Genomic DNA, 49,072 nt, shown 5'->3' on the forward strand with positions numbered 1-49,072 from the left:
TTTTGCTGCTCATAAGCACCTCTCTATTAGTCATTTTGTCTAACTAAAAGGTGTCTATCAAGTCGGTGGCTATTCAAAGCAAATTTGTGAGCTAAGGGAGCAAGGACTTTCAATCCGCAAGATAGCAGCAGAATTAAAGTGTAACCCGTCGACGGTTCAGAGGGCATGCAAGCCAAGCTGAATATCATAAATCAAGACTTGAAACGAGAACTCTAGAGTGGGATACGTTAGATTTTCACTCGTGTGAATTACCTGCCGCACAAGTAGTTTGTTATTACCAGCACACGATTGGACAAAAAGCTTCTTAGAGTAATCACTTAAATTAGAAAGTTACGGATAAGTTTTGGTATGAGAAAGTCACTTGATGAAGTATTCAACTTCACTTGTGCAGATTGCACATTCATGGCTTGGGCTTCCTCAGTCACTGAGAAGTTTTGAGCTAGGACTAGTTGCGCTGCTTCTAACTTAAATTCTGCGCTAAAGAGTCGTCTTGTACGTTTTGTCATAGTGTCACCTGTTAACTAATGAGGCGACGAAATCACTTCTAACAAGGTGACCAAATTCACTGTGCCACTACAGTCCTCTTGTTCGGCATCTTCGTGAAAATATCCGCTTGAATGAAATAAATACGTGTAAAGCAAGAAACAATGGCACTAGATCAGTAATTAAGGGAATATAGGATACACCTGTTGGACTTCCTAATCTGTACTGGCACGCAGGTTTACTCTTGTTAAAGCTCGGAAACATCGTACATTTTGAGGCTGTAAAGTAGTCTACGGTTACAACACCGCGGCTGACTATCGGGTTTGTGTGGTAAGGTTGTTTCTTGAGGTTGTCATGGTCATAAATTTCACCGATATAGATAGTACCCAACAACCACACAAGGCAAAACACAGGGAAACATATAAACACTCGTCTCGTTACCTTTCCAACAACTAAGTTTGGGTGTTCTTTATCCTCTTCGAAAGGCATGGGGGGGCTGATGATTTTAGTGCCTTCCGTTGATTCACCAACGCTTTTGTAAAATTCACTCCAAACCCAAGCTAATATTCTTAACCCCACAAGTAAAGCGATACTCCCCAACAACGCACCCGATGCTCTCTCTGAGTGTAGCACTCCAATCCCTGGCACATCAATAACACTCCCGTCAATACCTGTGCTGACCAGAACATTCTGAAGTGAAAAAAGTGCCAACCAAACACCAACTACACTCCATAAATATGAAACAGCCGTAAGTGACAAATGCATTCCACTTCCTTCAATGTTATACACTTAATACTTAAACCTAATTGAAATTAGGGTTCTGTCGCGAATATTTCGGTCTTCAAGCCATAGCTAGAGAGTACTGAGCTTTAAGTACAACTAGGCTGCCAGATTCGTAGAACAGTTCCCAAGCAGGGGCCTAGAGTCATCTTGTGATACAGATAGTTCACTCTCATCCTGGTAACATCACTCCATACGACCTCAGGTCACACAGGCAGAAATAAGTTAGAAAAATGGTGATTAGACAATATTATTCAGCGTCTATTTGCCCAACAATAATCAACGATTTTGAGTTACTACTAACCTCAAAAATAGGACTGAGTTGACCTAGGTTAACTTTAGGTAAATCTAAAGGTTCAAACCCATCGAAGAGTTCAGCACCCACCTTGAATTCATCTTCAAACCTAGTACCAAAGGCTTTGGCCGCTTGAACGGGTATGGTCGCTGCGGCAATGATGGGACAGCGTATGTGATCCCCTAGGTCCCATGATTGCGTAAATACTGAAACCGGGTCAGGAACAAGTCTATACGGGATCTCTCCTGATTTACCCTTGTACTGAAGGCCAAACCCTTCATTGGTTTTAAGAAATTCGAGCGCTGATGTGATTTGAACTGGGGCACTTTGTATTGACGCAGTTAAGGTACCGTTAGGATAAGCCGGTAGAGGACAAGACAGTTTAGCAATACCGTCGGCTTCAAGCCTCATTGCATAATCTACGACAGCCTGACCTGTTAGTTTCCAAGTCATTGAAACACTTGATAGCGTCTCATTCACAGCAAAGTTTGTTAAGCAGGCTTTGACCGTCGCATCAAAATCAACGTTACCTTCAATGTGAGCGACGTCGTCACCTAGGGCCAGCACACCTTGGTAGGCAGTCTTTAAAGTCTCACAAGCGCCTTTCTCAATACCTTTCTCCGCTTCGCAAGCTACTCTCTTGGCCTCTTTTTCTAGTTCGCAGCCCGCTTTTTCTTGCGTCTTGATACGCTCACAGTCAGCTTTCCTGGCTGCTGCGTCTGCCTGGTAGAAGTTATTTTGAGCAACTTTAGCCACTTCACAAGCTGGGTCATTACCTCTTAAAATGCAACCTCCAAATGGGTTTCTCAATAGACAAGCATGACAGTTTCTAGTGTCTCTTTGGGCAACAAAGGTACAGTCGCGTTTCGGTGTGCAATCCATAGTCTGTCTGCAATCCCTATCTATAGTACAGTCAATTTCACTTGCTGGCGGTAAAGTAGCAGTTTCATTTATTGTTATCTGTTGAGGGGAATTGGTATTGGCCAAGAAACAAGCTTGCGATTGATTTAACAGGCTATTCAGGGTATTGGCCAAGAAACCACTGTTAAGTAAAACACGTACATCTGATGACTCAACATCATCATCGAAAGTGTCCTCCCATAGTGCCATATACCCTTTTCTGGCTATATCTAAACGATCATTAAATTGAACGGTGTCTTGAACAAGCATACTTTCCTCTTCAAGATCACTATCAATATAAGCTACGTCTAGCAGGGCTTTAAGAGAGTGTTCTTGCACCAGTATACTCAGACCATTAACAAAAAAAATGGATTCAAGATTATTAGATACCAAGCGTAATTGGTGCTCATCGGTACCTTCAAGTTCATCCGTCGGATTTTTGAAAAAGGGGTGTACCGGTATTTGAACATCGATATCAAGTTCATCTTTGAATTGGATTATTAGCCGATTTGCGAGGCTCATAACAGCCTCCGCCAGAGGTTTTGCAACGACTTCTGGATTAATATTCTTTGACGCGAGACTGATATTCGTCACTTCTAAACGCTCTACATAGGGCAAAACTCGTATATTCAGGAGAATCTCATTGTCTTCTTGCTTGAAGCTATCAACTAGCCCCGCTTTAAGAATAATATTGCCTTGAACGGTAGCTTCTGTGTTTTCAGGCAATAGGGTAATGGCCTTATCCATTGGCACTTTGGTTTGAAAGTCGAACTCAATTCTTATGAGTTGGTCATCACCGACGATTTTTACATCTGTAAAAAGCTCCTCTCTCCCTTCCATTGCCAAGATACCGCTTCGTAGTGCATCAAACCCTATTTCAACACCGATCGATGGATTCTTGATATTGTTAAGATTTGCAACTAAGCCATCAATAGCACGCTGACGTTGTTCATTTTCAGTAGCAGGTGGGAAGTTACTGTTAACTAAGGGTTCAAGCGGTTTACTGCAAGCTGCCAAGAGCATGATTAAAAGGATAGCGAAGAGGCAACTCAAAGATTTCATGCCAAGGACTCTGTTACATAAACCAACTATAAAGCTAGCCCTAGTATCTAGAGCCTTAAAAAGTAAAGGACCGTCAAGTTTTGTGCCTATGCCTATCATTTCTATATGCTGTCGTTAAAAGTAGATACACTTAAAGTAGCCTAATTTTGGCCTGACATTAGGAAATATATGCAAATTATAAAGGGATTTATCGGCCCCAAATCAAGCTAGCAAACTTTGGGGTATTTATGATTTACAAGCCCCGTCAGCACACATCTGTCGAGTAGACGACACTTGTTACCAAGTGCCGTCCCTCTAAGAACCGTACGTGCAACTTTCACTGCATACGGCTCAAGCCTCCACTAAGGCGTTATTGTTACCCAGCAGCTCACAAAGCAGTGGCAACAGGGTCAAACCATGAGTTACGACCTGTATTTTTCACCTTACGTTCATTGAGAAAACCTTCCCAAAAAGGATCGAACGGGTTCGCTTGACTCATGATTTTTACATGTCGCTTGATTGGCACTTGACCGATTTGAAACAGTCGGATCACGCCATACAGTCCATCCTTTTTAAACCAGCCATGGAAAATCCATTGCCCTTGATAGTTTAGAAAGTACTTGTGTGCGATCCATTTACGCCCCTTGTTTGGGTGACGCCTGACTGACCATCGCCATAACGCTAGAAACATCTGATGTCCAACATAGCCGATGGTTTGTTTAGCAACACAATGGCGATAGTAATTCGCCCATCCTCGTAGTTTTGGATTCATCATCTTGATGAGTTCGGCTACTGGGATTGTTGCGTGTTTTCTGATGAGGTCACGCATGTTTCGTAAGAATGATAATACGTTGGACTTACTCGGTTTAATGAGCAGTTTTCCTTTGTACTTTCTGGCGTTAAAGCCAAGAAAGTCGAAGCCATCATTAATATGAGTCACATGCGTTTTCTCTTCAGAAAGCGCTAAACCTCTTTCTTGTAAGAAAGCCATCAGTTGCGGCTTAATGTCATTCACTAGGACTTCCTTTGAAGACCCCGTGATAACAAAGTCGTCAGCATAACCTATAAAGTTTACTCTGCTGCCTGTCTTGCGAGCGATAGACTTAGTTAACTTTTCTAGTCCGACAAGAGTGAGCAACATCAGGGTGGGTGAAATTATCCCGCCTTGTGGTGTTCCCTCTGCCGTTTTGTAGAATAGCCCTTTGTCTATATAGCCACATTCCAGCCATTGCTTGAGCATCCTTTTGTCTGTCGGGACATTATCAAGTAGCCACTGGTGACCTATCTTGTCGAAACAAGCTTTGATATCCCCCTCAAGAACCCATTGTGCTGCTCCCTTTTTGCACAGGCATTTGAAGCACTGCTGTATTGCATCGGCTGCGCTTCGGTTAGGTCTAAAGCCATAGCTGTTAGGGTCGGCAATTGTTTCCGATATAGGTTCTAGTGCTAGAAGATGTAACGCTTGTTGCGCTCGGTCTATCATGCACGGGATACCTAATGGTCTAAGTTTGCCGTTTTTCTTCGGGATATAGATTCTTCTGAGCGGTTTGGCTCGATAGCCTTTTCTGCTCAGTAAGCTGACTGCCGCCATTCGACGTGCATCGGTGTTCCAGATGTCGCCGTCAATTCCTGGCGTTTTACTGCCTTTGTTTTGTGATACTCGACGAACAGCGAGAAGTTTTGCTGCTTTCGAGTGAGTCAGTATCCACTGTAGTGCTTTCGCCTTACCGTGCTTACCTTCTCGGATTGCTTTTGCAATGCGCATCTGGAGCCTTAACACATGGCGCTCAGCCGCTTTCCAGTCGATGGATTGCCATTGGGCGCTGCCAGAAGGGGCACTCACTTCATGAGAAGAGATCATCTGCGTTCCTTCTTAAATAAAGTTTTCCAAATCATCTTGCAATGGGAGACCAGTTGGAAGTGGGCACACTTTCGTGTCAGACATCCGTCTGTATCTGCATCATTACAATGCAGCATTCGCTTTTTCCAACCTCCTTTACCAGCACCGCTATCGGCTCTCTTCACAGACAGCTTTCCCGAAGGAACGATACTGGCTTACCGTGTTCCGCATGTCGCGCAATATCAGGGTAGATGCCCACTATAGTGCGAGGAGCCTATCGATCACGAAAGAGTATTGTCCAACCTCTTTCCTACTCCCATCGCCATTTGGCCACAGCGTATTAACCACTTCCGCTGCTTCACGTATAACGCACCTTACATGGATTCACTTTCGTTCATCATACTGATTCCCTAGCACTCACCCAATTCGTGGTTATCAGGAGGAGCATTCCCTCACGGTTCTGCTCCCGTTTGGCACAGTGCCAAACTTCGTTACATTGTCAGGCTCGCTTCTTTATTCAGAGCCTTAGGGTCGTCTGGTGATACAAACGGTTCACTCTTTTCGCGGTGAACAGCGCTTCATGCAACTTCACGTCGCACGGACAAAACTGTGTTAGTGGTTTTGCTAATTTAGTAAACCGTGGATTAACTTAGGTAAGTGAAAAGCCATCGAACCACGTTGAAAACGGCTTTAAAACATCCTTAAGAAGCGTCACAAATCCCACTCGTAAGCAACTAATTTTATAGTTTCCTTCGGTTAGTGTCTGTTATATTTCAATCCCCCGACTTTCTGCACCTTTCTTTTCTGAGTTACAGTATGACTGAAATTTACGCTCAAACACGCAATTGGCTCCTTTCACGCCCTAACTGGCAACAGGAGGCTGCGGAACGCCTCCTGAGTGGTACATATCTATCGGAAGAAGATATCAATCAACTTGCTGACTACGCTCAAACAGTGGAGGGACAAACTCCTTCAAACCATCGTATGTTCGCATCACTCGGTGTTGATCAGCATGCAAACACCCAACTTCTTTTAACTGGGATCAGCGATGTTTATGGCATGGAAAACCTTAAGGATGGTACTTCCATCGCCTTCCGTAAGCATGCACTCACGCTGGTTTTCGGCCATAACGGAGCAGGCAAGTCAACGTATACCCGGATCTTGCGCAAAGCGTCTGGTGCACCCAACGCGAAAAACTTGAAACCAAATGTATTTGAAGTTGCGCCTGCTAGACAGTCGTGCGTTCTTCATTACAGCAAAAGTGGTAACGTGCTTTCCACCGAGTGGAAATCTAACGCCACGCCATTAGCAGATTTGGCCCCGATCGATGTCTTTGATTCAGATGTGGCAACCAATTATCTGACGCAAAGAACTTCCTCCCCCTTCACACCAAGACTGGTTGCATTTTTTGAAGAGCTTGCTAATGTCACTGACCGGGTGAAAAGTTGTATCTTACAAAAAGTCACCGCACTGGAGGCAACGAACAAACTTCCAGCCCTCCCAACACAATTCATTTCAACTCAAATAGCGAATCACCTGAAATCGCTTAAGGCAGAATCTGACGACGCAGCGGTTGCGAACCTATTTTTCTGGAGTGATGCACACCAAACAGAACTTAACGCTATCGTTGCTCGGTTAAACACCGCCAACCCTGCCGAGGCTGCGCAGCAGAAACGAGCCTTACGGCAGGAGGTCTTGAAGCTTCATACTACGCTCAGCACGATCCAACGATCGTATGATACTGAGGCGCTCACTGAAATAAGAAGGCTCCGCCAGGCAGCAGTTGATGCTAGACGTGCGGCCAGCGAGGCAACGCGGTTCACCACCTCGAACTTTCCTGAGGTTGGTAGTGGAACATGGCATGCGATGTGGGAAGCGGCGCGGGCTTTTTCTGTCAGTGTGAGGCCAGAACATGCATTTCCGATGACTAATCCCGGTGACCATTGCGTTCTTTGTCATCAACCGCTCACCGTGGATGCAGCTAGCCGACTCCAGGAATTTGAACGTTTCGTTCAGGGGCAACTTGAGACTGCCGCCAAGAGCGCTGAAAAAGCGTACTTGGACACGTTGAACCATCTTCCAAACTTCCTTGAACCAGACCAGGCTGTAACGCTTTGCCGGGCTGCAGGATTAGAAACTCAGGAGTGGCAGGATTATCTTCGTGGAATACTGGAGCTTTGCCAATCCAATAAAGCTGCTCTGCGAGCCCATGAGTGCTCATCACTGGCGGCAGACCCTAATGCAAAAGAGACGATCCAGAGCTTAAGTAACTACATAACACAGCTAGGCAATGAAGCCATTCAGCTTGATGGAGATGCTGCGGGGTTTGATCGTACTGCTGTGGTTCGCCATAGGACTGAGCTCGAAGCCCGTCACTGGGCAAGCCAAATCCTGCCATCTGTATTTGTTGAATTGGCAAGGCTTCGCCAAATCGCTGATTTGAGGGAAGTTGCCGGAGCCATCAGCACCAGAGAAATCTCGATTCGAAGCGGCGTCGTTGGTGCACAGTTAATTACTCAGGCGTATATCGAACGCTTCAACGCCGAGCTTGCTTTACTCAATGCTGCTCATATTCAAGTCGAATTTGAAAAGAAAAACGATAAAGGAAAAATCTCCCACCGCATTCGACTAAAGAACGCTAATGGTAACCATGCGCTAGAGTCGGTATTGAGTGAAGGGGAACGTCGGATTGTCGCATTAGCTGCATTTATCGCTAATGTCTTGGATCGACCACAGGTATCGCCGTTCATCTTCGATGACCCAATCAGCTCACTTGACCACAAGTACGAAGAGGCTGTTGCGGCGCGACTGACAGCACTGGCAAACGAAAGACAGGTTATTGTCCTAACTCACCGCCTGTCTTTAATTGGCGCCTTTGATGAAAGTGCAGATACGCTCGGTCAAGATTGGAAGAAGTCAAACTTTCATCAACAAAGCATTGCAGCTTTCAACGGGAAAGCAGGCATCCCACTCGAAGTGGAGTGTTGGGCGACGAACGTTGGGACAAGTATCGATCTTCTTCAAAAACGTCTGAATCGAGCAGCCGATCTCGGTCAGACTGACCCGGGCATCTATTATCAACTTGCGCAAGGCGTCTGCAGTGAGTACAGAAAGCTGCTGGAGCGATGTGTCGAAGATGTGTTGCTGTCAGGGGTGGTTAAGCGTCACCGTCAGAGCGTGACGACTCAAAACAAGTTGCAGTTTCTGTCAGCCATCGACATGGGGGATTGTCAGTTTATCGACGAGAAAATGTCCGAGTTCTCCCATTTTGAGCACAGCCAATCTCTGGAGCGGGCAGGAGCGGTACCGGAACCTGACGTAATGAAAAGTCACTTGAACGATCTTCGAGTGTGGATCGCTGCTTTCAAGCAGAAACTTAAAGAATTGAAGTCACAATAAGTCAGCATGAAAAGAGAAAAGCCACCCTCCTATAAACTAAAATAGCGTCTATTTAAGAGTGAGTGACAGATCTTTATATACGACTGGTTAGATGCCAAACAACAGCGTACACGCCATATAATGGTGTGTACGTTTTTTATCCATAATAGATTAGTAATGTGATGTTTCTTAGATACTTTCACTCGTCCTTAATTTAAGGGATTTAAGAAATCACGACATATCAAATACTGATGCTTAGCGATTACAGGTACCTTTGCTGGAAACAGCAGCTATTAATCGAATAAGACTTGTTAGGGCAAACTCTTATAAACAGGATGTGAATGAGCTTTTAATCTAGATGGTAATGGGGCAAAACGCGCTGAGGGTCGTTCTCAGCGCGCTGTCGTTAACTTAATGTGTGTCTTACTTGCGGGCTAAGAAGCGTTCGTAGGAAATCCCATTCAGGTCAACACCAAAGTCCAAGCTGTCCATGCCTTGTTTCATTTGTTGTAAGCGCGCTTTGAGCGCTTCGCCGGAAACACGGTCGGGGTGGACGTACGTTTCAGTCGCGCCTTCTGGCTCCTCATAGAGCACACCAATCTTTTTAAGATCGCTGGTGTGTCCAACGATCATCTTGAGCGTGTACAACGGTAACTGGGATTCGCGCCACTTCGTCATAAAGCCATGACGAAAGCTGTGAAACTTCAGCGTTTCTTTGTCGGAGGGGTTCGCTACCCCGCACTTGTGCAGATAGCCTTCCAGTCGAGGAGACCCATCTTTCAGTTTACCGTTAATATTGCGGTTAAAAAACTGGCCGATGCGGTTGCTGTATTCTCCGCCTTTTTTCGTCAAGGTCGGGAACAGGCTCGATTGAAGATCACCGCCATGCTCCTTTAGAAGTGCCTCACGATAGCGCAGCAAGCCCATCTCTATCAGGCGCTCTGGAATAGGGAAGGTGCGCACCCCCGCGTCCGTTTTGCTTTTTTCGATCTGGATACACCAGATCCCTTCTTTGTTAACGAGGCTACCAAGGCGCAGTGAGCCGATCTCTTCCGAGCGCATGCCGGTGAGCAGGGCAATCAACGGGATCCAGAACTGCCAAACATAGCCTTTTTCCCTCGGTATTTTCTGATCCCCGTAGAGGTAGCCATCAATGAACAGCCTCGCTAAGTCGTCGGGCAGGAAGTTAACCACTTCTTTCTCGGTCTCTTTTTTGCGCTTTTTGGACGTGTTGAGCACGGATTTGAGATCATCTTTGAGGTAATGCTCGTTTTTGGCCCAGTCTAAAAACACGCGTACGTGCTTGAAGTGACTGTCGATGCCTGAGCCAGAGAGCGTGGGACCTTGCCACTCGTCAATAACGCGCTCAAACCAAATGGGGCGCTCGGTGACGTCTTGGGGCAGCTCAAAGCCCTGTTTATCGAAATTACGCGGAATGCGATGGATCAACTCGCGATAGTGGCGCAGGCGTGCAGGGGTCAGTTCAGACCAAGGCAGCTCGTGGCCCACGATGTCGAGAAAGCGCATCAAATAGCTCTGACGGGCTTCTTGGGTGTGTTTACCCTGAACGGTGTGCTGCTCTTCATAACGCAGGAAACGCTGCACGTACTCGCGCAGGCGCTCTGTCGCTGCAGCAGACTGACTGGTCATCTCAGCTTGCCTAGGCGCGTATTTCTGGCGCGTCGTACTCAGTGACATGACGGGGCGTACCGCGTCGTGCACTGGGTGGGATTGTAGCATTCGTAACTCCTCCACCGCGCCGGTTAGGCGCTGGTTTTGTTCCTTGAGTCGTTGATTTTCCTCGGTCAGTGAGTCAATTGAGCGTTGCTGTTTGATACGCTTGGAATGCATGTCAAAGATGACATCATTTTTTCTCACGACCTCCTCTTTTAGACGATTTTTTTCTTTCCAATGTGTCATTTTGAGTTTTAACTCGTCCAAGGTCACGTTGGAGTCTCCTTTCAGTACGTCCATATGCAAGGCACCACGTAAGGCTCGGGCGTGTGGGTAAAGCTGCATGTAGCGCTCTAACGCCAGTGTCTTGTCTCTGGTGCCCAAAGAAAGGGTCAGCTCCTTGGGAGCATTGGGGAGGGAACGAACCGCGGAAGTGAAGATCAGGCGAAAGTAATACACGCCATAGCGGTTTTGCATCAAATGAGGGAAATGCTTCATTGTTCGTGACACCATTTCGTGTCACCGGTTCCATCCGCCAGATAAGATAAAGGCCCGATTTATGTTTATAAATCAGGCCCTTATCTGAAATGGTGGAGCTGGCGGGAGCCTAACCCTCTCGCCTTGCAAGCCGTTGATTTCATTGATTTAGGTTGTTTGTGTTTATCAATGAAATCTAATTAGTACCGTATCTTAGTACCATTTTTTCATAGCATCAAGGTTGGCTTCGGTTCAGCTCCCTATTTGGGAGTTGAACCGAGGTTTGGGCTTTACATATTCACCTTCTGTTTCTTTTTCTGTCGAGCTACACGCTCAGCCATCGCAGCTTGAAATTTTTTCGTTTTCTCGACTCTTGCTATCAGAGTGCGTTTATAAGCTTTAATTTTTCCTGCATCTTGCTCTTTTCCCTCAAGAAAAATTTTGATCATGGCATCAGTCCAGTTGCGGCACTGCTTTAATCCAGTTTTTGAAATCCATGTTTTGTGCCAGATTTGGCTAAGGTGTTCACGCTGTTGGCGACCATAGTCACGTCTTTCTGATTCCGAGTAGCGGTGCCACTTTCCGTTGTAATAAGGTATATCGTTAAATAATTTCGTTTTTAATTTTATTTATATTTTCTATTTGTGTTGGTGACGTATTTTTTATTTTTAGTTCTTCATACGTTTTCAGTAGTCTATTTTTCTGCCGCTTCAATTGTCTCTCGTTACGCACTTCTTTTGCTTTCAACCACTTATCAAACTGTGTCTGCATCTGCTTGATGAGTTTTTCTATCTCTAATGCTTCAGTCGCTTTTTGATGTTGATATTGCCAAGTTGATAGTCTACGACCTTTTTCTATTTCGACTGATTCGTAAGTGCGATGATCGACCCCAACATGCTTAAGCATTGATTGATTGAATACTTGCTTTATTAGCTTTGTTGCTTTTTTTTGCTGGAGTTCCTTGAGAACTCGGTTGCAAACTACTTTACCGACAATTAGATGCACATGATCGCCACTGCCTTTATTGCCATCCTGAGCTTGCTGGTGCAATACAGCCCGAATTTGTTGTCTATATTGAGCGAACTCAGATTTATTCAGTTTGCAGAGCTTCGACAGTGCTAAACAGCAATCTTTTGCTATTGATTGCCATTGCTCCGTAGACGGACGGTAGCCTTTTGGTAATGTTAGGCAATACTCCATAGCGTAGCTCGATAATGGGCGACCGCCTCTGCGGTTATTTAGTTGTTGATTAAGCCTGAATTGTTCGCCTGCAAGAGCAATTCGGTTGGAGGTGCCAGCACAGCCAAAGAGTGATACGAGGTCTTCGGTGCATTTGTGGTTCGCATGTGTTTTATTGAGTAAGTAGCGTTCGCGCATCATTACGCCATCAGTACCGAGGCGTACTGGTTGTGTTGTTACAGTCCAGTTTTTAAGCATGAGATATGTTTTCTATAAACATAGAAAATTATTTTCTCGAATTCAAACAACTTAAAATCAACTGGTTATGCGGGGTGGTGGTTCCAGATAGGACAACGCTTCGCATTGTCACTGGCAAGAAGGGAGACCCTTCTTGACTACCCCTTCTTCAAAAAAATGCCATCGTTTGAATAAAGAAAAAATAATTATTACTCTTTAAATAAACGTTATGAAGAAAGAAATTTCGGCTGCAGTTTTAATCCAACTTTTGTGTGATTTAGAAGATCTTGAAATCACTAGTCTTGAGAGCTTAGTGCTTGAAGGAGCAATGAATGCTGGTTTTATTACCGAGGGTGATTCAGTGAAGAATCTTTACAGACGAGCTTGGATTAAAAAAGTGACTGAGCACGCTAATGATGCTTATAAGTTAGAAGATGTCGCAACTGGTGAAAATTTGGCTACTACGATCGAGAACGTAAAAGCACTATTGAAAGCGAGGGAGACTAAAGTTAATGACATCTTGGAGTTACTCGCTAAACAAGTATTAGATGCAACCCCAACGTACAAAAGCTAGTTTGATTTAATTTTGGCTTTAAATTCGATTCATTTATTTCAAGCGTCCGTAAGGGCGCTTTTTTGTTTCATGTCGCTGTCTCTATGAGATCGGTAGGGTATAATCTCCCCAATTTTCGTCAGATTAACTACAGAACTATGACCAACAACAACTTCTCTTCAACAGCCGCATTCCTTTGGTCGGTGGCTGACCTCCTACGTGGTGACTTCAAACAATCTCAATACGGTCGCATCATCTTACCGTTCACACTGCTAAGACGCCTTGAGTGTGTACTAGAAGAAACCAAGCCAGAAGTGATTGCTAAGTTTGAAGCAGTAAAAGCTATGCCAGTAGAAGCGCAAGAAAAGCTCCTGACGCACACCGCAAAGCTAAGTTTCTACAACACCTCAAAGATGGACTTAAACCGCCTTGGTGAAACAGGTGTCGCAAGCAACCTAGAGAGTTACATTCAGTCATTCAGCCCTAACGCTCGCGAAATCTTCGAGCACTTCGACTTCTTCAACACCATCGATAAGCTTGAGGAAGCAGATCTGCTTTACAAAGTCGCTAAACGCTTTGCAACCACAGACCTACACCCAAACACTATTAGCAACTACGGCATGGGTTTAGTGTTTGAAGAGCTGATCAGACGCTTTGCAGAAAGCTCAAACGAAACAGCGGGTGAACACTTTACCCCAAGAGACATCGTTCGCCTGACTACATCACTGGTATTCAGCGATGATGATAAAGTGCTAACCCAATCAGGCTTAGTGCGCTCTATCTATGACCCTACAGCGGGTACAGGTGGTTTCCTATCTTCAGGTATGGAGTATGTTCACGAGCTAAACGAAAAGGCATCACTATCGGCATTTGGTCAAGAGCTTAACCCTGAGTCTTACGCTATCTGTAAAGCAGATATGCTTATCAAAGGGCAGAAAGTCGATAACATCAAGCTAGGTAACACCCTATCAAACGACCAACTGCGTACCGAGAAGTTTGACTACATGCTGTCTAACCCACCATTCGGTGTAGATTGGAAGAAGATTCAAAAGCACATCAACGATGAACACAACGAGAAAGGTTTTGAGGGACGCTTTGGTGCGGGTCTACCTCGTGTATCTGATGGTTCACTGCTGTTCTTGATGCACCTTGTTAGCAAAATGCGCCCACAGCATGAGGGTGGATCTCGTATTGGTATCATCCTTAACGGCTCGCCACTGTTTACAGGTGGTGCGGGCAGTGGTGAGAGTGAGATTCGTCGCTACATCCTAGAGAACGACCTACTTGAAGCGATTGTCGCTCTACCTACCGATATGTTCTACAACACGGGTATCGCTACCTATATATGGATTCTATCAAGCCATAAGCCAGAACACCGCAAAGGCAAGGTTCAGTTAATCAATGCATCAAAAGAGCGTGCTAAAGCTGGTGGTCGAGGCCGCAGCGGTGGTGCTGAAATTGAGGGTAATGACGAGCATGTATTCTACTCAGCAATGCGTAAGTCTCTTGGCAGTAAGCGTAAAGAGCTAACCGAAGAGAGTATCGAGACTATCGTAAAAACCTACGGTCAATTTGCTGAGAACGGTTTTAGTAAGCTATTTGACTACAAAGAGTTTGGCTACCGCAGAATCACGGTTGAACGTCCACTGCAACTGGCTATCTATCCAAAAGATGAAGCTCGCCTAGAAGTCCTGCAAACTGATAAAGCATGGGCGAAACTAGATGAAGCACTACAGCAAGCAGTTCTTGATGCACTAACTTCCTTTGATGAAGAGAAGCTGCTATCTCGTGACATCTTCAATAACACCCTAACAGCAAAGCTAGCACCAGCGAAACTCAGTGCCACACAATTAAAACTTATCGTGAAGCACCTTGGCGAACACGATGATGCAGCAGAAGTATGTAAGACCAAAGGCAAGGTAGAAGCCAACCCCGACCTACGTGATAACGAGAACGTACCGCTAACTGAAACCGTTGAAGATTACTTTGCTCGTGAAGTGTTGCCACATGTTCCAGACGCTTGGATTGATGAAAGCAAGACCGATGAAAAAGATGGTGAAGTGGGTATTGTGGGTTATGAAATTCCATTTAACCGTCACTTCTATGTGTACGAGCCTCCAAGAGCGTTAGAAGCAATTGATGCGGATTTGGATGCAGTATCGGCTGATATTATGCAGTTGCTTCAAGAGGTACATTCGTAATGACTGGGCGTTATAAAGCTTATAGCGAGTATAAAGATTCTGGGATAGAGTGGCTAAAGGACATGCCGTCTCATTGGGAATTAATTAGAGCAAAGCATCTCTTTCAGAGGGTTCAACGTCCAGTTCGACCTCAGGATGGAATCGTAACAGCATTTCGTGATGGCGAGGTGACGTTAAGAAGCAACCGTAGAACTGATGGATTTACAAATGCAGCCAAAGAAATTGGTTATCAAGGCGTTAGAAAAGGCGACTTGTTAGTTCATGCTATGGATGGTTTTGCGGGCGCAATTGGGATTAGTGATTCTGATGGCAAATGTTCACCAGTATGTTCTGTATGCATCCCAAGAAAGAGCCATATGGTTGATCCAACATATTTTGGGTACCTTGTTCGTCAATTAGCAGTAACGGATTACATAACATCTTTAGCAAAAGGCATTCGAGAAAGATCTACAGAGTTTAGGTTTGCTGAATTTGCCAGCCTTTTTCTAGCTGCTCCACCAAAGGAAGAACAAAAAAAAATCGCTAACTTCCTCGATCACGAAACAGCCAAGATCGACGCCTTAATCACCAAGCAAGAAAAGCTGATTGAGCTGTTAAAAGAAAAACGCCAAGCGGTGATTTCTCACGCTGTAACCAAAGGACTTAATCCGCAAGCACCTATGAAAGATTCTGGTGTGGAATGGTTGGGTGAAGTACCTGAGCATTGGAAAGTGGCGAATATTGGACGAATCTCTGAAGTTAAAAGAGGGTCGGGTTATCAGAATATTGATATGGAGGTTGGTGACAACACAAGTATTAAAATGCTTCGTATCTCAGATATGCACGCGATCAAACCTGCATTAATCGTAAAAAATAATGAAGTAGTTAAGTTTACTGTATCTGCTGGGGATATTCTGGTTGCGGGAACAGGAGCTACAGCAGGCATAAGTATGGTAGTACCACCAGAGTGTTCGGGGTGGGTTCACAGCTATAACTCGATTAAAGTCAAAGTTAAATCAAATGTAGCAGAAAGTGAGTTTGTGCAACTATTTTTAACAAGTGATTACATATCTAAACTACTGGACGTATCGTTTGTTGGTTCAGCACAACCGTTTGTTGATACTAATGGTTTGAAAAAACTAAGAGTTCTCTTACCACCAAAATCGGAACAAAAATTTATTGTAAATCAACTCAAGGAAAAGTTACTGCGTTTAGATGCTGTATCAAGTAGAGCAGAATCACTTATCTCTTTAATGAAAGAACGCAAAACAGCCCTTATCTCAGCAGCAGTAACAGGCAAGATTGACGTACGTGATTGGGAGGTCAACTGATGTCAGATGCAGCACAGGAAAAAGTTTTTCAAAACGACATCCTTGATCAAATGCAGTCTCACGGTTGGCTGGTGGGTGAGTCAAACAAGTACAACAAAGAGCTAGCTTTATACACCGAAGACGTCATTGCCTTTGCTAAGCAATCGCAATCTGAACAATGGGACAAGCTAGCCAAGCACTACCCAGAGACCGAACGCAACCCAAAGGCTACAGCAGATGCACTACTAAAGTCATTAGAGCGAGAGCTAAAAAGCAAAGGGACGCTTTGGGTTTTGCGTAACCAAGTGAAAGATCGTGGTGCGAAGTTTAACTTTTGTAGCTTTAAGCCAGACCACGATCTAAACCCAGATGCTACCGCTCGCTATGAACAAAACATTCTGCGAGTTGTGCCTGAGCTAGTGTACTCGCCTAATGGCTATGATGGTCGCCTAGATTTAACGCTGTTCGTTAATGGTATTCCTGTCGCTACCTGTGAGCTGAAATCTGAATTTAAGCAGTCGATAGACAACGCCAAAGTTCAATACATGAAAGACAGGCAGCCAAAAGACCCAGCAACCAATAAGCCAGAGCCGCTATTAACCTTTAAGCGTGGTGCATTGGTTCACTTTGCGGTGAGCCAGTACAACGTAGCAATGACCACTCGCCTAAATGGTAAAAGCACATTCTTCCTACCGTTTGACCAAGGTACGAGTGATGGTGGTGCGGGTAATGAGCAGCCTCAGAACGAAAGCGAATACGCTACCGCTTACCTCTGGAATGAGATCTTTCAGAAAGACAATCTATTACTGATTCTTGGTCGCTATATTCACCTAGAAGTGAAAGAAGAAGAGCAACTAGATGGCTCAATCAAGACCAAAGAAACTATGATTTTCCCTCGTTATCACCAGTGGGCGGTAGTATCAACGCTACTGAACACGGTCGATATGGAGGGAACAGGTAACAAGTACCTGATTCAACACAGTGCTGGCTCAGGTAAATCTAACTCGATTGCTTGGTTATCCCATCAACTGGCATCAAAGCATTACTACACCGATCACCCAGAGCTAAGTAAGCAAACAGGTGATAAGGTGTTTGACTCGGTTATTGTTATCACTGACCGAACGGTACTGGATAGCCAACTGCAAGACACCATCTATCAGTTCGACCATAACGAGGGCATGATTGCTCGTGTGAACCGAGAAGAGGCGCAAGGCAGCAAGTCTAGCCAATTAGCAGGAGAGCTAAAGGCAAGCACCTCGATCATCATCGTAACCATTCAAACATTCCCTCATGTGCTTGAAGCCATCCGTAAAGACTCAACACTTGCAGGTCGTAGTTATGCGGTGATTGCCGATGAAGCACACTCAAGCCAAACAGGTACAACCGCTCGCAAGCTCCGTGAAGTGCTAATGGCTGAACAGCTAGAGGGTGATGAAGAATTAGATAGTGAAGATATGCTGCGCTTGTCTCTTGAAGCTCGTAAAGGCTCAAACAAGATCAGCTACTTTGCATTCACAGCAACACCAAAAGGTAAAACCCTTGAACTATTTGGTCGCCCTGAAGATCCAGACGCACCACTAAGCGATGACAACAAGCCATTGCCTTTCCATGTCTACTCGATGCGCCAAGCGATTGAAGAGGGTTTCATTCTCGATGTTCTGCAAAACTACACCAGTTATCGAGTTGCCTACCAATTAGCACACGACAACCCAGCGTCAGACCAAGAGGTAGACAGCAAGAAAGCCGCAACCAAGATGGCGAAGTGGGTTCGTTTGCATCCGCATAATATCGCCCAGAAAGTAGAAACCATCATTGAGCATTTCAATAGCAAGATTAAGCACTTGTTAGGTGGTGAGGCAAAAGCGATGGTTGTCACCAGTAGCCGTTTAGAAGCGGTGCGCTACAAGCTTGCCTTTGAAAAGTATGTCGAGAGCAAAGGCTACGAGAACGTGAATGCGATGGTGGCGTTCTCTGGTGAGGTCAATGACCCAAACTTACCCGAAGAGCAGTTCACCGAAAAGACCATGAACCCTAAGCTCAATGGTCGAGATATGCGTAAAGCGTTTGATACTGCTGATTATCAAGTGATGCTGGTGGCGAACAAGTTCCAGACGGGTTTTGACCAACCTAAGCTGGTGGCAATGTATGTCGATAAACCACTAAAAGGCGTTGAGTGTATTCAGACGCTTTCACGATTAAACCGAACCTGTAAGGGCAAAGATAAGACATTCGTTCTCGACTTTGTGAATGACCCAGAAGAGATTTTGAATGAGTTTAAGGTTTACTTCCAAACTGCTGAGCTAGCTGGCGTATCCGACCCGAACATTGTTTATGACTTAATGAATAAGCTTGCGGAAACGGGGATCTACCAATGGTACGAGGTTGAGTCTTTCGTTGAAGCCTACAACAGCAAACAAGCGAACCAAGCAAAGCTCGCTAACCTTTGTAAGCCAGCCGTAGACCGCTTTACGGTTCGCTATAAAGAAGCTACGCAGGTTCTTCAATCCACGCAAGCCGAGCTGTCTAAAGCCAAGCTCGAAAAGAACGACAAGGCGATAAAGTATTGCGAGAACCTAGTCAAGAACGCCAAAGAAGCACGAGATATTCTTGAGGTATTTAAGAAAGACCTAATCTCGTTCTACCGCTACTACGAGTTCACTTCACAGATCGTAGACTTCGATGACTTTGAGCTAGAAAAACTAAGTGTATTCGCTAAGCATCTACACCCATTACTTCGCCTAGATGTTGTTGAGGATGATGTAGACCTATCAGATGTTGTAATGACTCACTACCGCCTACACGAACAGCGTGAAGCCGACTTGCAACTAGGCTACAAAGTAGGTGAAGAGCAGAAACATTACCTTGCTCCAGCCAAAGAGGGTTCAGGCGCAACACCAAAAGACCCGAAAACCGAGCTACTAAACGAAATCATCGAACGCATGAATGACTTGTTTATCGAAGATGGGTTATCAGAAAACGATATGCTCAACTACGCAAACACCATCATGGGTAAGGTTGCCGAGAACGAAGTAGCAATGGATCAAGTGAAGAACAACACCAAAGAACAAGCGATGTTAGGTCAATTCCCAGAAGCGATTCAAACCGCCATTATTGAGAGTATGGAAACCCATAATGAAATGGCGATGAAAGCGTTGTCTGAGGAGTTGGTTTCAAAGGGGATTGCGAGCTTGGTGTTTGATATGCTGGTGAAAGGGGGAGGGAAGTCAGCAGAGCGTTAATCGCTTATTTTCGAAGGCTGGTATAAATTCAGCCTTTATTCATTTTCAATCAATATACATTCAGATTTGTGGCTGAAAGAAAAATAGTAGAAAGTGACTTAGATCTTTTAATCTAACAAATAATTGTCCAGAAACTTCACAACGGGCACTTTCTAACGAAACGCGTTTGATGTAATAAGAGAGGGGGGGCACGGGTGACGCACATATATATGTGCGTCACCCGTCACCCCCTCCTACTATCTAATCAAACGAGATCTAGTTCGAGCTGCTGCCCGATGGCGGTGATGATGTCGCCTTGGTGAGCTGTAGCCCCTTTCTGCTGAACAGAAACCAGATTTTGTTCTATCAGTGCAGTGAGAGCACGTTTGAATTTTTGATTGGTCGTGTTGGCAGACACTGCCTCTGTTTTGGGAAAGCAATGTGTGCGTAGCTCTTCTCTTGTACAGCTACCACCAAAAACTTCACGAAGGACGTTCAGTACAGGATTGTTTTCGTCATTTTTAGTGCTTTTCTTTTTTTTGAACGTTGCTGGCGTTAGCTGTGCCAGAGAAGTGATTTGCTCCCCATCCTCAGATGTAATACCCAATTTAATCGCTTGAAAATCAAAGATTACGTCATCTGCTTCCTCCGCATCTTTCATTTTTGTGTTGCTGAGAGTAGTCAATCCGGTTTTTGAATCGTGGCTGACCTGAAACTCGCAATCAACTGCACCATGCAGTGAAGAGTGTCCACGACCACCTCTTGATTTGTCTTTGCCACTATGGTGTATAGCTAGCACCGAGGCACCAGTAGATGTTTTAACAAAATCACAGCCACGAACAAATTTTCCCATGGCATCTGGGCTATTTTCATCGCCACTGAAATTTCGAGCGAGAGTATCAAGAACGATTAACTCAACTTTAATTTCATTATGTTTTTCAATCTCTTGGATAGCTTGAATAAGATTATTCCGTGCCGTCGCCTCTGACATCACTACTGCTTGCCCTAGAATGTAGAGTTGAGTTACTTGCTGACCAGTCTTAATCTCCCAAGCTTTAACACGTTTTGAAATGCCCATTTGCCCCTCGGCAGCAACATAGACAACGGCACCTTTGCGTGTTTTTTGATTGTGCCAGACTGAACCAGTTGCGATGGCACAACTGATATCAATAGCGATAAATGATTTACGAGCGCCAGATTGACCATACATAACGCCAAGTGATTCTTTGGGAATGAAGCCAGTTAGTAGCCATTGCTGAATATTATCGAAGCCAACAGAGCCGCGTGTGAATTCTAGGCTGCCATATGTAGAGACATTTTCGTTAATTTTTTTATTTGTCATTTTTTATAAATATATCAATGGTTAAATTTAGGGTGAGCGAAACCACTCACCCAAACATTAAGGTGAATCAAAACTAATATTTAACGGGAGTTTATGTTAGTGCTGGTACTGTGCGGGGAAGTCTTTGAATCCATTTTCCATGACAGAAAAAGTGTCATCTTCACAGATTAACCAACGAATTCCGGCGCAATACCAATCCCCAGAACCACTCAAGTATTCAACGCTCAACAAGTACGTAAGGTAGGTGCCATTACTGGAGAAATATCCCTTTTCTAGTGAGTGCGCGGTACGAATATTTCTGCTTGAGTTGTAAATATAACCATCGTCTTCACGATCGAATTCAGTCTTCATTAAACGGTCTCTTTACTAGCAAAATAAGGGCGAATATGCGCGGTATGGCTTGCATCGATCATGTTGACAATCGGCGCTAGCAGTTTAGGGCTATATGGCAAACTATAAGTATCAAAGGCCGTATAATTATCAGTATGACCTACAATGCATTCAATCATTTCTTTTGGGCAGCCTTTTTGCTTCAGTTCATTGATAAAGTTATGGCGGAAAGAGTGGGCATCAAAGCCTTTACCTAAACCTAGTTTTTTACGGCGACGTGAAAACCACTTAGATACATTATGTGAATAATATCCTTTTACTAAAGGTAATTCAGGAAATAGGCGACCACTTTTCTTTGACTTAACAAAAGTAAGGAATCCCTTTTTGATAAGATCTTTGTGAATAGGTACCACTCTAATTGATGATTTGTTTTTGATACGCTGACCATCAAACATTTTGTGAAAATGGAAACAGTCAATGCCATCAACGCTTTTAATGTCTTCAACATAAAGTTGGCTTACTTCATTTAATCTTGGGCCATTCAGGTTTAATATTAATGGGATCCAATAGTAATATGGATGAAGGTAATTGTGTTTTTGATAATCTTCCATTGAAAAAATGTTTGCAAGTTGTGTTTTATTAAAAGGGAAACGTTTTTTTTCTTCAAATTTTTTCTTTTTTATTAGTTTGTAAAAAACATTATCGCTAATGTGGTTGTGGCTTTTTGCCCAGCTTAAGAATGATGAGAAGTTATGTATATAACCCTCTAAAGTGCTATCAGAAATAAAAGGATATGGCTTTCTCAATAAGAGATTGGTTTCAACTAATTTAAATCCATTTAATCCCTTTAATGGCTTATACTTTTCTGAATTTGCAGGAAGGCGAGCCAAGCCATTTCTTATACATTCAGCGCCAGCACGATCAAGCTCACGGAGATCGGTGAACTCTAAGAAATGCAATGTTTTCAGAAGCATTTGGTGGTCTTGCATGATTGCTACTTGATTAGCGTCCTTTTCACGCAGGCGTTGCCCTGTGTATGCGTCTGCTAGTTCAAAAGATGTCATCTGCTTGTGCACTTTAAGGCTCTTAGGTACTGGGCGCTCAAGTACAATTGGAGTTGAACCCGATTCACCCATCAAGCACTGTTGGTTAATAATATGGCTAGCGATGTCGCCAGTTGAAAGCGTAGTTTGAAGAAACATTAGTACCTCGTTTGCTTATCTAATGTGTTTCGATAGAACTAATGTAAGGTGCTCACCGATTTGTTGTATAGTTTCTCACGCCCGTTTTTTATGGCATTTTTCTACCAAAGTTGCTTGTAAGTGATTGTTTGTAAAGATAATTTATTTTTTGTGTTTTTTTGGAAAAATGCACGAGCTAGCCTATTTACACTGACTTTTTAGTGCTTTTGACACAGGGGTGGCATCAATCATATTGATGACCTCTTTGAGTTGAAGAGTGTCTAACCGTTTGCCATATCGATCATAAGTGATGCTATTTTGAGCATGACCAAGCAGTTCGCCAGCAACGATATGTGAAATTTGTCGCTTCTTGAATTGAGTGGCAACAGTATGTCTAAATGAATGGAAATCGTGCCCTCTACCAAACCCAAGTTTACTTTTGAAGCGTCCGAACCATTTGGAGGCAGCAGTACCGAAGCCATCACGTGATTCCTTTAGTTCTGGGAATACTCGCTCATGCTGCACTGACCGCACGTATTCAATAAATCCTAGGTTCAGTAATTGATCGTGGATGGGCACTATCCGTCGGCTGGTCAGGTTCTTTAGCTTTTGCCCCTCAAACCTGTCGTCAATGCGTAGCAGCCAAATGCCGTCAACTTGGTAAACATCCGCTTTGTAGAGTTGGCAAAGCTCGTTAAGCCTTGCTCCAGTAAAATAGGCGAGCAATGGCAGCCAAAAGTAATAAGGGTGTCTGTGCTGATGTTTGGTGCGAGTGATGGCACCGAAAATTTTCTCAAGATCCGTGTTAGTGTAAGCCGATTTAGCTTCACTATCTCTCCGTGTTTTTTTGAATCGGATCGCTTTGAATGGGTTGACGTCGGTAAGCTCGTTCAATTGGCACCATTCAAAAAATCCAGACATTTTCTGGCAGTAGTCCTTGACTGACTCATCGCTTAAAGTCGGCAGTCCTAACTCGTTGTTTAGCTTGATCGAATCATGCCCTGAGAGTCCATTAAATTGTTTGTATTTTTTGAGGTTCGTTGGATAGTTGCGTAGGAGTGATGCCACCGCTTCAGCATCAGGACGTCGAATCGATCTCAATTGAGGCTTAGCAATAAGATCAAGAACAATCCTGCACTTGGCTTCTAACATCGTTGCTGCCTTAGAGGAGATATGCTCTGCTTTGTACTTACAAAAGCGTTCTAGCGCGTTATAACACGAGACTTCATTTGTTGATGCTGATTTTTCAGCCGAGATGGGGGAGATTAGCTGTTTCTTAACTGAACCTGCTGATGTTGGTGCCATCATCGTTTTACGGAGTTCAACTTCAAGCTCTAGGGCTTTTATCGTTGCTTCGGCTTTATCTGAGGTTTTCAGGGATCGTTTTATTTCTCGGCGGTCACTAAAGAGGTGACGATGGTGAGGGGGCACTTGGTAACGAAATTGCCAAATTCCGCTTTTTGAGATGTGTAGATAGCGCATGTTTTAGTACCAAACGTTAGTACAAACAGCCTAAACCCAAGTATCAAAGATACAAAAAGGGCGACAAATCAATGACTTGTCGCCCTTTCCAAACGTTTGGTGGAGCTGGCGGGAGTTGAATTGCACATTTAACTTATTGTTTTTGTTTTATTTTGTTGTTTTTGGTTTTGTTGTGTGTACCCATTTGTGTACCCATGAATGTTTGCTACCTGCAAAAAATACAGTTGGTGGATATAGCTGGAACACATAAAAAGGTGAAGACATTAGCAGAAATAATCTAAAGAATTTTCTCAAGACGATACCGCTTCACATACTTAATCTGAAGTTGCCCATGCTCCCTCTTGCTTATTCACTAATATTGTTGCTCGCACTGGAGTAAGCCTCATTAATTTTGAAAGTTGTAAATTATTTTAGGTAGTGATACTTCCATTTTCGTAGTCAATTTTGTTATCCCACTAACACACTTTAAACAAAAGTGGCTGGACTACGGCATAATTTTACACGCTAGCAGGTCCTCATCCAGCTGGGTATAGGTATCCCCTAGCAACGCAATCGATTTCAAAATCTCGTTGTACTGGTCCACTAGTTCAGGGAGTGAACCTTGAAGGGTTTCACGATGACCCTGTGCTGACACGCCTTGGGTATAGAAAATACAGAGAGTTAGTCACATCGAGTAAACAAAACTGACAGATTACATCCAGACTAATCTACTTCATCATGACTACCGGGGTGGTAGTGGACTTGCATTTTCCGCTTCAATCGCTATCTCGGACAAAATAAACGCCAGTGGGTTTTTGTTGTCTCCCGATAGTTCCACTTTCTGATTCTTACTCCATTGCTTTCTGTTACGGCATCCTAACCAGTATTCAATAGCACGAGTTTCAGGTGGAAGTTCTTCCATGTACTCTACGATGTCACCATTGGATAGTACCTTCTGTTTTTTAACTTGGGATCCAATGGCACGCTTATATAGCTTGCTAGCAACCTCTGCATCAGCTTTAAGCTTTCCATTTCGACGAGCTTCTGCAAAGTCAGGATATTTTTTCGCCCAGTTCTTAATGGTGTCACGGTTAACCTCAAAGAAGTCTGCTAGTTCCTGATCGGTTGTACCAAGCAGGCAAAGCTTATATACCTGCTTCGCGTACTCAGGTTGATACTTATTATTGAACGTGTTTCCTTTCGGCGCAGCCATCGGTATATCTCTTTAATATTAGTGATGTCTAAATTATACACTGTGCAATGTTGAATTAGAACACTCTAATGTACTGGTGGTGAAGTCTTGATGGTTATTGCAAACAAATAAATCAACGGATTGATTGAATCCGTAATGTCGCTTGCTCTATGGGTAAATGGCACTTTAACACACGTTGTACTTTAACTCCCATGTAAATCATTTTTTGACAGATATTGCTTAGAGTTGGTACTCCAAATTATGTAGTTCAGATAAGTTCCGTTTGGGCAAAATCTAGCTCATCACTACAGTTCATATCTTCGGATGCCATTCATAATAAAAATAGCCTCGATAGAGGCTATTTTCAGGTTCGCTAATAACTTAGCTTAGTGAATCAACGTCTTTAGGTTGTCGTAGCTATCGACAACACTGTACTTCACTTTCTTGTCTACAAACTTCTCATTAACGGTGGCGAAGAACTTCTTAGCACAGTCAATCTTAGCTTGCTCAGCCCCCTTAAGTTGTAATGACTGCATAGAGCCTTTCGTTTCAGCAACGAAGTAAACATGTTTTACCGCACCTTCTTGGAAAGCAATCGCCCAGTCAGGGTTGTAGTTGCCTAAAGGCGTTGGAATGAAGAAACCATTCGGCAGCTTGGCATAAACACTTACTTCGGCCTGTGTATCTAGCTCTTCAACAAACTTTCGTTCGGTCTTGGAATCGGTTACTACATAGTCGTAGATATGGCGCTTCAGCTTGTCGCCAGCATTAGAAAAGTCCTGCGAACTGTTAGCATCGAAGATGCTGCTATCAAATTTATCTTCGATGGTGTCGTAAGCCAAGTGCTCGATTACCATCGTCGCTTTTTGCTCGTTGATAAGCATCGCAGCCTTGGCGATGAAGTCTTCTGGGTTGTTTTTGAACTGCTCAAACACATGACTACCGATACCACGCAAAATATCGGCAACGGTGCTGCGTTTGAGTTTAGTTAGCTCAGAAACTTTACCTAGCAGGTCGTATTTTACGCCAGACTGTACTGATGAATGATAATCCGGGCTTTCACTTTCCTGTACCTTGAAGCTCTGACCAGACTTGAGTTGCTCTGCATCCACCTGGTCAAGCTGCTCACCGCGAACAATATTGAAATGCAGTTTCTCTACTCGCAGTTTTTCGTCCAGTACAGGTATGGCATTTCGAACAAGCTCAGATGAGTCAAATTCGACATTGAAAATGGCTTTGTGGTTGATACGAGCCCAAAGTTCCTGGAACTCTTTCTTGTCGAAGTTAGCATTCAGTTGATTGCGCTTTGCTTTGCGCTCATCGTCAATCTCAGGCAATTGCGCATCTGAGTATACCGAATCAACAAGCTTAAAAATCTGCTCAGCATAAGGCTGCAACGTATCAGGCAGAGGGCTAAGCTGTTCATCACGTTTTGCTTGATGATAAGCCTCACTAATACGGTCTTTGTCATCGGTGTAATCATTTTTAAGCAAATAACGATACAGCTGCTTCGCCATCTCCGATGTTACTTCGATATCACCCTCAGACGTTGTGAGTACCTTGCCTGTGAAGAACTTTTCGTCTGCCACTTTTGGTCTTGCTGAAAGTGAGGCACTGATATCTTTTTGTAGTGCACCAACAAAGTCTTTGTAGCTTTCGCTGGCAACAACCGTTAGGCGGTTAATATCATGAACAATCGAAGGATGATCAATACGCTCACCATCTTGGTTAACCGCCAAACGCAAGCCTCGACCAACCTCTTGGCGACGAGAGATAGTGTTATCACTGTGCTTCAAAGTACAAATCACGAATACATTGGGGTTATCCCAACCTTCACGTAATGCAGAGTGCGAGAAAATGAAGCGTGTAGGTTCATCAAAGCTCAGCAGACGCTCTTTGTCTTTCAAAATAAGATCGTAAGCAGCGACAGCGTTCTCATCGTTAGCCAAGCCGGCATCATCGCCTCTTGTTTTATACTTAGGGTCGATTAAACGCTTGGACTTCTTGTCGATAGAGAAATAACCATTGTGCGTTTGCGCGGTATCAATACGACGCAGGTACTCGCGATACTTACCTTCCGTTGGCATGTATTCGTTCAGCAAGGCTTGGTATTCTTCTTCAAAGATACGTGCATACTCACCCTTTTCGTCAGGTTGGTCATAGTCACGATACTTCGCTACCTCATCGATAAAGAACAAACTAAGAACCTTTATTCCTTTATCGAAAAGGCGTATTTCTTTGTCGAAGTGTGCTTTTACCGCTTCACGAATTTGCATTCGACGCATGGCCGATTCGTTCACATCACCAACAGCGTCACCCACCGTTAGCTCAACACCATTGAGGAAACTAACCGTGTCGGTCACAGCATTGATGTCTGAAATCACAAAGTTATCTTTATACTGCTCAAGGCCGTCAGAAAAGTCATACAGATTGTCGCCTTTACCTAACTTCCGGACGATGCGTTTGATGCTGCCAGATTTTAATTTTTGCTCAAACTCTATCCTTGCCACTGGTGGCTTGCTCGGTGAGATTTCGATGTTCTCTAGATATAGGTAAGCATTGGTTCCAGCTAAACCCTTGGTGGTGATACCACGAACGCTAATCTTCTTAACCAGCTTTTGGTTGTAGGCATCTACTGCGTCAAGTCGGAACACTTTGTTACGCTCTACCTTATGCGTGGCCGAATAGCGCAATATAAACAAAGGATTGAACTCTGCTAGCGATTCAAGAGTATTCTTACCCTCCATCTTTTGCGGCTCATCCATGATCATAATTGGACGGTTCGCTTTAATCACATCAATCGGGCGGCGGCTTTGGAAGTCATCCAGTTCTTCATAGATCCGACGTGCGTCTTTGCCACGAGCATTAAATGCCTGGACATTAATCACCATGACGTTGATACCACCATCGGAAGAAAAACTTTCCAGTTGATGTAACTGCTTGGAGTTATATATAAAGAATCGTGCTCGCTTTCCGTAGTCTTCCAAGAAGTGCTCAGCAGTGATCTCCAGTGATTTATGTACGCCTTCTCGAATAGCGATGCTAGGTACAACGATGATGAACTTACTCCAACCATATTGCTTGTTTAGCTCGAAAATCGACTTTACAAAGCAGTAGGTCTTACCTGTACCAGTCTCCATCTCGATATCAAAGTTCAGCTTACAAGCAGGTGTTGATATTAGGGCAGACGACTGAGGCAGGTTCTGGTGACGCTGAACCTGCTGCACATTCGTAAGAAGCTGCTGCTCAGTCAATTGAATATCAGCGTTTTTAAAGCCCGCATCATCCTGATCTAGTTGGCCTGAATACCCTTTTGCCACAGAACCAGGGTCAATACGATAACGGGTGGCGGAATCATTTGGTAACTGACCTTTAAAACAGTCGACAATCGCCTGAACGGATGCAGCCTGATAGCTCTGGTGTTTAAACTTAAGCTTCATACCGCCCCCTAAATTGACTTCACGTCAGTGGTTGGCGACAGTTGCTTGAGCACCTGTTCAACGTTGATCTTCGTGCTGTCAGAAGCAAAACCAGCATCACGGAATACCAATCGCATAGGCTCAAACTCAGCCAGTTGTTTAACAAAAGATTCGGTGATGTTGCCGCTCTTGTCGAAACAAGCGACCAGTGCATTATCCGCGACAAAGAACACTTTGTTGCCATCGATAGTTTCACAGCGGATAGGCAGAGTCAGGTCTACGCCCCAGTCCAGCATCACCTGGAACAGTAAGTCTTCTTCGGTACGATCTTCTTTGACGTTATCTACCTGAGCAAAGAGGTCTGCTTGGGAAATAGCTTCTGGATTGTAATAAACCTCGGCCATATTTGAACTATCAACTCTAAGGGACCTAAAGCCAACATCAATAATACTTTTGCATGTCCCGTCCTCCAGAATTTTCTGTCCTGCTCGCTTAATACGTTCTTTTGCAATATCCGCAATATGAGAGAACTCTGAATTAAAAACTTCTGACTTCTCATTGAGCTTCTCTGGGAGCTGTACGGCAATCCATTTTATGTTTAGATTTTTTTCGTAATTAAAGTCCATGATTGCATGTGCACATGTACCTGAACCAGCAAAAAAATCTAATACAATGTCACCATTTTTTACTGCATGCTCTAGACAATACTTTATTAAACCTATCGGCTTAGGAGTATCAAATACTTTCTCGTTAAACAAACTCTTTAGTTCAAGAGTTCCTGCTTCGTTTGCAAACTCACTTCCCATCCAGATAGACTTTGGCTTAATTCGTTTTTCACCATCGATCCCCTCAGCATAATCGATTTGAAAAATGTCATACCTTCCTTCTGCCCCTACTTTTCTGCAAGTTAGCTCTCGGATGCGATCTTTTGAAGTTTCAATACCCCATCTCCATCGTCCTTCTTCACCATCAGAAAGGTATGGTAGGACTTTCTGTGAAAAAACTTCTGTTTCCTCTACTGAAACTTCTAGTGTCTCTGGGTTAACAAAAAATGGGTAAAACATATTTGGTCGATCGGAACGACGCGCACTGTTACCCCTTTTTCTGAGTCCTTGGAGTCTATATTTTTGACCTCGGCTATCAGTTTCTTTGTAATCTTTTAGGTATTCAGCAGGCAATGGAACTCCATAGCTAATGAAATTTGTTTTCTTATAGACTACAAGATTGTTATGTGCTGTAGCATAATATTTATCGTCGCTTCGCCCTTTGAGGTTACTGACAATAGTTAGAATGCCGACTCTATTTGCAACTCCAAAAACTTCATCACACACAGATATAAGGTTAGATAGCTCGTTGTCATCTATGCTGATGAATATTACGCCATCATCGCGCAACATGTTTGCTGCTAGCTTCAACCTCGAATAGATCATGCTGAGCCAATCGGAATGAAAACGTCCATTAGATTCAGTATTAGAAATTAGTCGATTTCCTTCTTCGTCTTTCTGATTTGAGCGCTCTACATAAGAATCTACATCTTCGGCAAAGTCATCTTCATAGATAAAATCATTACCCGTGTTATATGGTGGGTCGATGTAGATCATCTTGACCTTACCCAAATACGTTTCCTGAAGTAGCTTTAACGCATCCAGGTTATCACCTTCGATGAATAGGTTCTCTGTGGTATCGAAATTCACGCTTTCTTCACGGCATGGGCGCAATGTTTTTGCGATAGGCGCATTGGCCGTTAACAGTGCTTCGCGCTTACCTGGCCAATTTAGTTGGTAGCGTTCTTGTGGACCCTCAACAATATTGCGTGATAGCTCTTGCTTTAGCTGGTCAAAATCAATGGCCTTGCGCAGTTTGCCATCTTCACCTTTGGCTTCAGTGATGCAGTTAGGAAAGAGCTGTGCCAACTTGTCGATGTTTTGATCGACTAAGTTAGAGCTGTGCATTTTCAGTTTGTCCATCGATAGATTCTCTGCTGTTTATTCGTTAATAATTCAATTCGACAAAAAGTCTTGAGTCACTCTATAGGCAGTGGTTGCCTATGCCTTAAATGTCTTGAAGTGATCGAATTTGTTGTTTCAACTGGTTGATCTGGCTGTTCATTTCAACCTTGCGATTAAATTGTTTCTCTTTACGTTGCTTGCCTTGTAACTGGGTCAGCTTTCCATTTAAGACGCTGAGCTCACTAATGCGGTTAAGTTGCTCATCTATTTTCTCTCTAGGCCTCGCTGGAACAGGCAGCAAGCTACGTAGCAACTCGGTATAGAGGCTGACCATATTCAGGACAACGGGTAGCTTTTGTGTTGCCTCAGTGCCGGATTCCTCCACCGGTACCGTCGTCCACTCAGAGCTGAAATAGTCCTGAACGACCATCATGTCTGTATCACGTTTATTGGCTCGTTTGTATGCCATTACACATCGCAGTTGTGGCCGCCTTTCATTGGCATTGAAAATGCGATAAAAAATATTGGACGGAATAGCTTTATCCAAGGTTTCCAGCACTTGCCTATCTAACGCATCACAATCAGCTTTAAGTTGAATGTCAAAGACCTGTATCTCAGGTACATCCCCATTTGCAGCGACGTTAAGCGTGTCGGCTGAGAGCTTGTAGCGCCAAGTGATGTGTTCCACCTGACTAACAAACAGCTGTCTAACCGCATGCGTAGGGCTGGCTTGTTGATAGATGGTCTCTTTAGGAATTTTTTGCCCCTGCTTTTTACCATACTGATCGGGTACGCCTAATGCTGCCGTTTCAGGAAACTGAAAAGGAATGAATGGCTGAACTTGTTCTGAATCTACCATAATGGCTTAAGCTTCCTTAACCACGATAAAGTTAATCAACTCGAAATCCTCTAAACCTGATATTTCAGCCGTCAACGCCGTAGTTGTGACACCACCAAACAAGCTGTTGATATCACTGGATTGTTTTACCTCCACCATAGAACTGATTGCTTGATCAAGCAGATTTGAATAAGTGTTCATATTACGACCATCCTGAGTGGCCTTGTTAAAGCTTTCACAAGTCTTTGCCGACGGTTCATGCTTACCTTTACAAGCCGCACGAACACGATCTAGCAATGGCTTAACTTGCATGTGATTAATTACCACCTCACCAGTTTCTGCCATAAAGATTAGGTAATATGGGTGCAAACGGTTTTGTTGATTGATATTAACGCTGTGATTGCGGTTTCGAAGCGCAAAGATGACACCGGGCACTAACCCTTTATCTGGTTCTGCCGCCACAACAGCATGCATACCATTTGGTGCTGTACGGATTTCACCGTTGACCTTGATATAGTTAAGCAAATCCATCCGGAATTCATTCAATCCCAAGTCAGTAATCGACACACCGGTTTTGACATCCTCTAGATCAATCACCTCTTCCTGTAGACGCGCTAATTGCTCCTTACGGTAGGCGACATCATTTGCTTGCGCCGAGAGCACGTTGTCATCACCAGTAGCTGTGATGTCTGAAATCACCATACGATTTTCAACCCGCTCTTTGAGGTTAATGTATTCATCCAAACTAATGTCAGGCCAATAGTTAACCAATTGGATAGCTTTGTTGTTTGAGCCTATGCGGTCAACCCGACCAAAGCGCTGAATAATCCTCACTGGGTTCCAGTGAATATCGTAGTTAATGAGATAATCACAATCTTGAAGGTTCTGACCTTCCGAAATGCAGTCGGTACCAATGAGTACATCCAGTTCAGCGGGTTCGCTTGGCAATATTTGAGCTTTCTCTTTTGAGCGTGGCGAGAACAAAGTGAGCAGACTCTGGAAGTCGTAGCTTTTGCCAATCGTTGATTTAGGTGAACTGCTGCCAGTGACTTTACCTGTATGCACCTGGAACTGATGATGAAACTCAGAGGCTAGATTGTCATAAAGGTAATCAGCGGTATCAGCAAACGCGGTAAAAATCAGTACTTTTCTGTTCCCGGGATTTAGTGGTGAATCCCATTTATTCAAAATGTGCTGCTTAAGATGTTGCAACTTGGCATCATGCTCAGGGGACAACTTTTGCATCTCAATAACTAAATCATTGATAAGCTCCAAATCGACTTTTAGATGGTGTTCCCAAGAAGGCAAATCCAGATCTGCGAGGTTAATTTTTACTTTACCACCAGTAGAAAAAACCTCTTCAAAATCGACTACATCTTCATCCCAATCAGCACTAGCAAATTCGTCAGCACGATCTTCATAGCCAACATCCAGTCCGCTACTTTTGAATGCTGTAATATTGCTTAACGCGTTTTCTAGTGTAGATTGAAGCCCTTGTAAGGTTAATCGGAAAGCATGCACTGAACTTTCCAAACGTTTGAGCAAATTTATAGTCATCAACCGCTGTAATGCTTTTTCGCGATCGGCCTGACGCAAAGTGCCTTTACCCCGTACATTGGTGTCGTACATATCTTCATATTTAGCAAGGCGACTAGGCAATATGTAACTAACTGGGGCATACACAGCCATCTTCAACTTAGATAATTGCTCAAAGATCTGGTTGAAATTTATAACATCCGTACGTGACGTTAATGGCGGATGAAATGATTTAGGTTTCATCCGTTCTGGGAAATGCCCAATGTCCGCTGTGTCGTAAAACGTTTGTATGTGTTTACGAGATCGGGCAATGGTGACGCTGTCGAGCAACTGGAAAAAGTCAAAATCTAAAGTATCCAGCAGAGCCGCAGCTGTACGATCTTCTGGTGATAAATCGGCCCAAGCATTAAATGATTTTTGGGCGCGTTTAAAGATCTCTTCAATGCTGTACTGGGTTCCAACTTGCTCACGCAATACATGTGACTCACCTTCATAAGCTAATGCTAATTGATTACGAAGATCAGCAAATTTATTGTTTACAGGTGTAGCTGACAACATAAGAACCTTAGTTTTCACGCCCGCACGAATCACCTTGTTCATCAGCGCCTGATAACGGGTTTCTTTGTCTTTGAAAACTTGATTATTGCGGAAGTTATGGGACTCATCGATGACGACAAGATCATAATTTCCCCAGTTAACCCGATCCATAGGTATACCAAAAGATTCACCACGGGTGCGCTGGAGATCGGTATGGCAAAGAACATCGAAGTTAAAACGATCTTTGACGAACGGGTTAGTCGTAAGGTTACGGTTGTAGTTGAGCCAGTTTTCGGCCAGCTTTTTCGGGCATAGCACTAATACTGATTTGTTTCGTAGCTCATAGTATTTAACAACGGCCAGCGCAGTGAATGTTTTGCCTAGGCCAACACTATCAGCGAGGATACAACCATTAAAGGTCTCCAGCTTGTTGATAATCCCCGTAGCGGCATCACGCTGATAATTAAACAGCTTGTTCCAGATCAAGCTGTCTTGGTAACCCGTTTTATCATTAGGTAAGACATCGTCACTAATATCTTCCAGAAACTCACTGAAAATGTTGTAAAGCAACTGGAAGTAGATGCGTTCAGGAGAGTTTTCCTTGTAGACCGTTGAAATGTGATTGATCAGCCGATCAGTAACATCTTGAACTTTTTCTCTGTCGTTCCAAAGTTGCTCGAACATTCCGAGGAATACAGAGGCAGTTGTTGGCTCGTCCATGCAAGTAACAATGTTGGATACTGCATTACCCTTTTGATAGCCCAGGTCGACGGCTGAAAAGCCATGTAATGGCTGATAAACCGTTTGAGTATTAGGCGACTCGACGGCAGCCAACTGCTGCATTGGGGCTCCCGTTGTGTTGGATCGAAACACGGCTTTGCGTCGAATCCAATCGGCACACTCTCGAGCAATTGCTTTCTGAGTCAGCTTATTTTTAAGTTGGATCTCAAACTCCGTACCGTAGAAGCTGCGCTCTCGTTGCTCTTTTGGAATATGGAACTCACGCTTTTCTTTTCTTAGCTTGTCCGATACTTCAGACTCTATAAAGGTAGGCGCGGTAAAGACAAACTCCAGCGACTCAATCTGCTCTAATTCTTCTTTGAGTGCTTCATAGGCGTAGATCGAGAAACAAGATGCCGCAATCTTAAGCTTCGCTCCTGAGTGCAAAGTGTGCTTAAGATCGTCGCCCAGTAGATCATTGATGTTGTCGATTATGCGCATTCGCTATCTCCAAAAGTTTGCTGCCAACGGACAAATGCTGGACGATGGCGATCTGTCCACTGGGAACAGATCACATAAGAGCAGCCATCACGCTGAGCTATTTTGGAGGTTGAATAGCGATTTCTGCCTTTTGCATCTTTAACGGCAAGTCTTACGTCTTCTGGGCGCGAAGACTTGGCTAGCTTGAGTACAGGGAATGAGAGACCGAACGTAGTTTGGCAATACGTCAGTTGAGTCAGGTTGTTGATCTCTGAAAATGGTAGTTTTTGCTCAACCAGATGCTGGATAGCTTCAGTTATTTCAGCGTTGGAGATCCGCGCTGCTTCCTGTGCTGTGTACCTAGAATCCCCTTCCAGAGCTACCGGAAATGGGAAACCTTGAGCCTGAATAGCCTTTGTCAGGAATACATTTATTGCGATCTCAATAGGCAGGCCGAGCTCGACGAAAATCTCAGACGCTTTTTCAAGTAGCTCAGGGTCTATCTGCGCTTTCATAAGTTTGCTATCCATACAATTTGTAATTTTTGTATATTAGCAAGTAATTACCCTAAGAACGATAAAAGTATGCACTGAATTGCGTCATTCTTTCATCAAAGGATGCTTTTCGATCAACCTTATATGATTCAGATAGTTTTTAGTAAGGAAAGTGCATATTAACTGTATATGAGTGAGTGTTTTCTCTGACTGATAAAGGGGCAAAACGTTTTAAGGATGAAATCTTGTACGGTGAGATATTCTCAAATCCGAGTGTATCAAGAATCGAATACTGGCATCTCTAGATCTGACCAATCCCATGCCAGAGTCATATCCCATTTTTTGCATCAGCCAAGCTAAGTTTCCAGTTTTAAAAATCGGATAAATTTCCGACTCCGATATGTAAAGTGGGGGAGGGGGTATAAGTGTTTGGTCCCCCCCCCTACCTAGAATTGGATGTGACGTTTGACTGGTTGCCTTACCTGTCAGTGAATAATGGGGGATAGGAGTCATGTGGGCTGTAGTGACTTTAGTGATAGTTTGAACCCACATGACATTGACTATTATAAAAAGAAAAAGTGAATTATATTTTTTCAAGAATAATCTATATACCCCTAAACTTTCACTATTTTCACTATTTTCACTATTTAAGCGCTACGTAAGATTTGTCCTATTCCAGGGCGGGTATCAACTAACGCATCGTAACAGGTGTAACCGTTATACCTTGTAGTTGCGTAGCCTGAACCCTCCATATGTACTTTGAACATTTGGCTATTAAACGGTTTACGATTGTTACGTTGACACCACTCTCGATAGATTTGATATGCGTGGGTCACTCGCAAAGGCAGTTTACCCATGCCTTTGTTACGGTGAGTGATACCATTGTCTTCTTCTGAATGAAGCCAGCTATTCACGCTGTTTCCATCTCGTCGCCATTCTGCGAGACATGCATGATGAGCAGGAGACAAGTATAGTCCAGACTCCAAATAATCGACTACTCCCTTTAATGCCCACCCTAGAATTGCAGGAAGCTCTTCGGCAAGAATCTCGTCTAACAAATTGGGATTGCGCTCTGATGCTGACTTAATGTTAGCAAAGTGAATAATAGCCCATCGTCTCCAGAACCCCTCAGTATGGTCTTTTGTTGTTAGGTAGAAATTTCCGTTGTACCAGTGAGCACAGATTGCATTTAACTGAAATACCTTTCCATACGGCTCTCGTGCAGTAATCGTATCTCCACCAGTAATCGCTTTAAACTGTGCGCTTGGTACAGGCTTTTCCTTATCAATTTCAGGAACTGTGTTAAGTAGCTTCCCTGCAAGTGCCGCAACGTTGTATGAGCAGTCTAAGTCTAAGGGGCTGACGCTAGTGCTGAATTCGTTAGGAATAAGGTACCCCAGCACACTTAGATATAGAGACTTACCGGAACCAGCTGCGCCGTGTAAAAACACTGCACGCTGTTCTTTCTGAAGTAACCCTAGTAGTGTCATTCCAGTGAGCATCTGTAGTTGACGGATTTGCTCTTTTTGATGGCAACCCTCAAACGCTTCCTCTTGCACCGACAGTAGCTTAGTTGGCTCCTGATCGAAACATGGTTTGATATCTACAGTAAAGCGGGCGCGATGCTCTGGAGATGGTTCACATAGTTTAAGCTGCTTACCGTCGACGTAGATAAAACCAATAGGCGTAACTAGTCCTGCAGGCGCGTTGTCAAAAAATGTTTCATCAGCAACGGAGTCATAAACGTGGGATGCGATGGCTTTGTAATCACTTCCTCTGCTACATAGAGGTTCATCAGCGTATAGCTTTGCGACTTCCACACCAACTGTTGCCAACGGTGTAACTGTCCAGATCCCAGTATCAGGGTCATAGAAATATAGCTTTCCGCATGCACCGACTGGCTGAGTCTTGCCGAAACGTATAAGGTAACTTTCTGCAATCTGGCTATGAGTAAGATCTGGCTTTTGATCTCGTTTAATAGCCTCACCAATCGCCTTACGAATATCGCCCATATCCGCACCAGAAATTACTTTAAGCTTCTTACGCATCCCTCCTTGCTGCACAAGTGGGGAGGATTTGATCATATCAATGGCGCAATTAAAAGCCTCTTCATTAATTGGATCTTTTGTTAGAGCCTCAATGCACTCGTCAAAATTATCGAAGGTAGTTGGTGGTTTTACCATATTATCCGTAAGTGCGCGTAGAGCATCCTCTGCCGAGTTGTTACAACAGAAGTCATTCCAGTCAGTACCATTATCATCTGTATCAAACAACGGGGAAGTGTAAGCAAATTGGTGGTTCTCTAAGAGCTGCTTAGCAACCTCAAGCCCTTTATTCCCTTTACCTTCTTTTTCCTTCAGGTGGTCATTATCAGCGGCGATAACGATAACGCTTTCTGGATACTGCGTAACAATGGTTGATGCAACGTTTTCAAGGTTGGACGCAGTAAAAGTGACAACAACGGTTGCATTGGTCAGTTGATGCAGGCTAGCACCAGTAGCATAACCCTCACATAGGTACACAGCTTCGGTCGTTCCCGAGAAGGTAAAACGGCCTCCAGTCATCTTCCCACCTTTCATAAAGAACTTCTTACCGTCTGCGGTAATAGCTTGCAGGGATTGGATCACGCCGTTCTCGCCATAAAGTGGAATTAATAAGACGTCACGCAATTGAGTAGTGCGTGAATCATCCATGAAAAAGCCACAGCAAGAGATTGTGGGCATGTAAGCGATGTCACCATGCTCAGTGATTTTCTTCGCTGTCAGGTATGAATGTGAACGAGGTTGATGAATGGCATTTTTCCATACATCATTCGCATATTGGGCACGGTCAGTATAGACCTTATCTCGCGGCACCTTCGCTTCTTCTTGGTAACGTTTTATGATGGAACGCTCTTCTTCCGTTAGCGTGGAAGCGTGTTTCGATGTCCATGTTGAATAAGTTCCAGTACGCCAGCAGCCAAAGAACCCAGCATTAAAGCCGTTTGGGTGAGAGAAAAAAGCATAGTAGCCAGAGGTATCATGGCTTTTCCCGTTGCTGCTGAAACGGTGAATTTGCCCATCATTGATAATTTCTTTTGGAGCCGTTAAACCAGCATCGGTAATAGCCATAGTGAAGCCTGAAAAATGATCAAGAATTAGCATAAGTATAAGTATTCCATTGCCTAATAATGAATCTTCTGCCGCCATTTGACGGCAGAGGGACCGAATGAGGGATTGCTGATTAACGTGTAATCAATGTTTCTTTCAAGAAGGCAACTCCACGACGCTTCTTGATGGCGTTGATAACTGCAATATCGTGTTTGATAGACGCATCTTCTTTCTGCTTTACGAGAGATGCATGGTACGCGTCAGGGGAGTGCTGGTGCGCTTGAATATCACCCCAGTTAATGTGCCAGTATGCAGGCTGCCCCTTCTTCTCAGGTTGGTAAGATATGTTGATGCGAACCCATGGCTTCTGAAGCTGGCGAATGATATCGTCGGCAGACTTGTTCATTCCCGCTGGGATAAGGCTATTTAGCTCGCTCTTGGTAAAGCGTTTACCCTGCATCATTGCATTTAAAACGTAATTGACGATTTCGAAATACAGGCTGTGTTTAATAACAGATTTCATTATTTACCCCCTTCCATGAAGAACGAACGTTGCTGGATGATGTCTCCAACCATCGACTGAATTTCATCGTCTGAGTATCCGCAGATACGAGCAGCAATGACTGCTTCAATTTCATGGCTGAGCCATGCGACAGAGTTTGGTCCGATGTGGATCTGGCTAGGAAGGAGACCGTCTTTTACTTGGCGGTAAAAGCTGGCACGAGATAAACCCGTTAGAGAAACTGCTTGTGGTAAGCGAAGAAGGTGTGTTTCAGTTTTGTTAAAAAAAAGACCCATTGAATTTTCCTTATATGGGGTGATTCATCAGGGTCTATTTTTTTAGAATCTCACTTTTTTTACTTACATCAGACTTTATTCTATCTGGTGTAAGACATCAGAAATAAATTTTGATATCATTTCAGGTTTTTCTTTTTTTCTTTGTTTTTTTACTGTTATCGCCACTCTTTCATTGGAGTGCGAGATCCGATTGGTGTATTGAGCAATCAGATTCTGTACCACTTCAATGCCACTCATAATATCTGTGCATAACTCTTTCTGAATGAGGCTCTTCACATGCAGTGACACCTCAACTGAAGATTCAGACAAGGTTTGCGATGTAATACTTTCAAGTTTTGAGGCATATTTTTGCGATAGATTATCGTAGAACGCTTTTTTACGATGCTTAATCATTCGATCATAATTTTGACCTGAGTCAGTGACCCACCCGAGAAGAATGGCAATGTCGAAGTTACTTATCTCAAGGAAGTCGCTGAGATAAGTGCATATATATTGACCGTTTATGTCCTGGGGCTCTCCTGTTGGATTCTGAAGTAGTCCCAGCTGAGTGAGCCAACTGTTGAAGTTGTCATTGTTAAATGTTTGCTGGTGTCGCAATAGGACTTTAGCCAGTTCGATATTCAAGGGGTCATGATCATCATTACGTGTAAATAGAGACACGCGAGCTCGAACTTCGCTCGCTTCAATTGGTTGCCCATCGATGTTTACCACATATTGGTTAAACTTAAGTTTGGTTATAGTGACACGCTTAAAAGCGTGCATGTCTGGAGAACAAGTCGCCATGTTATTTTACTTCCTCAAATACAGCTGAGCTGATCAGTTCACTCCACCACGCCATCATTTCTCGGCGACGTTCAATATATTCCGAGCGGTTATATGCTCGGCGAACTTCGTTTTTGTCTAAGTGAGCTAGTGCTGTTTCAATAAGATCAGGGGCAAAGCCCTTATCATTAAGGGTTGTACTAGCAAGCGCCCGTAAACCGTGAGCGACGAGTTGACCGCCAAAGCCCATTCGTTTTAAAGCCATGTTGGCCGTTTGAGGGTGAGTATGCTTCGTGTTGTCACGATCGGACGGGAACACGTATTGGCAGTGTCCACTGACAGGCTGCATACGCTTTAAAATTTTGAGTGACTGTGCAGTAAGAGGGACACGGTGTTCAACGCGTTTTTTCATACGTTCAGCGGGGATGATCCAGAGGTTATTGTTGAAATCAATCTCACTCCATTGAGTCCCAGCAGCTTCACTAGGGCGTGTCATAGTGTGCAATTGCCAGAGTAAGAGATTACGCGTAGTCAGTGTGATGCTAGCGTTGTAAATACGCTCAACAAGCTCACCAACACGTTCCGGTGGTAGAGTCGCCATATGTTGTTTTTTTGGTGCAATAAACGCAGCTTTGATATTCGCTAGAGTATTAAAATCAACAATTCCGGTATTCGTCGCGAAGACCATAATTTCATTTAAGCGCTGACAAATGCGGCGGATAGTCTCGAAGTTTCCTTTGGCTTCGATAGGCTTGAGTGTGTCAATGACATCACGTGGAGTGATATCCCCGATAGGCTTGTTACCAAGTTTAGGGAACACATGGATCTCTAGTGAGCGCCATGCATCTAATGCGTAGTCGGCTGACACGGTGGTTTTTTTGATTTGCATCCATTGTTCAGCTGTAGCAAACAAACTGTGTTGTGCCGCCAATTCATTCGCGTTGATTTTCGCTTGAATAACATCCTGTGGATCATTGCCAACAGCGAGATCACTCAAAAACTGTTCTCGCTTCTTACGAGCGTCTGCAAGCGTGATAGCAGGATAGCTACCAATTTTAAGGTTGGTGCGTTTGCTGGTGCTTGGCTTTTTGTAATGAAACAGCCAAGTTTTGGTTCCGTTAGGTTTTACACGTAAGCGCAAGCCATACCCATCGCACAGAATAAACTCTTTCTCTTTGGGTTTGACCTTATCTACTTGTGTTGGAGTCAACGGTTTTACTGATATCGCCATACTCTATCTCCTTATTAGCGACATTCTTTGGGTGCATGGGTACACAATTTTTTAGACACACGACCCTGTGTACCTTCCTGTGTACCTATTATAGAGAGATTGGGTGAGATGGGGCAATATGCTTAGATACAAGAAAGCCCGCCAGGGCAATGCCTTAGCGGGCTTTCTGGACGCCCTAGGACGTCTTCGTATACGAATTTGGTGGAGCTGGCGGGAGTTGAACCCGCGTCCGAAAACCTTTCATCATTGGTACTACATGCTTAGTCGATCTTTGAATTCACCATCTACCTGCGAACCGACACGCTAGTAAATGACTATCCTGAATTATAATTCGCCGTTCATCTCTCAGGCGGGAGAATCCGGGCTAGCGCGTTTGGGTTTGATCTCTCGTTATTCCCCGTCTTACGTGCAGAAGCTAGGGCGAGAGAGCTCTGAGCAGGTTATTAAGCTGCTAGTGCGTAGTTTTCGTCGTTTGCGACTATTTTTTTGCGGCTTTTTACGTGGCCAACCGCCCCACGGCATGCACCTCAGACTTCTGAATTCCCGTCGAATCCTAAATCAGCCCCGAAGTGTTCCTTGCATACTACCAGAAAAGCGTTACTTGTCTAGCTTTGCAAGATTAAGTGCTCAAGATTAACGCAAGTTACTTTTCATGATACGAGCTTTATCTCGAGCCCAATCTTTTTCTTTCATATCAGTACGTTTATCGTGTAGCTTTTTACCTTTTGCTACGCCAATTTTGATCTTCACCCAAGAGCGAGACCAATACAGCGCTAAAGCGGCTAACGTCATACCTTCACGGTTGATGCGACCTAGAAGGTTGTCGAGTTCTCGACGACTCATTAACAGCTTACGTACTCGTGTCGGGTTGGCGACAACGTGAGTTGATGCTTGATTAAGGGGAGTGATCGTCATTCCGCTGACAAAGGCCTCTCCGTCACGCATGAACACATAGCTCTCTGCGATATTGGCTTTACCTTGGCGAAGGGCTTTCACTTCCCAGCCTTGTAGCTCCAAACCGGCTTCAATTTCATCATCAATGAAGTATTCGTGGCGAGCTTTTTTGTTCAGCGCGATAGTATTACTACCCGCTTTTTGTTTTGATTTTTTCTTTGCCATAATAGCCTCATTATACGGGTTGGATATCGGATAGGAAATCCTTTTATTTGCGCAATTGCCGAATAAAAGTAAAATTGGCTCATGCCTTTAACATTGTACGCGTATCGATAGGAGTGTATATGAAGCAAATCAGCCGTTCTGCCTTGGTGTCTTTTAGTGCAGAACAGATGTTCGCTCTGGTCAATGATGTTTCTAAGTACCCTGAGTTTTTGCCTGGTTGTTCGGGGTCTCGAATCATTGAGTCTTCGAGCAGTGGTATGGTGGCTTCTGTCGATGTGGCGAAAGCAGGGATCAGCAAAACCTTTACAACGTCGAATGAGCTTATTTCTGGTCAGGCGATCATGATGAATTTGGTCGACGGGCCATTTAAGACTCTGCGTGGTGGGTGGTTCTTTACGGCACTTGATGAGCAAGCATGCAAAGTTGAATTGAAACTTGAATTTGAGTTTTCAAGCAAGATGATTGAAATGGCTTTCGGTAAAGTTTTTAACGAGTTAACCCATAATATGGTGAATGCTTTTACCAAACGCGCGAAACAGGTATACGAGTGCTATGAGTATTGAGTCGGATATGATTCACGTTGAGGTGGTGTATGCACTGCCTCATGAGCAGCGTGTGTTCAATTTGGTGGTGAATAACCATACGACGGTTGAAGAGATCATTCGTCAGTCTGGTGTGCTTGAGCTCTACTCTGAGATTGATTTGAACAACAACAAGGTGGGTGTTTTTAGCCGTAATGTTCGCTTAGATGCGACGGTACGCGACAAAGACCGTATTGAAATTTATCGCCCACTGTTAGCCGATCCAAAAGAGATTCGTCGTAAGCGAGCGGAGCAGGCGAAAGCCGCCGGGAATGCGGACCATGTGACTGGCGGCAAGCCGAATACACTGCGTAAGAGCGATTGAGGCTTGTAAGAGTCACTTAATAAAAAAACCTCCCATTGGGAGGTTTTTTGTATAAAAAGGTCGGTTACTGAATCTGCTCGTAAAACGCGTCGCTTTTCGGGTAGTCACCAGTAATGTCTGCCAGTGTCCCTTGCTCGTTAAATTGTACGATAAGGTCTTTTTGCACTGGGTCACCGTGGCCAGGGGTGTGGTGGTAAATGTAGTACCAAGTATTTGGGTAGCCATTTTCAATCAGCATTGGTGAGCCAAGAACGAAGCGAACCTGTGCTTTAGTCATCCCAAACTTTAATTTATCAACCGCACTTTGCTCTACATAGTTGCCTTGGTTGATATCAATACGATAAACCAGTTTTTCCAATACCGAACATCCTGTCAGCAATGTCATTGCTAATGGTACGGCAACTAACCACTTCTTTAATTGCATAATAATTTCTTAGTAACCTTTAAAATACTGCGCTGATAATAAACAAGCTCGACGCAGATGTAAAAAACTATGCGTCGTATGGTAGGGAGTCAGACAACGAATTTTGAGTTGAGTTGCATTTATTCACTGATTTTGAACGGTAATTGCCGGAATATGACGCATTAATGTGCAATAAACAATGAAAGTGCAGAATAGGTAACGTGGCCGAGGTATAGAGCCATTGAAAGGCATCAATGGCTCAAAGTAAGGGGGGTTAAGCGGCAATAAGGAGTTCTTTTGCGTTTGCTAGTGTGGAATCCGTAATGTGGCTTCCTCCAAGCAGACGGGCCAGTTCCGCTACGCGCTGCTGTTCATCTAAGGCTCGCATTTGTGTCTCTGTTTGGCCGCCTTTGGTGTGTTTTGCAACAAACATTTGTTGGTGGCCACAACCTGCGACTTGCGGTAAGTGAGTCACACACATGACCTGAGTAGACTCGCCTAATTTACGCAGCATTTTCCCCACGACCGCAGCGGTTGGTCCACTGATACCTACATCGACTTCATCAAAAATCAGACTTGGAGTATCGACTTTCTGTGCTGTGATCACTTGGATCGCTAGCGAGATACGTGATAACTCACCGCCAGAGGCCACTTTCGCAATTGGTTGAAGCGGTTGACCAGGGTTGGTTGAAACAAGAAAGCACACGCTGTCCATTCCTAGTGGTGACGGATGCGTGTTTTCGTTACTTACTTCGATGCTGAAGACAGCCTTTTCCATGCTCAGTTCATGCATGCTTTGTGTGATCAGCTTGTTTAACTCTTTCGCGTAGCGGCTGCGTGACTTATGTAATTTTTCTGCTTGGTTTAAGAAGCTTTGGTATTTTTGTTCGACTTCTTGTGCCAGCTCATCCAGTCTTTCATCTGAGCAGTCTAATGCTTCTATCTGAGCAAGAAGATCTTGATGATGTTGGTAGAGCTCGTCAGGTATAACATGATGTTTGCGCGCCATCGACATGACTTTAGAAAAACGCTCTTCGACATAAGCCATACGACCCGGATCGACGTCAATGCCATCAAGGTAGCTGCGGAGTTCATTTTTGGTCTCTTCCAACTGGATCATCGCTTCAGCGAGCATGTTTGGTAGCTCTGCGAGTTTTTCATCCAATTCTGCTAGTTGAATTAGGGAGTGATTGGCCGATTGCAAAATACCAAGCGCATTGACTTCTTCACCTTCGTAAATAAGTTCGATGGCTTGTTGGCAGGTAGTGGCGAGTTCACCGCTATTGGACAGTCGTTTGTGCTCTTGTTCGAGCTCTGAAAATTCTTCTTCACCTAGCGATAACTCATTTAGTTCTTTGATTTGATATTCAAGCAACTGCTTTTGGGCCTGGTTTTGCTGGCTGTTTTCTTTTAGCTGCTTGAGGTTGTTGTCTGCCTGACGCCAATGTTGGTAGGCACTACGAGTGCTTTTCAATAAATTTAGGTGCCCTGCATACTGATCGAGCATGACCATTTGATGTTCGCTCTTCATCAGTTGATGATGTGCATGTTGGCCGTGGATGTTGATCAACAGCTGTCCAAGAGATTTGAGTTGTGAAAGTGGGACTGGGCTGCCGTTAATAAAGGCTCTTGAACGGCCTTCTTTGGTGATGATACGGCGTAGAATGCACTCACTGCCATCAAGCAGGTCGTTATCTTCTAACCACCGAGATGCGTGTACATTATTGTCCAGTAAAAAGGCTGCGCTGACTTCGGTTTTTTCTTCACCTTGTCGAACCATTCCTGCGTCGGCTCGTCCGCCTAAGCATAGGCCTAATGCATCGATAGCAATAGATTTACCTGCGCCTGTTTCACCTGTAATGGTGGTCATGCCCTTAGAAAGCTCGAGCTGTAAAGACTTAACAATCGCAAAATTATTAACACTTAGATGAGCCAGCATTTTTATTTACCTGTATAACCGAACAATACTGTATAAGAAAACAGTATATACTGTTTCTTTATACAGTAAAGTGATAAGGTGAAATTTGTGAGCGATTTCATTAATCGCTTTATTGCTGATATTAAAAAGAAAAACCGATGCACATGCATCGGTTTAGAAGAGGTATCAAAACAGTTTGCTCGACCAGCCGAGTTTGTTTCGTAGTACGTGATAATAACTATAGTCTTTTGGGTGGATCAATTTGAGGACATTCGGGCTTTGGTAAATATGAATCTCGTCACCAGGAGAGACAGGCAAAGATACTTGGCCATCACAACTGACTTCTTGAGAGCCTCTGTTTTCAGGCGAGACGATCAATTTGATGCGCCGTTTACCGTCAACCACTAGTGGTCGGCTTGAAAGGGTATGCGGAAACATGGGTACCAGCGAAATGGCATTCAAGCTTGGAGATAGAATTGGACCGCCACCAGATAATGAATAAGCCGTTGAACCCGTAGGTGTTGAAACGATCAAGCCATCTGCGCGCAGTGAAAATGCAAAGCTGTCATCAATGTAGACTTCAAACTCAATCATATGCGCGACTTGGCCAGGGTGTAACACTGCTTCATTGAGGGCTGCATTGTGGCTCTTTATCTGGCCATGGCGATGGACTTCGGCTTCAAGTAAAAAGCGTTCTTCCTCTATATACTCGCCGTTGAGTACGGTTTTTAATGCAGACTGGAAGTCATCTGGATTCAAGTCGGTAAGAAAGCCAAGATTCCCTCGGTTCACACCAATGACAGCCACGTCAAATCGCGATAGGATACGAGCAGCCCCCAACATGTTGCCATCACCCCCAACGACAATGGCAAGATCGGCATTTTTGCCTAGTTCAACTAAGCTAGCAAATTGGCTTTGCGGGATTTCGTCTAAAATGGCAGCAAGGCGATCATCGATAAAGACTTGGTAACCTTCGGATGTAAGCCATTCGTATAACTCTCTATGAGTTTGAATTGCCTGCTGATCTCGTGGTTTTCCGATAATCGCGATCACGTTACATGGGTTTTTCATAGCATTTCCGCATTAAAGAGGCTTGAATCAGGAATCTTCATCCCCATAATAATGGCAAGTTACCTAAATATGCGAATTTTTATGTGGTTAAAGCCCACAAAACGTGAGTGGCTTTAAGGACATTAAGTTGAATTCTGGAGATATCATGAGCAACGAAGAAAACAAAGTTACAGAAGAAGAGCTTGATCAAATCATCGAAGAAGCTGAGAAAGTCGAAGCGGCAGCTCAAGAAGCTGAAACAGAACTTGAAGAAATTGGTGATGAGAAAGACGCTAAGATTGCTCAACTAGAAGCAGCACTACTGTCTAGCGAAACAAAAGTGAAAGACCAGCAAGATGCGGTTCTTCGCTCTAAAGCGGAAGTAGAAAACATGCGTCGTCGTACGGAGCAAGAAATCGATAAAGCTCGCAAGTACGCTCTGAACAAATTCGCTGAAGAACTGCTTCCAGTTATCGATAACCTAGAGCGTGCGATCCAAGCTGCAGATACTGAAAGCGAAGCGGTTAAGCCTCTTCTTGAAGGTGTTGAGCTTACGCACAAGACATTTGTCGATGTTGTCGCAAAATTTGGTTTGAAAGAGATCAACCCAGAAGGTGAAGCATTCAACCCAGAATTCCACCAAGCGATGTCTATTCAAGAGAGCCCAGATCACGAATCAAACACAGTGATGTTTGTGATGCAAAAAGGCTACGAGCTAAACGGCCGTGTTGTACGCCCAGCAATGGTAATGGTTGCTAAGTGATAAGATAAGTCATTGATGTATCTATATTAAAATGCCCGCTATTCAATAGCGGGCGTTTTTGTTTCAAACATACTCTCAAGCATATTCACTCCTCTGAATATGCGATGAATTTGAAATTTGATCCTCTTCAAAGTTTTTCTTATTGGGAAATATTTTTCTTATAGGATACATCCTTTCTTTATATTGCTTACTTATGGAATGCTGTGTGTATAAGTGGCTGTTCTGATCTTTCTTTGGGATTTAATTCTGTATATGAATGTTGAACTAGAGATTTACTTTTGATGTTGCTCATTTACATTTCTGTAAAGAAAGTCTTTATTTCGTAACTCTGGCGTGTATTATTCGTGAGATCTGCCATAAAAATTGGCAGATGTAACTATAAAAACATAAATAGCAAACACAACATTTCGGAGATTTATGATGGATAAATCGCTTTCTAGTAAGATTTTTATTGGTTTGTTCGCCGGCCTTTTGCTGGGTACAGCTATTCAGTACTTATTTAGCGGTATTGCGATTTTTGATACCTATATCCTAGGTGCGGCAGAAGGGGCAGGCGGTATGTTCGTGTCGCTGATTAAGCTTCTGGTTGTTCCTCTGGTTTATGTATCAATTGTATGTGGCATTGTTGAGCTTAAAGACATTCGTTCTTTTGGTCGCTTAGGTGGTAAAACCTTTACTCTTTACATTTTGAATACCGTCGTTGCGATTATTGCTGCTCTTACTGTTGCTATGATTGTTCAGCCTGGTGCAGGCGCAAACCTTGCGGGTACGATTTCTGACTCTGTGGCACTTAAGTCAACAGAAACGCCAGACATCTTCTCTATGGTTGTGAACATCGTTCCAAGCAACCCAGTACAGGCATTTGCAAATGGCGACATGCTACAAATCATCTTTATGGCAATTCTGACAGGTCTTGCTATCCAAGCGCTTGATTCAAAGGGTGGCCCTGCGGTTCGTACTTTTAAGATGGCGAACGAAATTATGATGAAGCTGATTGGCCTTGTGATGAGTCTTGCGCCATACGGTGTATTCGCTCTGATGATTCAACTTGGCGCAACACTGGATGCGGGTACGCTTGCATCGGTAGCAGGTTATGTTGCTCTTGTGGTTTCAATGCTGGTGCTTTGGATCTTCGTGGTTTACCCATTGGCTGTTCAGATGTTTACAGGTATCTCTGCGCGTGAGTTCTCTCGTAAGACTCGTGAGCAAGTGTTGTTCTCGCTATCAACAGCAAGTTCAAACGCAACAATTCCTGTCACGATGCGCACTCTTACTGACAAGATTGGTGTATCTAAGTCGGTGGCTGGTTTCGGTGTTCCACTGGGCGCAACGATGAACATGGCGGGCGCTTCAATCTACATCGCAATTGCAGCTGTATTCTGTGCAAACGCATTTGGTCAGCCTATCGCGGTATCTGACTTGGTGACTCTAGGCTTCACGGTTCTGCTACTGTCTATCGGTGCTGGCGGTGTACCTGGCGGTGGTGTAGTCATGGTTGGTGTTATCCTTCACCAATTGGGTCTACCACCAGAAGGTCTAGCAATCGTTGCTGCAGTTGACCGTATCAACGATATGTTCTGTACCTCATCTAACGTAGTGGGTGACACTGCAGTTAATACGATTGTCGCAAAATCTGAAGGTGAGATAGGTAAAGAAGAAGTCGTTGAGGCTGAGCCTGCACAAGCAAGTGCATAATTTGCAATTCATTCTCATTAAAAGCGAGGTCTAAGGCCTCGCTTTTTCTTTTCAGTGAAAAAAAAAAGCATTTTTTTTATTTTCTCCCTTGAAAAGCCATTTGCAGCCCTTATCTATTGGGCATAAGAGAAGCAAACAACATTATTTTAGTTTGTGAGTAAGGGTTGAAACCCGATTCTACGTCCCCACATAGGGGATATAGCAAAACGAAAATAGAATTTATTCGGAGATAGCCTGATGGGTAAAATCATTGGTATTGACTTAGGTACGACTAACTCATGTGTTGCTGTACTAGACGGCGACAAACCACGTGT

Annotated in this window: 37 protein-coding genes and 1 other RNA gene; 11 read left to right on the forward strand and 27 right to left on the reverse strand. The window is 43.9% G+C overall.

The window, feature by feature from the left end:
* Positions 1–82 precede the first annotated feature (82 nt).
* Positions 83–181 (forward strand): helix-turn-helix domain-containing protein, encoded by a 99-nt coding sequence (locus ACVA54_RS17420; RefSeq protein ID WP_446649810.1) that lies wholly within the window; start codon positions 83–85, stop codon positions 179–181.
* 136 nt (positions 182–317) lie between these two features.
* Here the strand turns inward: ACVA54_RS17420 and ACVA54_RS17425 are convergent, their stop codons facing one another.
* The 4 genes from ACVA54_RS17425 to ltrA all read right to left on the reverse strand — a co-directional run bounded on the left by ACVA54_RS17425 (position 318) and on the right by ltrA (position 5,360).
* Positions 318–506: a transposase gene (locus ACVA54_RS17425; RefSeq protein ID WP_446649811.1), complete on the reverse strand. Its 189-nt coding sequence runs from the start codon at positions 504–506 to the stop codon at positions 318–320.
* A gap of 67 nt (positions 507–573) precedes the next feature.
* Entirely contained in the window at positions 574–1,248 is a 675-nt protein-coding gene (locus tag ACVA54_RS17430) for a hypothetical protein (RefSeq protein ID WP_446649786.1), read from the reverse strand.
* 265 nt (positions 1,249–1,513) lie between these two features.
* Complete coding sequence (locus ACVA54_RS17435) at positions 1,514–3,520, reverse strand: hypothetical protein (protein ID WP_446649787.1); 2,007 nt, start codon at positions 3,518–3,520, stop codon at positions 1,514–1,516.
* A gap of 367 nt (positions 3,521–3,887) precedes the next feature.
* Positions 3,888–5,360, reverse strand: a complete 1,473-nt coding sequence (ltrA, locus tag ACVA54_RS17440; protein ID WP_446649788.1) for a group II intron reverse transcriptase/maturase — start codon at positions 5,358–5,360, stop codon at positions 3,888–3,890.
* A 795-nt stretch (positions 5,361–6,155) separates the two neighbouring features.
* On the opposite strand from ltrA, the gene ACVA54_RS17445 reads away from it, so the two are divergent.
* Positions 6,156–8,738 (forward strand): AAA family ATPase, encoded by a 2,583-nt coding sequence (locus ACVA54_RS17445; RefSeq protein ID WP_446649789.1) that lies wholly within the window; start codon positions 6,156–6,158, stop codon positions 8,736–8,738.
* Between the two features lie 402 nt (positions 8,739–9,140).
* Here ACVA54_RS17445 and ACVA54_RS17450 read toward each other — a convergent pair whose 3' ends face one another.
* The 3 genes from ACVA54_RS17450 to ACVA54_RS17460 all read right to left on the reverse strand — a co-directional run bounded on the left by ACVA54_RS17450 (position 9,141) and on the right by ACVA54_RS17460 (position 12,305).
* Positions 9,141–10,889 carry a tyrosine-type recombinase/integrase gene (locus ACVA54_RS17450; protein ID WP_446649790.1) on the reverse strand — a complete coding sequence of 583 codons (1,749 nt, stop codon included), beginning with the start codon at positions 10,887–10,889 and terminating at the stop codon, positions 9,141–9,143.
* A 269-nt stretch (positions 10,890–11,158) separates the two neighbouring features.
* Positions 11,159–11,317 (reverse strand): hypothetical protein, encoded by a 159-nt coding sequence (locus ACVA54_RS17455; RefSeq protein WP_446649791.1) that lies wholly within the window; start codon positions 11,315–11,317, stop codon positions 11,159–11,161.
* Positions 11,318–11,471: 154 nt separating this feature from the next.
* Positions 11,472–12,305, reverse strand: a complete 834-nt coding sequence (locus ACVA54_RS17460; protein WP_446649792.1) for a hypothetical protein — start codon at positions 12,303–12,305, stop codon at positions 11,472–11,474.
* Between the two features lie 208 nt (positions 12,306–12,513).
* Here ACVA54_RS17460 and ACVA54_RS17465 point away from each other — a divergent pair, with 208 nt between their 5' ends.
* From ACVA54_RS17465 to ACVA54_RS17480, 4 genes are all read left to right on the forward strand, one after another.
* A complete protein-coding gene (locus ACVA54_RS17465) occupies positions 12,514–12,858 on the forward strand; it encodes a hypothetical protein (RefSeq protein WP_446649793.1) in 345 nt (114 codons plus the stop codon).
* Positions 12,859–12,995: 137 nt separating this feature from the next.
* The gene (locus ACVA54_RS17470) at positions 12,996–15,038 is read left to right on the forward strand and encodes a type I restriction-modification system subunit M (protein WP_446649794.1); all 2,043 of its coding nucleotides are present in this window, start codon (positions 12,996–12,998) and stop codon (positions 15,036–15,038) included.
* Entirely contained in the window at positions 15,038–16,348 is a 1,311-nt protein-coding gene (locus ACVA54_RS17475; RefSeq protein WP_446649795.1) for a restriction endonuclease subunit S, read from the forward strand. The genes ACVA54_RS17470 and ACVA54_RS17475 overlap by 1 nt, the downstream gene beginning before the upstream one ends.
* A complete protein-coding gene (locus tag ACVA54_RS17480; RefSeq protein ID WP_446649796.1) occupies positions 16,348–19,566 on the forward strand; it encodes a type I restriction endonuclease subunit R in 3,219 nt (1,072 codons plus the stop codon). The genes ACVA54_RS17475 and ACVA54_RS17480 overlap by 1 nt, the downstream gene beginning before the upstream one ends.
* Positions 19,567–19,810: 244 nt before the next feature.
* On the opposite strand, the gene ACVA54_RS17485 is transcribed toward ACVA54_RS17480, so the two are convergent.
* From ACVA54_RS17485 to smpB, 17 genes are all read right to left on the reverse strand, one after another.
* Entirely contained in the window at positions 19,811–20,887 is a 1,077-nt protein-coding gene (locus tag ACVA54_RS17485) for a helicase RepA family protein (RefSeq protein ID WP_446649797.1), read from the reverse strand.
* Between the two features lie 96 nt (positions 20,888–20,983).
* A complete protein-coding gene (locus ACVA54_RS17490; RefSeq protein ID WP_446649798.1) occupies positions 20,984–21,238 on the reverse strand; it encodes a hypothetical protein in 255 nt (84 codons plus the stop codon).
* Positions 21,238–22,419, reverse strand: a complete 1,182-nt coding sequence (locus ACVA54_RS17495; protein ID WP_446649799.1) for a site-specific integrase — start codon at positions 22,417–22,419, stop codon at positions 21,238–21,240. The genes ACVA54_RS17490 and ACVA54_RS17495 overlap by 1 nt, the downstream gene beginning before the upstream one ends.
* A gap of 180 nt (positions 22,420–22,599) precedes the next feature.
* Positions 22,600–23,880: a DUF6538 domain-containing protein gene (locus ACVA54_RS17500; RefSeq protein ID WP_446649800.1), complete on the reverse strand. Its 1,281-nt coding sequence runs from the start codon at positions 23,878–23,880 to the stop codon at positions 22,600–22,602.
* Between the two features lie 721 nt (positions 23,881–24,601).
* Positions 24,602–25,072 (reverse strand): hypothetical protein, encoded by a 471-nt coding sequence (locus ACVA54_RS17505; protein WP_446649801.1) that lies wholly within the window; start codon positions 25,070–25,072, stop codon positions 24,602–24,604.
* 365 nt (positions 25,073–25,437) lie between these two features.
* Positions 25,438–28,491, reverse strand: coding sequence for a type III restriction-modification system endonuclease (locus ACVA54_RS17510; RefSeq protein WP_446649802.1), 3,054 nt, complete (start codon positions 28,489–28,491; stop codon positions 25,438–25,440).
* A gap of 8 nt (positions 28,492–28,499) precedes the next feature.
* On the reverse strand, positions 28,500–30,437 hold the full coding sequence (locus tag ACVA54_RS17515) for a site-specific DNA-methyltransferase (protein WP_128811329.1): 1,938 nt from the start codon (positions 30,435–30,437) through the stop codon (positions 28,500–28,502).
* Between the two features lie 85 nt (positions 30,438–30,522).
* Positions 30,523–31,278, reverse strand: coding sequence for a DUF4391 domain-containing protein (locus ACVA54_RS17520; protein WP_128811330.1), 756 nt, complete (start codon positions 31,276–31,278; stop codon positions 30,523–30,525).
* 6 nt (positions 31,279–31,284) lie between these two features.
* Positions 31,285–34,551 (reverse strand): helicase-related protein, encoded by a 3,267-nt coding sequence (locus ACVA54_RS17525; protein WP_446649803.1) that lies wholly within the window; start codon positions 34,549–34,551, stop codon positions 31,285–31,287.
* Complete coding sequence (locus ACVA54_RS17530; protein WP_446649804.1) at positions 34,542–35,060, reverse strand: type II toxin-antitoxin system RelB/DinJ family antitoxin; 519 nt, start codon at positions 35,058–35,060, stop codon at positions 34,542–34,544. The genes ACVA54_RS17525 and ACVA54_RS17530 overlap by 10 nt, the downstream gene beginning before the upstream one ends.
* 611 nt (positions 35,061–35,671) lie before the next feature.
* On the reverse strand, positions 35,672–38,167 hold the full coding sequence (locus ACVA54_RS17535; RefSeq protein WP_446649805.1) for a DUF5906 domain-containing protein: 2,496 nt from the start codon (positions 38,165–38,167) through the stop codon (positions 35,672–35,674).
* Positions 38,168–38,246: 79 nt separating this feature from the next.
* A complete protein-coding gene (locus ACVA54_RS17540; RefSeq protein ID WP_446649806.1) occupies positions 38,247–38,636 on the reverse strand; it encodes a hypothetical protein in 390 nt (129 codons plus the stop codon).
* Complete coding sequence (locus ACVA54_RS17545; protein ID WP_446649807.1) at positions 38,636–38,911, reverse strand: helix-turn-helix transcriptional regulator; 276 nt, start codon at positions 38,909–38,911, stop codon at positions 38,636–38,638. Before ACVA54_RS17545 ends, ACVA54_RS17540 begins: the two co-directional genes overlap by 1 nt.
* Before the next feature lie 75 nt (positions 38,912–38,986).
* Positions 38,987–39,694, reverse strand: a complete 708-nt coding sequence (locus ACVA54_RS17550; RefSeq protein ID WP_446649808.1) for a hypothetical protein — start codon at positions 39,692–39,694, stop codon at positions 38,987–38,989.
* A 1-nt stretch (position 39,695) separates the two neighbouring features.
* Positions 39,696–40,904, reverse strand: a complete 1,209-nt coding sequence (locus tag ACVA54_RS17555; protein WP_446649809.1) for an integrase domain-containing protein — start codon at positions 40,902–40,904, stop codon at positions 39,696–39,698.
* 199 nt (positions 40,905–41,103) lie between these two features.
* Positions 41,104–41,470, reverse strand: a transfer-messenger RNA (tmRNA) gene (ssrA, locus tag ACVA54_RS17560).
* A gap of 67 nt (positions 41,471–41,537) precedes the next feature.
* Entirely contained in the window at positions 41,538–42,023 is a 486-nt protein-coding gene (gene smpB / locus ACVA54_RS17565) for an SsrA-binding protein SmpB (RefSeq protein ID WP_099081209.1), read from the reverse strand.
* Positions 42,024–42,142: 119 nt separating this feature from the next.
* Here smpB and ACVA54_RS17570 point away from each other — a divergent pair, with 119 nt between their 5' ends.
* On the forward strand, positions 42,143–42,586 hold the full coding sequence (locus ACVA54_RS17570; protein ID WP_099081210.1) for an SRPBCC family protein: 444 nt from the start codon (positions 42,143–42,145) through the stop codon (positions 42,584–42,586).
* A complete protein-coding gene (locus ACVA54_RS17575) occupies positions 42,576–42,929 on the forward strand; it encodes an RnfH family protein (protein WP_446644453.1) in 354 nt (117 codons plus the stop codon). The genes ACVA54_RS17570 and ACVA54_RS17575 overlap by 11 nt, the downstream gene beginning before the upstream one ends.
* Before the next feature lie 64 nt (positions 42,930–42,993).
* Here the strand turns inward: ACVA54_RS17575 and bamE are convergent, their stop codons facing one another.
* The 3 genes from bamE to nadK form a co-directional block, all read right to left on the reverse strand.
* Entirely contained in the window at positions 42,994–43,353 is a 360-nt protein-coding gene (bamE, locus tag ACVA54_RS17580) for an outer membrane protein assembly factor BamE (protein ID WP_099081212.1), read from the reverse strand.
* A gap of 253 nt (positions 43,354–43,606) precedes the next feature.
* Positions 43,607–45,271 carry a DNA repair protein RecN gene (recN, locus tag ACVA54_RS17585; protein ID WP_099081213.1) on the reverse strand — a complete coding sequence of 555 codons (1,665 nt, stop codon included), beginning with the start codon at positions 45,269–45,271 and terminating at the stop codon, positions 43,607–43,609.
* A 165-nt stretch (positions 45,272–45,436) separates the two neighbouring features.
* Complete coding sequence (gene nadK / locus ACVA54_RS17590; RefSeq protein ID WP_099081214.1) at positions 45,437–46,321, reverse strand: NAD(+) kinase; 885 nt, start codon at positions 46,319–46,321, stop codon at positions 45,437–45,439.
* A 145-nt stretch (positions 46,322–46,466) separates the two neighbouring features.
* On the opposite strand from nadK, the gene grpE reads away from it, so the two are divergent.
* From grpE to ACVA54_RS17605, 3 genes are all read left to right on the forward strand, one after another.
* The gene (gene grpE, locus ACVA54_RS17595; RefSeq protein WP_099081215.1) at positions 46,467–47,063 is read left to right on the forward strand and encodes a nucleotide exchange factor GrpE; all 597 of its coding nucleotides are present in this window, start codon (positions 46,467–46,469) and stop codon (positions 47,061–47,063) included.
* A 420-nt stretch (positions 47,064–47,483) separates the two neighbouring features.
* Positions 47,484–48,758: a dicarboxylate/amino acid:cation symporter gene (locus ACVA54_RS17600; protein ID WP_099081216.1), complete on the forward strand. Its 1,275-nt coding sequence runs from the start codon at positions 47,484–47,486 to the stop codon at positions 48,756–48,758.
* A 237-nt stretch (positions 48,759–48,995) separates the two neighbouring features.
* On the forward strand, positions 48,996–49,072 hold a 77-nt coding region (locus tag ACVA54_RS17605; RefSeq protein WP_446581924.1), incomplete at its 3' end, for an Hsp70 family protein.

The sequence above is a fragment of the Vibrio sp. PNB23_22_6 genome (genome assembly GCF_052877535.1).

Coding starts and splice junctions, on each gene's coding strand:
- ACVA54_RS17460 (WP_446649792.1), bottom strand. CDS start 12,305: ATGCTTAAAAACTGGACTGTAACAACACAACCAGTACGCCTCGGTACT.
- ACVA54_RS17485 (WP_446649797.1), bottom strand. CDS start 20,887: ATGACAAATAAAAAAATTAACGAAAATGTCTCTACATATGGCAGCCTA.
- ACVA54_RS17445 (WP_446649789.1), top strand. CDS start 6,156: ATGACTGAAATTTACGCTCAAACACGCAATTGGCTCCTTTCACGCCCT.
- ACVA54_RS17480 (WP_446649796.1), top strand. CDS start 16,348: ATGTCAGATGCAGCACAGGAAAAAGTTTTTCAAAACGACATCCTTGAT.
- ACVA54_RS17520 (WP_128811330.1), bottom strand. CDS start 31,278: ATGGTAGATTCAGAACAAGTTCAGCCATTCATTCCTTTTCAGTTTCCT.
- recN (WP_099081213.1), bottom strand. CDS start 45,271: ATGCTGGCTCATCTAAGTGTTAATAATTTTGCGATTGTTAAGTCTTTA.
- ACVA54_RS17525 (WP_446649803.1), bottom strand. CDS start 34,551: ATGCGCATAATCGACAACATCAATGATCTACTGGGCGACGATCTTAAG.
- ACVA54_RS17600 (WP_099081216.1), top strand. CDS start 47,484: ATGGATAAATCGCTTTCTAGTAAGATTTTTATTGGTTTGTTCGCCGGC.
- ACVA54_RS17505 (WP_446649801.1), bottom strand. CDS start 25,072: ATGGCTGCGCCGAAAGGAAACACGTTCAATAATAAGTATCAACCTGAG.
- ACVA54_RS17550 (WP_446649808.1), bottom strand. CDS start 39,694: ATGGCGACTTGTTCTCCAGACATGCACGCTTTTAAGCGTGTCACTATA.
- ACVA54_RS17495 (WP_446649799.1), bottom strand. CDS start 22,419: ATGTTTCTTCAAACTACGCTTTCAACTGGCGACATCGCTAGCCATATT.
- ACVA54_RS17540 (WP_446649806.1), bottom strand. CDS start 38,636: ATGAAATCTGTTATTAAACACAGCCTGTATTTCGAAATCGTCAATTAC.
- ACVA54_RS17435 (WP_446649787.1), bottom strand. CDS start 3,520: ATGAAATCTTTGAGTTGCCTCTTCGCTATCCTTTTAATCATGCTCTTG.
- ACVA54_RS17425 (WP_446649811.1), bottom strand. CDS start 506: ATGACAAAACGTACAAGACGACTCTTTAGCGCAGAATTTAAGTTAGAA.
- ACVA54_RS17490 (WP_446649798.1), bottom strand. CDS start 21,238: ATGAAGACTGAATTCGATCGTGAAGACGATGGTTATATTTACAACTCA.
- smpB (WP_099081209.1), bottom strand. CDS start 42,023: ATGGCAAAGAAAAAATCAAAACAAAAAGCGGGTAGTAATACTATCGCG.
- ACVA54_RS17510 (WP_446649802.1), bottom strand. CDS start 28,491: ATGAAGCTTAAGTTTAAACACCAGAGCTATCAGGCTGCATCCGTTCAG.
- ACVA54_RS17450 (WP_446649790.1), bottom strand. CDS start 10,889: ATGAAGCATTTCCCTCATTTGATGCAAAACCGCTATGGCGTGTATTAC.
- ACVA54_RS17530 (WP_446649804.1), bottom strand. CDS start 35,060: ATGGATAGCAAACTTATGAAAGCGCAGATAGACCCTGAGCTACTTGAA.
- ACVA54_RS17575 (WP_446644453.1), top strand. CDS start 42,576: ATGAGTATTGAGTCGGATATGATTCACGTTGAGGTGGTGTATGCACTG.
- ACVA54_RS17555 (WP_446649809.1), bottom strand. CDS start 40,904: ATGGCGATATCAGTAAAACCGTTGACTCCAACACAAGTAGATAAGGTC.
- ACVA54_RS17430 (WP_446649786.1), bottom strand. CDS start 1,248: ATGCATTTGTCACTTACGGCTGTTTCATATTTATGGAGTGTAGTTGGT.
- bamE (WP_099081212.1), bottom strand. CDS start 43,353: ATGCAATTAAAGAAGTGGTTAGTTGCCGTACCATTAGCAATGACATTG.
- ACVA54_RS17545 (WP_446649807.1), bottom strand. CDS start 38,911: ATGGGTCTTTTTTTTAACAAAACTGAAACACACCTTCTTCGCTTACCA.
- ACVA54_RS17535 (WP_446649805.1), bottom strand. CDS start 38,167: ATGCTAATTCTTGATCATTTTTCAGGCTTCACTATGGCTATTACCGAT.
- ACVA54_RS17475 (WP_446649795.1), top strand. CDS start 15,038: ATGACTGGGCGTTATAAAGCTTATAGCGAGTATAAAGATTCTGGGATA.
- grpE (WP_099081215.1), top strand. CDS start 46,467: ATGAGCAACGAAGAAAACAAAGTTACAGAAGAAGAGCTTGATCAAATC.
- ACVA54_RS17570 (WP_099081210.1), top strand. CDS start 42,143: ATGAAGCAAATCAGCCGTTCTGCCTTGGTGTCTTTTAGTGCAGAACAG.
- ACVA54_RS17465 (WP_446649793.1), top strand. CDS start 12,514: ATGAAGAAAGAAATTTCGGCTGCAGTTTTAATCCAACTTTTGTGTGAT.
- ACVA54_RS17455 (WP_446649791.1), bottom strand. CDS start 11,317: ATGATCAAAATTTTTCTTGAGGGAAAAGAGCAAGATGCAGGAAAAATT.
- nadK (WP_099081214.1), bottom strand. CDS start 46,321: ATGAAAAACCCATGTAACGTGATCGCGATTATCGGAAAACCACGAGAT.
- ltrA (WP_446649788.1), bottom strand. CDS start 5,360: ATGATCTCTTCTCATGAAGTGAGTGCCCCTTCTGGCAGCGCCCAATGG.
- ACVA54_RS17470 (WP_446649794.1), top strand. CDS start 12,996: ATGACCAACAACAACTTCTCTTCAACAGCCGCATTCCTTTGGTCGGTG.
- ACVA54_RS17515 (WP_128811329.1), bottom strand. CDS start 30,437: ATGGACAAACTGAAAATGCACAGCTCTAACTTAGTCGATCAAAACATC.
- ACVA54_RS17500 (WP_446649800.1), bottom strand. CDS start 23,880: ATGCGCTATCTACACATCTCAAAAAGCGGAATTTGGCAATTTCGTTAC.